The sequence below is a fragment of the Acinetobacter sp. ANC_7635 genome, from assembly GCF_056779945.1.
The window spans coordinates 1-57671 of sequence record NZ_JBWYIS010000005.1; the positions used below are offsets into that span (position 1 = coordinate 1).

At 39.2% G+C, this 57671-nt stretch carries 50 protein-coding genes and 2 pseudogenes (1 of these 52 running past the window's edge); 28 read left to right on the forward strand and 24 right to left on the reverse strand.

The window, feature by feature from the left end; genetic code table 11:
* Window positions 1–277: 277 nt before the first annotated feature.
* From AC1M89_RS07460 to AC1M89_RS07475, 4 genes are all read left to right on the forward strand, one after another.
* Window positions 278–1528, forward strand: coding sequence for an esterase-like activity of phytase family protein (locus tag AC1M89_RS07460; RefSeq protein WP_481591512.1), 1251 nt, complete (start codon window positions 278–280; stop codon window positions 1526–1528).
* A 372-nt stretch (window positions 1529–1900) separates the two neighbouring features.
* Window positions 1901–3250 (forward strand): aromatic acid/H+ symport family MFS transporter, encoded by a 1350-nt coding sequence (locus tag AC1M89_RS07465; protein ID WP_092767403.1) that lies wholly within the window; start codon window positions 1901–1903, stop codon window positions 3248–3250.
* A gap of 65 nt (window positions 3251–3315) precedes the next feature.
* Window positions 3316–3948, forward strand: a complete 633-nt coding sequence (locus AC1M89_RS07470) for a hypothetical protein (protein ID WP_213032612.1) — start codon at window positions 3316–3318, stop codon at window positions 3946–3948.
* A 30-nt stretch (window positions 3949–3978) separates the two neighbouring features.
* Complete coding sequence (locus AC1M89_RS07475) at window positions 3979–4290, forward strand: ankyrin repeat domain-containing protein (protein WP_092767432.1); 312 nt, start codon at window positions 3979–3981, stop codon at window positions 4288–4290.
* Window positions 4291–4330: 40 nt separating this feature from the next.
* Here the strand turns inward: AC1M89_RS07475 and AC1M89_RS07480 are convergent, their stop codons facing one another.
* Window positions 4331–4873, reverse strand: a complete 543-nt coding sequence (locus AC1M89_RS07480) for a type 1 glutamine amidotransferase domain-containing protein (protein ID WP_481591511.1) — start codon at window positions 4871–4873, stop codon at window positions 4331–4333.
* Window positions 4874–5362: 489 nt separating this feature from the next.
* A complete protein-coding gene (locus AC1M89_RS07485; RefSeq protein ID WP_481591510.1) occupies window positions 5363–6388 on the reverse strand; it encodes an alpha/beta hydrolase in 1026 nt (341 codons plus the stop codon).
* 326 nt (window positions 6389–6714) lie between these two features.
* On the opposite strand from AC1M89_RS07485, the gene AC1M89_RS07490 reads away from it, so the two are divergent.
* Together AC1M89_RS07490 and AC1M89_RS07495 are read left to right on the forward strand one after the other, a co-directional pair.
* Entirely contained in the window at window positions 6715–9111 is a 2397-nt protein-coding gene (locus AC1M89_RS07490) for a YgiQ family radical SAM protein (protein WP_035268131.1), read from the forward strand.
* A 427-nt stretch (window positions 9112–9538) separates the two neighbouring features.
* The gene (locus AC1M89_RS07495) at window positions 9539–10084 is read left to right on the forward strand and encodes a DUF2726 domain-containing protein (RefSeq protein WP_092767397.1); all 546 of its coding nucleotides are present in this window, start codon (window positions 9539–9541) and stop codon (window positions 10082–10084) included.
* Window positions 10085–10127: 43 nt separating this feature from the next.
* On the opposite strand, the gene AC1M89_RS07500 is transcribed toward AC1M89_RS07495, so the two are convergent.
* From AC1M89_RS07500 to mdtD, 5 genes are all read right to left on the reverse strand, one after another.
* Window positions 10128–10481, reverse strand: a complete 354-nt coding sequence (locus AC1M89_RS07500) for a RidA family protein (protein WP_481614084.1) — start codon at window positions 10479–10481, stop codon at window positions 10128–10130.
* Between the two features lie 364 nt (window positions 10482–10845).
* Window positions 10846–11907 carry a DNA polymerase IV gene (dinB, locus tag AC1M89_RS07505; RefSeq protein ID WP_035268128.1) on the reverse strand — a complete coding sequence of 354 codons (1062 nt, stop codon included), beginning with the start codon at window positions 11905–11907 and terminating at the stop codon, window positions 10846–10848.
* A 42-nt stretch (window positions 11908–11949) separates the two neighbouring features.
* The gene (locus tag AC1M89_RS07510; RefSeq protein ID WP_481608926.1) at window positions 11950–12960 is read right to left on the reverse strand and encodes an MBL fold metallo-hydrolase; all 1011 of its coding nucleotides are present in this window, start codon (window positions 12958–12960) and stop codon (window positions 11950–11952) included.
* 99 nt (window positions 12961–13059) lie between these two features.
* Window positions 13060–13824 carry a glycoside hydrolase family 25 protein gene (locus tag AC1M89_RS07515; protein WP_481614085.1) on the reverse strand — a complete coding sequence of 255 codons (765 nt, stop codon included), beginning with the start codon at window positions 13822–13824 and terminating at the stop codon, window positions 13060–13062.
* 88 nt (window positions 13825–13912) lie between these two features.
* Window positions 13913–15304 (reverse strand): multidrug transporter subunit MdtD, encoded by a 1392-nt coding sequence (mdtD, locus tag AC1M89_RS07520; protein WP_481607888.1) that lies wholly within the window; start codon window positions 15302–15304, stop codon window positions 13913–13915.
* A gap of 164 nt (window positions 15305–15468) precedes the next feature.
* Here mdtD and AC1M89_RS07525 point away from each other — a divergent pair, with 164 nt between their 5' ends.
* Window positions 15469–17310 carry a choice-of-anchor I family protein gene (locus AC1M89_RS07525; protein ID WP_481614086.1) on the forward strand — a complete coding sequence of 614 codons (1842 nt, stop codon included), beginning with the start codon at window positions 15469–15471 and terminating at the stop codon, window positions 17308–17310.
* An 89-nt stretch (window positions 17311–17399) separates the two neighbouring features.
* Here AC1M89_RS07525 and AC1M89_RS07530 read toward each other — a convergent pair whose 3' ends face one another.
* Window positions 17400–18026, reverse strand: coding sequence for an LOG family protein (locus tag AC1M89_RS07530; RefSeq protein ID WP_481591504.1), 627 nt, complete (start codon window positions 18024–18026; stop codon window positions 17400–17402).
* A gap of 349 nt (window positions 18027–18375) precedes the next feature.
* Between AC1M89_RS07530 and AC1M89_RS07535 the strand changes: the two genes are divergently transcribed.
* The 4 genes from AC1M89_RS07535 (at window position 18376) to niaP (ending at window position 22654) form a co-directional block, all read left to right on the forward strand.
* Window positions 18376–19962, forward strand: coding sequence for a TerC family protein (locus AC1M89_RS07535; protein ID WP_035268121.1), 1587 nt, complete (start codon window positions 18376–18378; stop codon window positions 19960–19962).
* Between the two features lie 55 nt (window positions 19963–20017).
* Entirely contained in the window at window positions 20018–20485 is a 468-nt protein-coding gene (locus tag AC1M89_RS07540; protein ID WP_481589185.1) for a YchJ family protein, read from the forward strand.
* Between the two features lie 61 nt (window positions 20486–20546).
* A complete protein-coding gene (locus tag AC1M89_RS07545) occupies window positions 20547–21191 on the forward strand; it encodes a trimeric intracellular cation channel family protein (protein WP_035268119.1) in 645 nt (214 codons plus the stop codon).
* Between the two features lie 143 nt (window positions 21192–21334).
* Window positions 21335–22654 carry a niacin transporter NiaP gene (gene niaP / locus AC1M89_RS07550; protein ID WP_481608930.1) on the forward strand — a complete coding sequence of 440 codons (1320 nt, stop codon included), beginning with the start codon at window positions 21335–21337 and terminating at the stop codon, window positions 22652–22654.
* A 34-nt stretch (window positions 22655–22688) separates the two neighbouring features.
* On the opposite strand, the gene AC1M89_RS07555 is transcribed toward niaP, so the two are convergent.
* Window positions 22689–24419: a hypothetical protein gene (locus tag AC1M89_RS07555; protein ID WP_481614087.1), complete on the reverse strand. Its 1731-nt coding sequence runs from the start codon at window positions 24417–24419 to the stop codon at window positions 22689–22691.
* A gap of 244 nt (window positions 24420–24663) precedes the next feature.
* Between AC1M89_RS07555 and parC the strand changes: the two genes are divergently transcribed.
* Together parC and AC1M89_RS07565 are read left to right on the forward strand one after the other, a co-directional pair.
* Window positions 24664–26880: a DNA topoisomerase IV subunit A gene (gene parC / locus AC1M89_RS07560; RefSeq protein WP_481614088.1), complete on the forward strand. Its 2217-nt coding sequence runs from the start codon at window positions 24664–24666 to the stop codon at window positions 26878–26880.
* Window positions 26881–27030: 150 nt separating this feature from the next.
* A complete protein-coding gene (locus tag AC1M89_RS07565) occupies window positions 27031–28704 on the forward strand; it encodes a long-chain-fatty-acid--CoA ligase (protein WP_481591500.1) in 1674 nt (557 codons plus the stop codon).
* Window positions 28705–28743: 39 nt separating this feature from the next.
* On the opposite strand, the gene AC1M89_RS07570 is transcribed toward AC1M89_RS07565, so the two are convergent.
* Window positions 28744–29127, reverse strand: a complete 384-nt coding sequence (locus AC1M89_RS07570; protein ID WP_035268065.1) for a hypothetical protein — start codon at window positions 29125–29127, stop codon at window positions 28744–28746.
* Between the two features lie 100 nt (window positions 29128–29227).
* On the opposite strand from AC1M89_RS07570, the gene AC1M89_RS07575 reads away from it, so the two are divergent.
* Window positions 29228–29626 (forward strand): MAPEG family protein, encoded by a 399-nt coding sequence (locus AC1M89_RS07575; RefSeq protein ID WP_035268067.1) that lies wholly within the window; start codon window positions 29228–29230, stop codon window positions 29624–29626.
* 121 nt (window positions 29627–29747) lie between these two features.
* On the forward strand, window positions 29748–30284 hold the full coding sequence (gene ppa, locus AC1M89_RS07580) for an inorganic diphosphatase (RefSeq protein WP_005233448.1): 537 nt from the start codon (window positions 29748–29750) through the stop codon (window positions 30282–30284).
* A gap of 101 nt (window positions 30285–30385) precedes the next feature.
* Here ppa and AC1M89_RS07585 read toward each other — a convergent pair whose 3' ends face one another.
* Window positions 30386–31699, reverse strand: coding sequence for an OprD family outer membrane porin (locus tag AC1M89_RS07585; RefSeq protein ID WP_481614089.1), 1314 nt, complete (start codon window positions 31697–31699; stop codon window positions 30386–30388).
* A gap of 689 nt (window positions 31700–32388) precedes the next feature.
* Between AC1M89_RS07585 and AC1M89_RS07590 the strand changes: the two genes are divergently transcribed.
* A complete protein-coding gene (locus AC1M89_RS07590) occupies window positions 32389–33129 on the forward strand; it encodes a TorF family putative porin (RefSeq protein ID WP_481596094.1) in 741 nt (246 codons plus the stop codon).
* Window positions 33130–33172: 43 nt separating this feature from the next.
* On the opposite strand, the gene AC1M89_RS07595 is transcribed toward AC1M89_RS07590, so the two are convergent.
* Together AC1M89_RS07595 and AC1M89_RS07600 are read right to left on the reverse strand one after the other, a co-directional pair.
* Complete coding sequence (locus AC1M89_RS07595) at window positions 33173–34657, reverse strand: YifB family Mg chelatase-like AAA ATPase (RefSeq protein ID WP_481614090.1); 1485 nt, start codon at window positions 34655–34657, stop codon at window positions 33173–33175.
* 89 nt (window positions 34658–34746) lie between these two features.
* Complete coding sequence (locus AC1M89_RS07600) at window positions 34747–34974, reverse strand: accessory factor UbiK family protein (protein ID WP_092767430.1); 228 nt, start codon at window positions 34972–34974, stop codon at window positions 34747–34749.
* Window positions 34975–35246: 272 nt separating this feature from the next.
* Here AC1M89_RS07600 and glnK point away from each other — a divergent pair, with 272 nt between their 5' ends.
* The 7 genes from glnK to AC1M89_RS07635 all read left to right on the forward strand — a co-directional run bounded on the left by glnK (window position 35247) and on the right by AC1M89_RS07635 (window position 41407).
* Window positions 35247–35585: a P-II family nitrogen regulator gene (gene glnK, locus AC1M89_RS07605; RefSeq protein WP_004650081.1), complete on the forward strand. Its 339-nt coding sequence runs from the start codon at window positions 35247–35249 to the stop codon at window positions 35583–35585.
* A 58-nt stretch (window positions 35586–35643) separates the two neighbouring features.
* Window positions 35644–37038 (forward strand): ammonium transporter, encoded by a 1395-nt coding sequence (locus AC1M89_RS07610; RefSeq protein ID WP_481591498.1) that lies wholly within the window; start codon window positions 35644–35646, stop codon window positions 37036–37038.
* Between the two features lie 138 nt (window positions 37039–37176).
* Window positions 37177–37641 carry a transcriptional regulator NrdR gene (gene nrdR / locus AC1M89_RS07615; RefSeq protein WP_092767359.1) on the forward strand — a complete coding sequence of 155 codons (465 nt, stop codon included), beginning with the start codon at window positions 37177–37179 and terminating at the stop codon, window positions 37639–37641.
* A gap of 31 nt (window positions 37642–37672) precedes the next feature.
* Window positions 37673–38770 carry a bifunctional diaminohydroxyphosphoribosylaminopyrimidine deaminase/5-amino-6-(5-phosphoribosylamino)uracil reductase RibD gene (gene ribD, locus AC1M89_RS07620; protein ID WP_481591497.1) on the forward strand — a complete coding sequence of 366 codons (1098 nt, stop codon included), beginning with the start codon at window positions 37673–37675 and terminating at the stop codon, window positions 38768–38770.
* The gene (locus AC1M89_RS07625; RefSeq protein WP_180028158.1) at window positions 38767–40059 is read left to right on the forward strand and encodes a DNA adenine methylase; all 1293 of its coding nucleotides are present in this window, start codon (window positions 38767–38769) and stop codon (window positions 40057–40059) included. The genes ribD and AC1M89_RS07625 overlap by 4 nt, the downstream gene beginning before the upstream one ends.
* Window positions 40060–40087: 28 nt before the next feature.
* Window positions 40088–40747, forward strand: coding sequence for a riboflavin synthase (locus AC1M89_RS07630; RefSeq protein WP_092767353.1), 660 nt, complete (start codon window positions 40088–40090; stop codon window positions 40745–40747).
* A gap of 111 nt (window positions 40748–40858) precedes the next feature.
* Window positions 40859–41407 (forward strand): VTT domain-containing protein, encoded by a 549-nt coding sequence (locus tag AC1M89_RS07635; RefSeq protein ID WP_180028159.1) that lies wholly within the window; start codon window positions 40859–40861, stop codon window positions 41405–41407.
* A gap of 44 nt (window positions 41408–41451) precedes the next feature.
* Here AC1M89_RS07635 and AC1M89_RS07640 read toward each other — a convergent pair whose 3' ends face one another.
* The 4 genes from AC1M89_RS07640 to AC1M89_RS07655 all read right to left on the reverse strand — a co-directional run bounded on the left by AC1M89_RS07640 (window position 41452) and on the right by AC1M89_RS07655 (window position 44265).
* On the reverse strand, window positions 41452–41670 hold the full coding sequence (locus AC1M89_RS07640; RefSeq protein ID WP_481591496.1) for a hypothetical protein: 219 nt from the start codon (window positions 41668–41670) through the stop codon (window positions 41452–41454).
* A gap of 109 nt (window positions 41671–41779) precedes the next feature.
* Window positions 41780–42388 carry a cell division protein BlhA gene (gene blhA / locus AC1M89_RS07645; RefSeq protein ID WP_481591495.1) on the reverse strand — a complete coding sequence of 203 codons (609 nt, stop codon included), beginning with the start codon at window positions 42386–42388 and terminating at the stop codon, window positions 41780–41782.
* Between the two features lie 30 nt (window positions 42389–42418).
* Entirely contained in the window at window positions 42419–42826 is a 408-nt protein-coding gene (locus AC1M89_RS07650) for a DNA polymerase III subunit chi (protein WP_481586716.1), read from the reverse strand.
* On the reverse strand, window positions 42826–44265 hold the full coding sequence (locus tag AC1M89_RS07655; RefSeq protein ID WP_481591494.1) for a leucyl aminopeptidase: 1440 nt from the start codon (window positions 44263–44265) through the stop codon (window positions 42826–42828). The genes AC1M89_RS07650 and AC1M89_RS07655 overlap by 1 nt, the downstream gene beginning before the upstream one ends.
* Window positions 44266–44408: 143 nt before the next feature.
* Between AC1M89_RS07655 and lptF the strand changes: the two genes are divergently transcribed.
* From lptF to AC1M89_RS07675, 4 genes are all read left to right on the forward strand, one after another.
* Window positions 44409–45509, forward strand: coding sequence for an LPS export ABC transporter permease LptF (gene lptF, locus AC1M89_RS07660; protein ID WP_481591493.1), 1101 nt, complete (start codon window positions 44409–44411; stop codon window positions 45507–45509).
* Window positions 45509–46579, forward strand: a complete 1071-nt coding sequence (lptG, locus tag AC1M89_RS07665) for an LPS export ABC transporter permease LptG (RefSeq protein ID WP_481591492.1) — start codon at window positions 45509–45511, stop codon at window positions 46577–46579. Before lptF ends, lptG begins: the two co-directional genes overlap by 1 nt.
* Window positions 46580–46702: 123 nt before the next feature.
* On the forward strand, window positions 46703–48247 hold the full coding sequence (gene gpmI, locus AC1M89_RS07670; protein WP_481586719.1) for a 2,3-bisphosphoglycerate-independent phosphoglycerate mutase: 1545 nt from the start codon (window positions 46703–46705) through the stop codon (window positions 48245–48247).
* A 20-nt stretch (window positions 48248–48267) separates the two neighbouring features.
* Entirely contained in the window at window positions 48268–49443 is a 1176-nt protein-coding gene (locus tag AC1M89_RS07675) for a S41 family peptidase (RefSeq protein WP_481614091.1), read from the forward strand.
* Between the two features lie 28 nt (window positions 49444–49471).
* On the opposite strand, the pseudogene AC1M89_RS07680 reads toward AC1M89_RS07675, so the two are convergent.
* The 4 genes and pseudogenes from AC1M89_RS07680 to gacA form a co-directional block, all read right to left on the reverse strand.
* Window positions 49472–49651, reverse strand: a pseudogene (locus tag AC1M89_RS07680) (helix-turn-helix domain-containing protein); the annotation flags it as partial.
* Window positions 49652–49758: 107 nt separating this feature from the next.
* Window positions 49759–50887, reverse strand: a pseudogene (locus AC1M89_RS07685) (sigma-54-dependent transcriptional regulator); the annotation flags it as partial.
* Window positions 50888–50904: 17 nt separating this feature from the next.
* Window positions 50905–52476, reverse strand: coding sequence for a sensor histidine kinase (locus AC1M89_RS07690; protein ID WP_481591491.1), 1572 nt, complete (start codon window positions 52474–52476; stop codon window positions 50905–50907).
* An 18-nt stretch (window positions 52477–52494) separates the two neighbouring features.
* Window positions 52495–53130 (reverse strand): response regulator transcription factor GacA, encoded by a 636-nt coding sequence (gene gacA / locus AC1M89_RS07695; protein ID WP_092767334.1) that lies wholly within the window; start codon window positions 53128–53130, stop codon window positions 52495–52497.
* 217 nt (window positions 53131–53347) lie between these two features.
* On the opposite strand from gacA, the gene AC1M89_RS07700 reads away from it, so the two are divergent.
* Window positions 53348–54409 carry a serine hydrolase gene (locus AC1M89_RS07700; RefSeq protein ID WP_143047408.1) on the forward strand — a complete coding sequence of 354 codons (1062 nt, stop codon included), beginning with the start codon at window positions 53348–53350 and terminating at the stop codon, window positions 54407–54409.
* A gap of 48 nt (window positions 54410–54457) precedes the next feature.
* Here AC1M89_RS07700 and thrC read toward each other — a convergent pair whose 3' ends face one another.
* The 3 genes from thrC to AC1M89_RS07715 all read right to left on the reverse strand — a co-directional run.
* Entirely contained in the window at window positions 54458–55597 is a 1140-nt protein-coding gene (gene thrC / locus AC1M89_RS07705; protein WP_092767330.1) for a threonine synthase, read from the reverse strand.
* 60 nt (window positions 55598–55657) lie between these two features.
* Window positions 55658–56962 (reverse strand): homoserine dehydrogenase, encoded by a 1305-nt coding sequence (locus AC1M89_RS07710; protein ID WP_035263907.1) that lies wholly within the window; start codon window positions 56960–56962, stop codon window positions 55658–55660.
* Window positions 56963–57086: 124 nt separating this feature from the next.
* Window positions 57087–57671 carry the 3' portion of a DsbC family protein gene (locus AC1M89_RS07715; RefSeq protein WP_481591490.1) on the reverse strand. Its footprint extends 231 nt past the window's final position, so 585 of the gene's 816 nt are visible here — the last part of the coding sequence; its start codon lies beyond the right edge, outside the window; the stop codon is at window positions 57087–57089.

Here is a 57671-nt window from a genome sequence, read left to right on the forward strand (position 1 = left end):
GATGGTAGTGTGGGGTTACCCATGTGAGAGTAAGTCATCGCCAGCTCATTATTCTAAACACCCCCTTCAATACAAGGGGGTGTTTTTTTATATATATAAATTGAAATAAAGATATAAAAATAAAGGGAAATGGATCATATAACTTACTGATAAAGATTTTTATATAGTGAGGAACTAATAATATAAGCCTTCATCAAATCTTCATTGATCTGTCAGAGGAATGACACCATCATGCCGTTTAATCATGAGTCCTTAATTAAGTGATACATATGGATTTATGAACAAGACACTTTTAAGCACAGTGCTATTGTCATTTTTAGCCCTTAGCGGTTGTAATGATTCTGATGATAAGATCACCTCAGATCAACAAAATCAGATAAAGGAACCCACACTTGCTTCATTTGCAAAGCTTGATGTGGCTACCTATGCCGATGGACCAGATTCAGGACTTTATGTGAAAGGTGCAAACGGTATTTATCCGCCATTTAAAGGTCAGCCAGTTCAAGGATTTTCTGGGGCATTAAAAAATGCTGATGAAACGTATCTTGTAATGTCTGATAATGGATTTGGGGCACAAGATAACTCAGCAGACTATCTATTGCGCCTTTATAATATTTCAGTAGATTTTAGAACTGCTAAGACCAACTCAAATAACGTTAAAGTACTGTCTCATATACAGCTTCGTGATCCGAATAAGTTAGTACCGTTCAAAATTGTCAATGAGAGTACGCCAGAACGCCTTTTAACAGGTGCTGATTTTGATCCGGAATCTATACAGCGTGATAAAAATGGTGATATTTGGATCGGAGATGAATTCGGTCCATTTTTACTGCATTTTAGTGCTGATGGTGTCTTAAAGAGTGCTCCGATTGCATTGCCTCATCCTGAAAAAGAAGGAGAAGAGCTTCGATCTCCACAAAATCAACTTCATCAAAGTGCGGCTGAAATAGAAAATGCGCTCGTGCAAAGAAGTGGTGGATTTGAAGGCATGGCTATTTCTCCAGATGGTCAATATTTATATCCAATGCTGGAAAAACCATTAAGCAAGAATGCGCAAAGACATTTATTAATTTCAAAATTTGATATTTCTAAAAAAGCATATACAAATGACCATTACTATTTTGAGCTCGACCCTAAAGCAACAGCAATTGGTGATTTCCAGTTATTTACTCAAAATGAAGGTGTTGTGATTGAGCGTGATGATACTGAAAATAATATTGGTGGTTTTAAGAAATTAGTTCGAATACAACTGAATGAACCGAAGCAGTTGGTTAATAAGATGGACTTGGTCAATTTAATGGATATTGCGAATCCAAATTTATTGTATGGTACGCCACGTGAGGGCGATATTATGACGGGTGAGCGTTTCGGTTTTCCATTCTTTACCATTGAAGATATTGTGATTGAAGGACCTGATTTAATCACAGTGTTGAATGACAATAATTTTCCAGGTTCAAGTGGACGTAATGCAAAACTTGCAGATGATAATGAAATTATTCAGATTAAATTAGACAAAAAGTTATATTAATTGTTCAAGGCCTCATAGATTTTGATCTATGAGGTTTTTTATTAAATTAAGTGAAAAATATAATAATGAAATAAGTACTTTAATAAATTCGTATTTGAGCGAGATATCATCATTACTCACCAATAAAATGATGGAAACACTGATTTTCATAAGTCAAACTAACTTTGGTCTAATGCGATATTTAGATAAAAAGCCTAATTTTGATTGGATTTTAGACTAACGTTCAATTTTTATTAACACAGAATTATGTGAAATTTACCTCACAGACTTTAAGCACACGATTTTGATGCGTCGCTCACAACAATTAAATTCAAAGTTGGTTGGATCGTGCTTAAAGATTATTGAAATACGATCTCTCACAGGAGGTGAGGAATGTCACAGCAAGCAATGAACGTCAATAAAATTATTGACCATGCTAAATTCACACCATTTCACTTCAATGTTGTCGCTTGGTGTTTACTCATTATCCTGTTTGATGGTTATGACTTAGCAATTAATGGCGTAGTTTTACCATTATTGATGGATGAATGGGGTTTAAGTGCTGTTCAAGCAGGCATGCTCGCAAGTACTGCACTTGCAGGGATGATGTTTGGCGCAATGATTTTTGGTTCTTTAGCAGATAAGATTGGCCGTAAAAAAGTCATTATGATCTGTATTATTTTATTCAGTGGATTAACCTTTGCGGGTGGTTTTGCATCCAATCCAACTGAGTTCGGTATTTTGCGTTTCTTGGCAGGTTTAGGGATTGGTGGTGTTATGCCAAACCTTGTGGCTTTGACCTCAGAATATGCACCTCAAAAAATGCGTAGCACCTTGGTAACCACTATGTTTAGTGGTTATGCGGTAGGTGGTGTGATGGCTGCATTATTAGGTTCATGGTTTACACCAAGTTTTGGTTGGGAAATCATGTTCTTTATCGCAGGTATTCCATTACTTTTACTTCCAATTATTTGGAAATTCTTACCTGAATCTTTAACTTTCATCGTAAAAGAAAATCGTCAGGAAGAAGCTCGTCAAATCGTGGCGAAGATTGAACCTAAAGTAAAAGTTGAGAAAGATACAACTTTCGAGCTGGATCAAGTAGATGAGCCTGAATCGGCAACTGTTGTCAGCTTGTTCCGTCGTGGTCGCGCTGTAAATACATTGTTGTTCTGGGTTGCATTCTTTACATGCTTATTAACCATGTACGCTCTCAGCAGCTGGTTACCGAAATTGATGATGGCTGCGGGCTACTCAATGGATAATAGCTTAATGTTCATGATGGTCATGAATGTTGGTGCGGTAGTGGGGATCGTTGGCGGTGGTATCTTGGCAGACCGTTACCATTTAAAACCAGTATTGATGTTCTTAGGTTTAATGGGTGCGATTGTGATGAGCTTAATGGGCTTCCAGTCGAATATGCTGTTACTTTACATCTTGGTGTTCTTGGCAGGTGCTGCATCGATTGGTTCACAGATGTTGTTATATAGCTACGTAGCTCAGTACTATCCATTGGCAGTTCGTTCAACAGGGATTGGCTGGTCATCTGCGATTGGTCGTATGGGAGCAATTGTAGGTCCAATCTTGATTGGTGGCTTACTAGGGATGAACTTACCAGCGCATTTTAACTTTATGGCAGTAGGTTTACCTGTGTTGATTACCGCAATTGCAGTGGCTCTGATTATGAATGAAAGTGAATCTGAAAAGATTGGTTCAAGTCAGCCAAGTATTGCCAAAGCTTAAATAATTGAATGATTTAAAAGCCTCCGTAAGGGGGCTTTTTTATTAAAGTAGCAGGAGCTAATATAATGATAATATTTAAAATTATTATCATTGATATGGAAAAAGATTGGATAGATTATGTTGTGGCTTTAAGTAATACATTAACACCTTTGCTAGTTTTAGCATTAACTGGCGTTGGATGGCATATAAAAAATAATGTCGAAAAAAATACAGATTTAGAATTAAAAAATTTAGAACGCATTAAAGAGTTAGAAGATAAATTACATGTAGATAGAATTGAAACATATAATTTATTATTAGAGCCGTTCATCATTATGTTCACAAGTGATGCTATCTTTAATTCAGATCCAAAATATAAGGGAAAGACTAAGGATCAATTAAGTATCGGAAGAATGCTGAGTGTAGACTATCGTAAAATTGCTTTTAAGCTTTCATTAGTTGCTGATGATTCGGTAATTCGTGCTTACAATGCCTTGATGCAGCATGCTTATTCTTATAACAAGATGAAAGATAATTCCCCTGAGCATGTGTTAGTCCAAACATCAGTCTGGATTTCTTTGTTATCTGAAATGTTATTGGCAATTAGAAAAAGCATGGGTAATGCTTCGACTGAATTAGATAATTGGGAAATGATAGAATGGTTTATGTCTGATTCAGCAGAAATGAAAGACTTATATTTATCTACTCAAACTAAATGAAAAAACGAATTTTTCATTATGGAACAAGACATGAAACTTAACTCATTCTCCCCAATCCCTGACGATGATAGCGAACTTCATCTTCCTGAACTCATCTATTGGGCTTCATTAGGCGAAATCACAGAAGTTGAAACAGCTTTAAACAACGGAGCTGATGTAAACCAAATTGATGATGAAGGTTATAGCGCACTTCAAGCAGCCGCAGAGAATGGGTACTTAGATGTAGTACAACTGCTAGTCGCAAAAGGTGCAAATGTTGCTTATAAAGGTCAATTTACTGCATTAGAACTCGCTGAAATGGCAGGCGAGCAAGAAATCGTAGATTACTTAAAAAGTCTGTAAAACATACAAAATAAAACCCCTAAAAAGGGGTTTTAATCTTTTAAGACTGCGTCAATTCTTTATAAATGGCTTCATTAAATGCAGGAATATCATCAGGACAACGTGAAGTAATGAGCGGCCAACCGCCAGTATTACAACGATGCACCTCTTCATCGACCCATTTACCGCCTGCATTTTCTAAATCAATTTTTACTGACTTATAAGACGTCAGATTTTTATCTTTGATACGTTGCGCATCAATTAATGTCCAAGGCGCATGACAAATAGCTGCGATTGGTTTTTGATGGTCAGCAAAAATTTGAATCATTTTTTGAACCTGTGGATGAATTCGCAAGTTATCCGCATTCACCGTTCCCCCAGGAATAATCAGGATGTCATAGTCATTTGCGATGACTTCATCGAAGCTTAAATCAGGTTGAACTTGATCAGAAGGCTCTTGATCCCCAACCACAGTCTGAACAGATTTCTTTTCTTCAGCAGCATGATAGGTTTCAATCCCTTTTGATTTTAAAAATGCTAAGGGTTTGATTAATTCATCTTTTTCAACACCAAAATTTGCAGTAATAAATAAAGCTTTTGCCATGTTCACATCCTCAATCTTTAAAATTTTGTATGCAAGCCGTTTGCACTAGGCTATTCCGTATTGTAGGAACAGCATAAGTTGCTTGCACTTTGGAAATTACAGTCAGAGTTGTTGCGTGACACACTTTAAAACTAACAAATGGAATGCATGAAAGTGTTGTGAAAGCGAAAAAGCATGATGAATAATTGTTTTACAAGCGTGACAACGTGTAGTGTGCTTAAAAAATTCTACGTCTAAGAAAAAGAAAAGCCCATCTTCCTGATGGGCTTTTCTTCGTATCGGCTGCTTTTAGGTATAACTCCTGTCGTACCTCACGTCCTGATGCTCAAACTTATTATTGTTGTTTTTTGTTTGGGAAACTTCCTGTTTCCTGATGGTTTAAGAATAGTGCAGTGTCGTTGATATGCATAGCCGACAATGGAAGAGATGATTGTAGGAAAATGCTTACAAAACAATCTAAGTGATTCATTTATCGTTCAATAGATCAATTTAGCGTTGTAAATTTTCACGAATGAATTGATCACTGTATTTTACCAGCTGATCTAATGCAGGTTGCTCAACAGGGTAGTGCCCGCCATTTTGTAAACTCATCACACGATAAGGTACTTTCAACTGTTTCAAAACAGGTTGGCTCAATTTTAAAGGAGTCCATTGATCCTGTTCAGGTTGAGTCAGTAACACAGGTGCTTGATTAAACTGAGTCAAAGGATATGGTTTTTGGTAATGCATATAGCTGTTTAAAAATTCCACGCTCATGCTATTACCTGCAGATGTTTTGTCTGCCAACATGATGCGTAAGGCTTCAGGGTCATTGGTGAGTTTTGACATCTTTGAAACCAAGGACATAGGTAAGGTGATTTGCTTCAAAGGAGTATGCGCTACTGCTTTCATACTTGGCAAAAGAATAGGGCTTAGAGCACTAAAACGCATAGTTCCTTTTTGAACGTCTTTAAATTCTTGATCGAGAAACGTCATTCCGATGATGCCATCGACATGTTGATTCTGCATGGCCACATGTAGCGTGAGCATTCCACCTGCTGAGAGTCCATAAAGGAAAATAGGACGATCATCTTTTTGCGCTTGTTCGTTCACAAAATCATTGACCAATTTCACCCAATGATCATAACGAATTTCTTTTTTTGAAGGATATTGTGTCAGACCATAACCGGGTAAATCCAATGCGAAGGTTTCATACCCTTTTTGGGCAAGTGGACGCCCAAGAATTAAACTCATCTGACGACCATTTGTACCTACGCCATGTAATAAAATGACTTTGGCTGGCGCTTTAGTATTGGGATAAGCATCGACATGTACACGGTAATTATTCCAACTCCAGTAGTACTCATGTGGTTTGTTTTGGTCGTTGATACGAAATTTCGAAGGGAGCCTTTGTTGTAATTGTTGCCAAGCTGCTTGTTGCTGGTAAGACTGTGGAATTTTAGATTGAGTCCAAGCCAAATTAGAAAGTAATAAAGCCATCATAGTGGTAACGGTTGTGAGTATTATTTTGAGCACGATTAAACGCCTTTCATTTTTTTCAAACACTATAAAAATGAAAAGCAACTTTGTTTATTACCCAAATCATCAGTCGTAAAGGAATTGAGTCAATTGCTAAGCTCAAGTTGCTGAAATTAAATGCATATTATTTTTTGTTTAGATTTGGTTGTATGTTAAATGTACAGAAACAGGTCTTAGGTCATCAGTGATGAATAGAAAATTTAAGCAGTTGTATTTGATTGTTTTTTAATCAAGCAAGTTGAGTTGAATTCATGGTAAAATGATCGGCTTTCATCTTTGATCTAATTTTTGATCTTCCATCTGCCAGCCGAGAATTGCTAGCCATGTCTACTGCTTATACCGCTCAGACTGCGCCAAAAGCGTTGTTTGATTACGACAAATATTGGGCGTCTTGTTTTGAACCCGCGCCTTTTTTGCCGATGTCACGCGAGGAAATGGACCAACTCGGTTGGGATAGTTGTGACTTTATTTTTGTTTGTGGTGATGCTTATATCGATCATCCATCATTTGTAACCGGTATCATTGGCCGTGTGCTTGAAGCGCAAGGTTTCCGTGTTGGTATTATTGCCCAACCAGACTGGACGAATGTTGAAGCATTCCGTGTACTTGGTAAACCAAATATTGCTTGGGGCGTATCGGCAGGTAACATGGACTCTATGATCAACCGTTATACGGCTGACCGTAAGATCCGTTCAGATGATGCTTATTCTCCAGATAACCAACCGAATAAACGTCCTGACCGTGCAGCAACAGTCTATTGTCAACGTTGTCGTGAAGCGTTCCCTGATGTTCCTGTTCTGCTAGGCGGTATCGAAGGTTCATTACGTCGTATCGCGCATTATGACTATTGGTCTGACAAAGTTCGTCGTTCTATTTTAATGGATTCAAAAGCCGATCTATTGATGTATGGTAATGGTGAACGCTCAATCATTGAAGTGATGCACCGTCTAGCCAAAGGCGAAAAAATTACAGACATTACTGATGTTCGTGGTACTGCATTTATTATTAATAAGCATAACCGTGCAGCGAAAGCTAAATTTGTTGAGATCGCATCAAATGATGTCGATACCATAGGCCGTGTTGATCCAATCATCAATCCATATGTGATGACCGAAGATATTGATGGCTGTGAAATTGAGAAAGACAAAGGCAACAGCTTAACGCAGTATCAGAATTTCCAAAAAGAAGTGGTCAGCAATCCGATTGTTCGTGAAGGCGACAATTTGGATGCAGATACGCAAATCGTGCAGTTACAGCCATCATCTAAGGCGATTAAACATAAATTGCCACCACGTGAATTGGCTGTGATTCGTCTGCCTTCTTTTGAAGAAGTTGCCAATGATCCAGTGCTTTATGCCCATGCAAACCGTATTTTGCATCTAGAAACCAATCCAGGGAATGCGCGCGCACTCGTGCAGAAGCATGGTGAGCGTGATGTCTGGATTAATCCACCGCCAATCCCACTAACCACAGAAGAAATGGATTATGTGTTCGACTTGCCTTATGCACGTCTACCACATCCATCTTATGGCGATGCGCGTTTCCCAGCGTTTGACATGATCAAGTTCTCTGTGAACATCATGCGTGGTTGTTTTGGTGGTTGTACCTTCTGTTCGATTACGGAGCATGAAGGTCGAATTATTCAAAACCGTTCTGAAGAGTCGATCTTACGTGAAGTTGAAAAGATTCGTGATACGGCGCCGGGCTTTACAGGTATTATTTCGGACTTAGGTGGTCCGACAGCCAATATGTATCGTTTGGCATGTAAAGATCCAGAAATTGAAAAGAACTGTCGTAAGCCATCGTGCGTGTTCCCAGGTGTTTGTCAAAACTTGCATACTGATCACGCACCTCTTACGCAGTTATATCGTAAAGCTCGTGCTTTACCAGGTATTAAAAAGATTTTGATCGGTTCGGGTCTACGTTATGACCTTGCAGTATTGAACCCTGAATATGTCAAAGAATTAGTCACGCATCATGTCGGTGGCTACTTAAAGATTGCACCTGAACATACCGAAAAAGGCCCTCTCAATAAAATGATGAAGCCGGGTATTGGGACGTATGACCGCTTTAAGCAAATGTTTGATCGTTTTAGTAAAGAAGCAGGTAAGGAACAATATCTTATTCCTTACTTTATTGCGGCGCATCCGGGTACAACCGATTACGACATGATGAACCTTGCAATTTGGTTGAAAAAGAATGGTTTCCGTGCTGACCAAGTACAAACCTTCTATCCATCACCAATGGCAACTGCGACCACCATGTACTACACCGGTAAAAATCCGCTTGCGAAAGTGGCACGTTATACTGAAGATGTCGACATTGTAAAAGGTGAAAAACGCCGCCGTTTACATAAAGCTTTCTTACGTTACCATGATCCAAATAACTGGCCTTTACTGCGTGAAGCTTTGAAAGAAATGGGTCGTCAGGACTTAATTGGTAATTCTAAGCAACATTTGATTCCGACGTATCAGCCTCAGGGCACGGATGGTCAATATCAATCTGCACGTAAGAAAAATTCAACTGTTGCAGGTGATTCACAAAAACGTACGGGTCAAACCGCTAATCGTGGTCAATCACAAGGACAAAATAATCGTCCGAAGAAAGGCCAAATCTTGACACAGCACACTGGTTTGCCACCACGTGAGACTGGAGATCGCAAAAAACCTTTTGGCGAGGGGAAACCTAAGGGTAAATCCAAACCCAAGTCTCGTGCATAAATGATAATTTCTTTCAAAAGGACGCTGCGGCGTCCTTTTTTGAACATTTTCTATACAATATTTTCGATGATGCTCATTTATCGGAATATTGGGCTTGATTTGGGTAAGTCTCTTTTTTATTTTAAAATAATCATTTAAATTAGTAGTTTAGTGAGGTTTTGAGTTTTTCATTTCAGGTGATATTGTGTTATCTTCAAATGAAATTTTCATCATTGTCCAACAATTATGCAATAGTGTGATGTGGTTCATGTTTTAAACTATAGCCAATAAGTGCAGAACATGTTTAATATAAGCTTGGTCTGAAGCGCTTTTCACTTGGACTATGCGATGTATAACATCAGCATAATGAAACAATAATAAAAGTTGTGTTTTTTGAAGTAGTTTAAAAAAGAAATTAACGATAAGAATTCAAATAAGGATACTAGTCATGGATATCATGATCATCGCGAGTGTGATCATACTCGCTGTGGTGTTGTTCATTGCTTATAAAGGATTAAAGCATCAACAACCCTCTGATAGCATGCTCCGTCAAAGAGCAGTGTTTAGCCCCTATCAGCAAGTAACTTTCAATCGTCTTAAAGAAATCATGCCAAATGCGCATATTTTGGCACATGTCTCTTTTGACGCCTTACTGACCACAAAGTTACCGCGTACACGCCGTAAATATGAGTCAATGTTTGCCGATTTTGTGGTGATGAATAAGGATTGTAAAGTTCTTGCCATTGTCAGTTTAGAAGATAAATTTTCATTCAAACGTGGACATACTTTACAGTTTCAAAATGCATTACTTGAAACCGCGGGATACAAAGTGATCTCTTACCATGCTGTCCCAGAATATGTGCAGTTAAGACGTGATTTTTTGGATGAATACACTGAGGATATGCCAATTGAATGGGGAGATGAATCCGTGATTGAGCATAAATTAGAAAAGTATAGTGCTGGGCGATTGGCAGATATTCGCGCATTTAGCTAATCATCTTTGAAATAAAAAAGCATGCTCAGGCATGCTTTTTTTATCAAGGTTTCGCGGCAATTACCGTTAGCTCAACAAGAACATCGGGATGATACAGTTTAGCCTCTACGCATGTACGCGGTAGAGCTTGAATATCAGAAACCCATGCATCCCAAACTTCATTGAATGCTGCATAATCTTTGTCAATATCTTTTAGATAAATTGTCACAGACATGATATGGCTTTTATCTGTACCTGCTTCAGCCAATAAACGGTCAATAATGTCAAAGGTTTGTTGTGACTGTCCACGAATGTCGAGAGACGTATCTTCTGCTAACTGACCTGCCAGATGAACGAAGTGACCAAAAATAGCAACCTCAGAAAAACGTTTTTGAACGTATAAACGTTGAACAGACATAAAGCTCATCCCTTATAGATATAAATATAGATTATGAAATGCCGTATAGGATTTAGAAAGTATAGGGTAAGTGGAACTATGAATTCGGTTTAATTGCTGTATCTCTGAAAGTTTATTTTTATGGGAGGAGATCAGAAATATTTGGAGGAAAAAGACATTGTACCCATTCAAATTAGAGTGCCCTGTAATATTCGGATGGATTGTCACGCCAATCACAGGACAAATGTGTTAGATATAGGTCTTCTAACAACATCTCAGCAGACACATGGGTAAATGTATTGCGCGATTAGATTACTCTAAAAAGGAAAAAAAGGCGAAAAAAATTGACTTAATTTTGTTCTTTTGCATGAAAACTAGACGAAATTTACAATCCGAATAAATTGAGTTGCGTATCTTGTTGTTTTTCTGAAAGTTGATACACCCCAACACCAATGAGTCTAAACTGATATTCATCAGGAATATTCATTTCCATTAACAATAATTTGAGTGCCAGTTGCAAATCCTCTATGTGATTGAAAGGTTGTTTAAAGCTTTTAGAGTGTTGTAAAACTTGAAAATTTTTAAGTTTGAGTTTGACGCTGATACCTCTAGCGATCATTTCCTTGTTTTGAAGATTTTGCCAAACACGAGAAAGCAGTGAAGTCCAAAATTGATCACATTGGTTTAAAAAAAGATCTTCATCAAACGTGGTTTCTTTAGAAATTTGCTGTCTTTGGCGTTCGCTTTGAACAGGTCGCTCATCGATCCCTTGAGCATAGAGAAATAATTGTTTGCCATATTTTCCGAAATGATGAGTGAGAAAGTTTTCTTCGACTTGCTGTAAATCCCCAAGTTTTTCGAGTTGCAAAGCTTTTAATTTTTCCTGTGTGACCTTTCCTACACCAGGGATTTTTTTGAGTGGAAGATCATAGATAAACTGTTGCACCTGATTGGGTTTGATCACACAAATGCCATTCGGTTTATTCCAATCAGATGCAATTTTGGCTAAAAACTTATTTGGTGCAACGCCTGCTGAGGCGGTCAATCCAGTAAGCTGAAATATTTCATCACGAATATGCATCGCAACTTCAGTAGCGCTTGGGATCTGCTGTAAATTTTCAGTGACATCCAGATATGCTTCATCCAGCGATAAGGGTTCGATGATGCTGGTATGTTTTTGAAATATCTCATGAATTTGGGCTGATACATGTTGGTATTTAGAAAAATTTGGCTCAATGACGATCACTTGTGGGCAAAGTTTTTTGGCTTGTGTCATCGACATGGCCGAACGTAAGCCATACTCACGAGCTGGGTATGATGCTGCTGCAACGACGGCCCGTGGGTGATGAGATGCAATGACCACAGGTAAGTGTTGTAATTCTGGACGCTCTCTAAGCTCCACAGAAGCGTAAAAAGCATCCATATCGATATGAATTATCTTTCGCAAAATGTTCAATCAATCATGAGATGCCTTAATTTTAACCCATAATTAAGGCATCGTTGAGCTGATTATTGGGTATGCGTAAGGCTCCGTCAGTAAAGTCACCTTTCGACCTTGATGCTGTGCATGATCAATCACGAGTTGTAGGCTTTTCGGAGAATGATCTGCTATTCGTGGTAGAAACTCTAAAGGCTGTGAAAGTGGTTTAAAGAAATTGTCCCAATGAATTGGAATGACTTCTTTCGGTTGTAACTGATCAATGGTTTCAGCGAGATACTGTTGTTGAAACTCGGGTGATTGTTTTGAAAGCTGAGCAATTCCTAAAAACAAGACATCTACATTTAACTTTTGAAATTGATTAGGAAGCGCACCTGTGCTGGCTTTAACTAAAATTTTGTGATTATTGTGCTCAATCAAGTAGTCAAAGCTACCGCCTTCTTTAAACTCATAAAAACGTGCTGGCTGAGGCAGTGGATGCAGAATCTCTTCACCTAAATCATTGTTCACTGCTGTAGGTGGCGTATGTTGTGAGGGAATAGGCGTAATACGAAATGCACCCAATTGTAGTGCTTGAAAAGGCACTGCCAGTTTCAATTGATGCTCAGGCACTTTGCCGCCTCGTGCTATATTTATTGTACTCAACGAACCAATGATGTGAGTTTTTGGGAGTGAACTTCCGAGCACTGAGATATCCAAAGCATGATCATAGTGACTGTGGGTCACCAATATGGCTTTGAGGCGTTTAAGCTCATGGTCCTGAATCATATTGTGAAGCAGTGCTTGATCACTGGAGAGGCGTTGTAAAGCAATGTTCATGAGAGATGGTCGACTAAAAAAACCATCAATTAGAATTTGTGAATTACCATCATCAAATAGCAATGTGGAAACGCCAAAAAAGCGAACATTTAATTTTTGTTCACTGACGGGTTGGTCTATTTTAGCCTTCCATTGATTAAATTCGGAGAGCTTTCCTGATGGTTGCCATAAATAAAAAAACGCAGCCATGAGCGTGACAGCCAAAAGACCAACCACTGTTAAAATCCCTTTTTTAAGCGACATCATGTCATCCTTATAAAGCGTAACTCGCTTGCTTGAGCCCAGTTGCACTCTATTTTTTTGTTAGATCTCTTTAGTTGTAACGTACTGACTCCTTAAGATTTATGGCTCAATTTGATTTAATTTTAGAAATTTTATCCAGTCGTTTTGATCGCCATTAAATACATTCAAATCCACTGGTGTAGAAATACCCTTAATTTTACCTTTATTAGTGTATTGCCAAAAGATCCAATCTGGATTGTCTTTTAATTCAGGTTGAGAGTTGTATTCACGTACCCAGAGTGGGGTATTCGTAAAAGCATCCGCAAGTACGATGTTATAGAAGGCTTTAGAAACATAAAAGATAGGTTGTTTGCCATAATGTTGATGCAGCAAATCATGCATAACATCGATTTCATATAACAGTTGTTCTTTGCTATAGGTATTGATGCAATTGCTGTCGTATTCCAAATCAATGACTGGAGGAAGGGCATCTTCTTTACGTGGCACAGAATCAATGAAATTTAATGCCTGAACTTTACCATCACGGCAAAGTCGATAGAAATGATACGCTCCGACTTTAAAACCATGCTCGCGTGCTTTGAGCCAATGATCCTGAAATTTTCGATCTTTAAAGTCGCCACCTTCTGTCGCTTTGAGGTAGACAAATTGATATTCCTTTTTGGGAATTTGTGACCAGCGAATTTCTTTTTGATGATGTGAGACATCAAATCCTTTGATTGGATATTCTTGAGCTGTTGCTGGTTGAAACGGCAAAAAGAAAAAGCTCAATAATCCGACCATGAGTGCGATCAGGGCTGCACCTAAAAGGGAAGTCCACAAGATAATCTTTTGCGAATAGATATGCTGCTTATTTTTTGAATTCATGAGCACTTAAAGTTTGGTGCAAAATATAATTAATATCATAACGCGAATAAACGTAAATGGTAGTGACAGTATCTAGAATCCATATCCATTAGTCATCATCCATTTCTTTCGGAATTTTCCAAAAAATAAAGATGGTAATAATGTTAATTGAGCCCATTAAAATTAAGGTCCATTGGAAGGCCTGTTGCATTTGTGCAGTACCAAGATAAGCGGTGAATACATTGACCAGTGTACCTGCAAGCGCTACACCAATACTCATAGATACCATCATAATCATCGAGAGAAAACTGTTACCACTACTAGCATCTTGTTGAGGCAAATCCTTTAAGGTTAGCGTATTCATAGAAACAAATTGCAGTGAGTTCAACATACCAAAAATGAAGAAATGCAATGTTCTTAACCATAAAGGTGTTTCGGCTGAGGTGAGGGCAAAACTTGCAATACATAAGCCAATAAGGCAGGTATTGACTAATAACACCCGACGATACCCAAATCGTTGAATAATTTGGCGAATGATCGGTTTGGATGCCAGTGAACCCAATACCGTTGGAATCATAAGTAAACCGGTAATAAATGGTTCAAAACCAAAAGCAACTTGTAGCATTAAGGGGATAAGAAAAGGCATCGCATTGCCGCCTAAGCGGGCAAAAAAGTTGCCTACAATACCAATCGCGAAAATTTGATTTTTGAATAGTTTCCCACGAAATAGAGCATTTTGGTGGGTATGGGCATGCACCATGTACCAAGCACTTGCAGATAAACCAAACACAATAAGAACAATACTCCACCATAGTGGAAGATAGGGGCTAGCAAAATTTTCAATCCCTAAACTTAAGCCAACCATCGCGATGACTAATAACAAGAAGCCAAAAAAATCAAATTTAGCAACATGGGTCTCGGTTACATTTGGCATGGCTTTAAATGTGAGAAAAACTCCAATGAGTCCAATAGGAATATTAATTAAGAAAATCCACTCCCAAGTCACGTACTCCACCAGCCATCCGCCAAGAGTAGGACCGATTAAGGGGCCAATCAGACCTGCAAGACTCATCAGAGACATGGCTGCAAGGAATTGCGTTCTAGGAATGATTTTCAACATTGCAAGACGCCCAACTGGAAGCAGTAAAGCACCTCCAATCCCTTGAATCACTCGGAAAAATAAAAGCTCATTTAAATTAGAAGAAAATGCACATCCGAGCGATGCCAAAGTGAAAATGATAATTGCAGAAAAATAAACATTTCGGACACCAAATCGGTCAGCCAGCCAACCACTGAGTGGAATACAAGCTGCGACTGACAATACATAAGCCACCACGACACTATGCATGTGTAGAGGATCTTCATTGAGGTGATGAGCGATTGCAGGAATCGCAGTATTGATGATAGTTGTGTCTAGACCTTGCATAAAAAAGCCGATCGAGACCAAAAACACCAATAATCTAAACTCAGGCTGTAAGGGTTGGTGTGCTGTGCTGCTCATCTTGTAGGATCATATTAGTAAGTTAATATTTTAAAACAGTTTCTCAGTATCACTTGTGGTTTATTTACGAAGGATTTGCAACAAAATTGCAATCTGATGGTCACAGCATTGTCATCGCATGGTCATAGAGTTGTTGCCAACAACATCATAAGAAGATTAAAAAAATGAAGCTAAAGTCTAACGCACTTGTGATCGCAATGTGTGCATTGGGGCTAGGGGCATGTAATGATGACACTAACAATATCACATCAGTACCAAATATTACGCCTGAATCGATTGAACTCAACTATCTCAGTCGTACAGAAAGTCGTGGTTTTGCGGTCAGCGCAGCAGAGATACCTGCCTATGATGCACAAAGCCAAAGATTGTTTGTTGTAAACGCAAAAGAAGGCGTGGTTGATATTTTTGATTATCGCCAACCTCAGCAACCTAAATGGATTGGCTCTTTAGATGCTAAATCATATTTAACAGACTCAGAAGTAAATAGTGTTGCTGTAAAAAATGGAATTGTTGCCTTAGCTGTACAAGCCAAAGATAAAACAGATCCAGGAATCGTGGCACTTTTTAATGCCAATGATTCGAGCTTTATTGCCCAAGTTCCAGTGGGTTCTCTACCCGATATGCTGACCTTTAGTGCAGATGGTAAAACCTTATTAGTGGCGAATGAAGGAGAGCCATCTCATGATTATGCGATTGATCCCGAAGGTTCGATTTCAATCATTGATCTCTCAAATTTGAACAAACCAGTTGCAAAAACAGCTGACTTCAAAGCCTTTAACAGTCAAGCACAGCTATTACGTAATCAAGGTGTGCGAATTTATGGTCCAAATGCAACAGTAGCGCAAGATTTTGAACCTGAATACATCACACTCAGCGCAGATGGCAAAATTGCATGGGTCGCATTACAGGAAAATAATGCCTTAGCTAAGGTGGATGTTTTAAATGCCAAAGTCATGGCTGTTTATCCGCTCGGTTTTAAAGATCATGGCTTACAAGGTCATGGTTTAGATGTCAGTGATGCCGATGGTGAAAATGGTCTTGCGAAGATCAATATTCAAACTTGGCAGCATGTTCGTGGCTTATATATGCCTGATGCGATCTCAAGTTACGAAGTCAATGGTAAAACGTATATTGTCACTGCCAATGAAGGGGATGCTCGTGCTTGGGGTGAAGATGATCCTGAATATTGGGGAGAGAGATTGAAGGATAATCCGAATGCTCAAGGTAATATTAAAAACGGTTTTGTTGAAGAATGGCGTGCGAAGCATCTATTCCATAAAGATGGTTTCGACAGACGGCAAGGGGAAGATCTGCCACCACAATTAAGAGCACTGGCGAAAGGTGCTGAATTGAATCCTCTGCATTTTGCATATTGTGGAGCGATCGATGGCGATGCTAAAGGATGCCGTGAAGACAAGATGCTTGGTCGTTTGAATATCACTTGGACTGAAGGTTATCAAAAGAATACTGATGGCACACCTAAACTCAATGCTCGAGGCAATTTGGTTTATGATCATTTATATAGCTTCGGGGCACGATCTGTCAGTATTTGGACAGAAAATGATGCACAAACAGGATTAGAGCTGGTTTGGGATTCGGGTGATGATTTTGAACAATATATTGCTCAGCACCATCCTGAGATCTTTAATGCAAACCATGAAGAAGCAGGGTTCGATAATCGTAGTGACAATAAGGGACCAGAGCCAGAAGGCGTGGTGATCGGTCAAATCGGCCAGAAAACTTATGCATTTATTGGTTTAGAACGAGTTGGAGGCGTGATGGTATATGACATCTCCAATCCTGCCCAACCCCAATTTGTGCAATATATTCATTCGCGAAAACTTGATGCAACCACTGCCGATATCGAGGAAGGTCAGGCAGGAGACTTAGGTCCTGAAGGATTAACCTTTGTTTCCGCAAAAGAATCTCCAACGGGTACGCCTTTACTGATTGTAGGGAATGAAGTCAGTGGTACTACAGCAACGTATCAAATCACGTTGAAATAGAGCCTGATCGTGTAGATGTATGATAAAAGAGCCATATGGCTCTTTTATTTTTTACCCGTCATGCGTAATGCTTTAAAGTCTTGTCGAATTTAGACCACGAATTGTTCAGGGCATTTCATGTTTGCGATGGCATTGATGATTTGATGTGAATGCTCGCATACGATGATTTTTGCCCGATGTTGAGCAGGTAGAAAACCTTCTTCTACTGCATGATCGAGTTGTGCAATCAAGGCATTATAGAATCCATTGACGTTATAAATAATCATTGGTTTTTGGTGTTGATTTAACTGTCCCCAAGTTGCGATTTCTAAGATTTCTTCAAATGTACCTAAACCTCCCGGGAGCGCAACAAAAGCACTAGCACGTTCAGCCATCATGGCTTTGCGTTCATGCATTGTTCTTACCACGTGAAGTTCTGTTAACTGATTATGGGCAACCTCGTAATCAAGCATAAATTCAGGAATAACACCAACAACTTCACCATTGTTTTCAATGACTGTATCTGCGACTTGTCCCATTAATCCGATACTTGCACCACCATATACAATGCCAAATCCTTGCCTTGCAATTTTTTCAGCCAAAGCAATGGCTTTTTGTTGGTAAATAGGATTATTGCCAAAACGAGAACCACAATAAAGTGCAATAAGGCATTGAGTTGCTTTTGATTTAACTGATGTATCGGTCTCTAAGGTGTTATTAAGAACGCTTGTATTCATATTTATTTACTCACCTTTTTTAAATGAACTTCATCATGCAGTTTAATCTAAGCAAGAAAGGTGACAACTGTATAGATAAATAAGAATTTTTTGAAATATTTTGTAGTTTCATTCCAAAATGATTGATAAAGCCAATCTTGATTCACCGAAAAAATAGTGAATTGCAATAAAATCTTTTCTATACTGAAAATCTGTTCGGCAACCAATACATCAATATGAGTAGTGATCGACATCGCTCAATAGAACAAAATATTATTTATTTTCTAAATTTAAATACTGCATTTATAACTTTGCCTCATCACTTTGGTTTAAATGAATCCCATCTTCCTGAAACGTGGGAGTGTAACTCATGATTTTTGAATGGATGTCTGATCCTTCCGCATGGGTGGGACTCTTAACTTTAATTATTTTAGAAATTGTTCTCGGGATTGATAATCTCGTCTTTATCGCGATTTTGGCGGAAAAACTGCCGCCTGAGCAACGCAATAAAGCCAGAATTTTAGGCTTAACGCTCGCGCTTGGCATGCGCCTAATCCTTTTGGCGTCAATCGCTTGGATTATCACGTTAACGAATCCATTATTCCATATCTTTGATCATCCGTTTTCAGCCCGAGATCTTATTTTGATTTTTGGCGGTATTTTCTTGTTAATGAAGGGAACTTTAGAACTACATGAACGTCTAGAAAGTAAAGTTCATGTTAAAGAAGAAAATCCTGTTCATGCTGCATTTTGGATGGTCATTGTACAGATCGTGGTATTGGATGCAGTGTTCTCACTCGACAGTGTGATTACAGCAGTCGGTATGGTCAAAGATCTTTCGGTCATGATGATCGCCGTAATTATTGCGATAGGAATCATGCTATGGGCCTCTAAAGCCCTCATGGACTTTGTGAATAAGCATCCAACTGTGGTGATTCTGTGTCTATGTTTCTTGATGATGATCGGTTTCTCATTAGTTGTCGAAGGCCTAGGCTTCCACATTCCGAAGGGTTATCTATACGCTGCAATTGGTTTCTCTGTCCTGATTGAGTTTTTAAATCAATTGATGCGCCGTAACCAAGAAAAAACGGTGACAACGACTGATTTACGTTTCAAAACAGCTTCTGCCGTCATTCGTATGCTTGGTGGTAAGTCAAAAACGGCAGATGCTCAATCGGCAAATACGGATGATGTTTTGGCTACCCAAGCGTTGGTAGAGGAAATGTTCTCGGATGAGAATGCGGTATACCAAAGCGTGATGTTGCAAGGTGTATTAGGTTTATCTGAGCGACCAGTCAAATCATTAATGACCCCACGTCCAGAACTCGAATGGATCGATTTAGATGACGATCCTGAAAGTATTAAACATCAAGTGCTTTCTATGAAACATTCACGTTTGATCGTTGCACATGGCGAGCTAGACAATATTGCTGGGGTGGTGCTCACGCATAACGTTTTGAATGACTATATTGAATCAGGCGATTTTAATTTCGAAAAACACATTCGAGAGCCTGTCATTGTCCATGAAAGCGCTCAAGTCTTAATGGTGATGGATCAATTGCGTCAGGCACCCTTACAAATGGCGATTGTTCTCAATGAATATGGTTCCATTGAGGGTATTGCAACACCGATTGATATTTTAGAAGCGATTGCGGGTGAATTCCCGAACGAAAATGAAATAGAAACTGCAGTTGAAAGCTTAGAGGATGGTTCACTCATGCTCGAGGGTTCAACTGATATTCGTCATATTTCATTATTGCTTGATCGTGATTTAGTTGATGAGTCAGAACAGTATTCTACGCTGTCTGGTTATATCTTATTCCATTTAGGACATTTACCTGAAAATGGAGAAACCTTTGAAGCAGAAGGGTATCTATTTGAGGTGGTTACAATGGATGGTCATAAAATCGAAAAAGTACATATTGTACCCATCGTAAAACAAGACCCATCAGAATGATTTAAACTCAGTTAAAATAGCATCTCATTAGGTGCTATTTTTTATTGGAATATTGATGTCCGAACTCAATTGTCCTTGCGGGCATGGAATTTATACACACTGTTGTGAACCTTTACATCGTGGTCAGCGTGTTGCAGAAAGTGCTGAACAGCTCATGCGTTCTCGCTATAGTGCATTCGCTAAACATGAAATCGACTATATTGTGAGTACCACAGCATCAGGTCAGCAAAGTCATTTAGACATTGCTGCCATTCGGGATTGGGCGATGAGCAATCAGTGGTTAAAATTAGAGGTTATTCAGCATTTACCTCGTCTGGATAAAACCCATGCTCAAGTTGAATTCAAAGCACATTACCAACATGTCGATCAGGTACATGTCCATCATGAAACCTCAAATTTCGTACTCATCAATAGACAGTGGTATTTTTTAGACCCAACGACAGATCAAACTGTGACGATGAAGCAGACTTGTATTTGTGGATCAGGAAAAAAATTTAAGCAATGTTGTGCGCGATTTCTCTAGAATTAATTTTTAATTAACTTAGAATATTGCGCATTAAAAACCCTCATTTGGAAGTAGGGCAATGTTACTCACCGTTATTTATATTATTGCGATTACTGCGGAAGCGATGACAGGCGCCTTGTCTGCAGGTCGACGAAGTATGGATTGGTTTGGTGTCATTATTATTGCCTGTGTGACTGCTTTGGGCGGAGGATCAGTTCGTGATGTTTTGCTAGGGCACTATCCTTTAACTTGGGTGAAACATCCTGAATATCTAGTACTTACATGTTGTGCAGCATTATTTACGATTTTTATCGCAAAATGGATGCGACATCTACGTTCGGTATTCTTACTTCTAGATGCCTTAGGTCTGATAGGTTTTACCATTATTGGTTGTCAAATTGCGATTCAAATGGAACAGGGTTTCGTGGTTTGTGCAGTGGCAGGTGTATTGACAGGCGTTTCAGGGGGTATTTTACGAGATATCTTATGTAACGATGTGCCTTTAGTCTTCCGTCGCGAACTTTATGCCAGTATTTCTTTTGTTGCGGTCATTTTCTATTGGGGCTGTATCGAAGTCGGTTTTTCACAAGATATCACCATTATTTCTACTCTTGTTTTTGGTTTCACATTGCGTTGTATCGCAATTTACTTTGGCCTTGAAATGCCAAAATTTATTTATAAAGATGATGATGAACAGTCGGCGTCATCTAAAGATGTAAATTAAACTTTTTACACTCATCTTTCAAAATGGCCGATAATGTGATCGGTCATTTTTATATGGTTCTTTAGAAAATAAAAATAAGCAGTGTTGAGAAAACAGCGATTGTCATTGGTTGTATTTAAATCACTCCTCACAGAGAGCATGCTATGGATTTAATCTCACGAATACAGCGTTTACCTATTGGTAAATTTCACTACACCTTGTTGTGGGTGATTGGATTAGGCTGGATGTTTGATGCAATGGATACTGGACTAATTTCCTTTATCTTGGCGAAGATGGCTGAAGACTGGCAAATGACGCCTGCTGAAAAAGGTTGGGTTGTATCCATCGGCTTTGTGGGAATGGCGATAGGTGCAGTATTCTCTGGTGGACTGGCGGATCGAATCGGACGTAAAGCAGTATTTGCTACAACATTGGTCATTTATAGCATCGCAACAGCCCTTTGTGCTTTCGCACCAAATTTAACATGGTTATTAATCTTTAGATTTATTGTGGGTTTAGGCTTAGGCGGACAGTTACCAGTTGCCGTAACTTTAGTGAGTGAATACATTCCAGCCCATGTTCGTGGTCGCTTTATTGTGTTACTTGAAAGCTTCTGGGGGCTAGGCTGGTTATGTGCTGCACTGGTTTCTTATTTCGTCATCCCTAAATTTGATTGGCATGTTGCATTTTTATTGGGTGGTTTGCCTGCACTTTATGTCTTCGTTATTCTAAAAAAAGTTCCGGAATCTATTCCTTACTTGATCAATCGAGGTCGTATTGATGAAGCGCACGCGATTGTGCAAAAAATCGAGCGACAGTGTGGTGTCGAAGTCATCGAAAAAATTGAAGTGAAACCAGTTTCAACACATTCAAATGTCAGTTTTGGTCAGTTATGGTCAACCGGTTTCGCAAAGCGCAGTTTAATGTTGTGGTTAATTTGGTTTGGGATTGTTTATTCGTATTACGGTATTTTCACGTGGTTACCAAGTCTTTTAGTCAAAGAGGGATATACCATTGTGCAGTCTTTTGAATATGTTCTCGGGATGATTTTAGCACAATTGCCAGGTTATATTGTCGCGGCATGGCTCGTCGAAAAGTTAGGGCGTAAAGCGACGCTTTCAGGCTTTATTGCAATGTGTGCAGTATCAGCATATTTCTTTGGGCAGGCTGATACCGTAGCGATGATCATGTTCTGGGGATGCTTGATGTCATTCTTTAATCTTGGTGCATGGGGCGTTTTATATACCTACACGCCTGAACAATATCCTGCAAATATTCGTGCTTTCGGATCAGGATGGGCAGCAGCAATTGGGCGTATTGGTGGGATTGTTGCACCTTTAGTGGTTACCCATATGATGGTGGCTTCAAATGGATTTAGCCAAGTATTTATGATGTTTACCGCTGTATTATTGGCAGTTGCAGCCGTGATCTTGGTGCTCGGTGAGGAAACCAAAGGTAAGACACTTGAGTCTATGGGGATGTAAATCTGTGAAAAAAGAGGAGCTAAGCTCCTCTTTTTTAGACCCATTTTTGACGTGCTTTAGTTAAGTCAAAATGTAATGTGTTCGACACTTGCTGAAGATTGAATTTTTCTTTATCTTCAGGGAGTTGAATTAAAATAGGCAAAGCTGATACCCCATTGTCGCCATTGACAAAAGCATAGTGACGCTCAGTCTGATTAATTGAAATCAAACTTTCAAACTCAAGGTACACCGTCGTTTCATCATGTTTTTTGGGCACTTTCACGAGATCTAAATATGCAATTCGTCGATTATTAATTCCAGCCAATTTAAGCGCTTCAAGATCCGATTTTAACTTTTCAGTTTTATCAAACATTTTTTGAAAGAATCCTTTGTTTGATTGGCTTTCGAGTTCTCTTTTTTTCTGATTGAAAGCAATTTGATTGACTTTATGTTGGTCTAGAGCATCGGCAATAATTGTTTTAACTTGCTCAATCGCTGCTTGAGATTTGCTATGACTTGCCGCATAAGACTCTGCGTCTAAACTCACAAAAATAGTATGTCGTCTTTTTTCCATCAATTTTAAATAGGATAAAATTTTATATTCGAAAATTTGAGCTTGAGTATTGAAGGCGATAATGGGTTCACTTGAAAAGTCTTTATAAAAACTCGCAATATCAGAGAACAGACGATGCATACTGATAAAACAATAATCAAACTCATCAGGGTGACGAATTGAATGACGCAGTGCATATTGACAAGGTTGCAAGATCTCAAGAGTTAAAGCTTTTTCGAAATCTAAAAGGCGCTCGTTAATGACTTGTTCGACTGAAAATCCAGAGGCATCGAGCGGTTTTTTGAGTAACGGTAATAACAGATCAAAATTGACGTTATGAAATTTTTCCATCAGATCCAAAATAGGAGTCGTGATCTGTCGTTGAATCGTAATAATTCGACTGACTTGCCATTTAAATTGTTCTAAATAACTTGGATCATTTAAACATTTCTTATCCAACACCACGCCATTTAGGTAAACTCGATCTTCAAGACCTAGCTTTTCTTCCATTAAAAAGCGGCGGATAGAATATGGGTTCTGTCTAAAGTCATGAATGGTCGCGACCAGATATAAATACTGACTGCTTTCAATCACATCAAAATCACGAATTTTTTGTTCTTGAATAATAAAGTCTTGGAATAATGGATGGCTAATTTGCTTCAGTTGTCTCGGGAGGATGGTTTTGAACCAATAGCCTAAAATTTGATGTTTAATATGAACTTCAAGAATAAAAGTACGAATTTCTTCAGCTGTTAAATGTCGGCAATTATCAGGAACATTTAAGTCGAGTGTTTTGATGATATTTGCAGCATCATATAAAAAAGTTTTTCGTAGGAGTTGTTTATCTCTAAGAAAACTTTGATCTTCTTCTGTTTCAATACGATCAATTTGATTTTGTACAGTTTCTAAGTAATCGGCGATTTTAATTACGTCTTGATATGATTTCAGCGTTTCTAAAGTGGCTGCGATCTTTTCAGCCAAAGTGCGCATTTTCGGTGAGATTAAATGACTGCTTAAATCCTGAAGACCAACAATGCCCTTAAAAGAGAATGATTGTCGATGTTGATCCCAGTAAATATTCTTCGCAGTCAGGAATTGTTCCTGTATCAGACCTTGTATTGGTGCGGGAACACTATTAAAAATATTTTTTAAACGCGTTTGCCAATGAACATCTAGATTAGGGTCAATTTGAAATAATTTTGAGCGAAGATCATAAGGAATGTAATTATGCATGTTTGTTCCGTTCATACGATGAGCGTATGTAAAATCATTTGTTATAAAGTTGTGTTTTGATTATTGTATATTCAATAAAATTAATTGGATACAAGAAAAAAGTCCAATTTAAAATGAAATAAAACCAACTGGCCTTTTTTTTGTTATTTTATCTTTACAAAGTATCCAACCTTGCTTGTTCTTCGCAGTTTGGGAGACTAGCATACACCCTTAAACTATTCATTCATTAGGATTTCACGATTCAATGACAAGCCTTGCGCACCAAGCGACAGAGAATCGTTCTGTAGCAGAATTTACAGAACAAGCTTACCTAAACTATGCCATGTACGTGATTATGGATCGTGCATTGCCTCATATTAGTGACGGATTAAAACCTGTACAACGGCGTATCGTATATGCGATGAGCGAGCTTGGTCTAAAGCATAGTGGTAAGCCCAAAAAATCAGCACGTACAGTTGGTGATGTTTTAGGTAAATATCATCCGCATGGTGATTCTGCTTGTTATGAAGCAATGGTCTTAATGGCACAGCCATTTAGTTATCGTTATCCATTTATTGAAGGGCAGGGCAACTGGGGATCACCAGATGATCCAAAGTCGTTTGCTGCAATGCGATACACCGAGGCCAAACTATCACAATATAGTGAAGTCCTGCTCTGTGAATTAGGTCAAGGAACTGTCGACTGGCAAGATAACTTTGATGGTTCATTAAAAGAGCCTGTAAATTTACCAGCACGCGTACCGAATATTCTTTTAAATGGTACGACGGGAATTGCGGTGGGAATGGCAACAGATATTCCACCACACAATTTACGGGAAGTTGTTAAGGGTACAATTGCACTGATTCGTAACCCGAATTTGTCTGATGAAAAAGTTGCTGAATATATTCCTGGTCCAGATTTACCGACTCAAGCAGAAATTATTACACCTGCTGATGAATTACTGAAATTACAAAGCACTGGGCGCGGCAGTTATCGCATGCGTGCGGTATATTCGGTTGAAAAAAATGAAATTGTCATCAGTGAATTACCATATCAGGTTTCTGGCTCTAAAATTATCAGCCAAATTGCTGATCAAATGCAGGCAAAAAAATTACCGTTGGTAAGTGATGTACGAGATGAATCAGATCATCAATGTCCAACACGTTTGGTAATTGTCTTGCGTTCAAATCGTATCGATGCAGATGCGGTCATGAGCCATTTATTTGCCACGACCGATCTTGAGTCGAGCTACCGCGTCAATATGAACATGATTGGTGCTGATGGTCGTCCACAAGTAAAATCAATCCGTCGTATTTTATTGGAATGGATTGAAATTCGTAAAACGACTGTGACGAGACGTTTGCAATACCATTTGAATAAAATTGAAAAACGTCTACATATTCTGGCGGGACTTTTAATTGCGTATTTAGATATTGATACGGTAATTCGCATTATTCGTGAGGAAGATCATCCGAAAGAAGTCTTAATGTCACATTTCGGTATTGATGAAATTCAAGCCGAAGCCATTCTAGAGCTTAAATTACGTCATTTGGCGCGTCTCGAAGAAATGGAAATTCGCCGTGAACAAGAAGAGCTTGAAGCTCGAGCAGCCGTGATTCGAGAGCAATTGGCGAATCCTGAATCTTTAAAAAATCTGATCATTTCAGAATTAAAAGAAGATGCGAAAAAGTTTGGTGATGATCGCCGATCTCCAATTGTTCAGCGTGAAGAAGCGACCGCGATTAGTGAACAAGATTTGATGCCAGCTGATCCTGTCACTGTCATTTTATCGGAAGCGGGTTGGATTCGTTGTGCGAAAGGACATGAGATCGATCTAGATAAAGTCAATTTCCGTGCAGGAGATCAATATTTAAGTCATGCACAAGGTAAATCTAATCAAAAAGTGTATGTATTAGATCAATCTGGTCGAAGTTACGCATTACCAATTACAGGATTACCTTCAGCGCGCGGCTTAGGTGAACCATTAAGCTCGAAATTATCGCCAGCAAATGGAGTAAATTTCCAACAAATTCTGATTGCTGAAGATGAGGTGGAAATATTAGCGATCAGCTCCAAAGGATATGGTTTTAAAACACAAGCGAAACAATTGGACACCAATGCTAAAGCGGGTAAAGCGTTTTTAACGCTTGCAGATGATGCAAGCGCAATGCCATTGCAACAAATTGATGGTACACATATCGCTGTACTCAGCAGTTCTGGACGATTATTACTGACAGAGCTGACAGAGTTACCAATGCTCAATAAAGGAAAAGGTAATAAATTGATGCAGTTGGATGCAAAGGAACGCATTGTGTCTATGACAACACTTAACTTGGATGATGTGCTTCAGGTCGTTGCTGGACAACAACAATTGAAATTAAAAGGTGATGATCTGCTGAAATACATCGGTAAACGTGCTTCAAAAGGGCAGGTATTACCACGAGGTTATCAAAAAGCAAATAAACTCTTCATTCAAAGATAAAGCTAGCATCTAGTCGACAAAATACGTTATATATGAAATGTATTTATGGTTATGGATGCTTTATTGAGCAATAAATTAAATAAGATGCTCAATACATTATCGAAAAGAAGAGTTTAAAACCAAGTATTACTAATTGGAGAATATGGCATTATGGAAAAGATTTGGTTCGCTGAATACCAAAAAACTGGAATTCCACAAACAGTAGAGTTACCACCAGAAAATACCTCTCTTGTTGATATTTTTGAGAGAAACTTCCAGAAATTTGGTTCGCGTGATGCTTTTATCTTTATGGATAAAACATTAACGTTCAATGAACTTGATACGGCGAGCCGTCAATTTGCAGCCTATCTTCAAAGCCTTGGTTTAGCAAAAGGTTCTCGCGTAGCGGTCATGATGCCAAACGTACTGCAATATCCAGTAGTGGCACTTGGTGTATTCCGTGCGGGCTTAGTTCTTGTCAACGTGAACCCACTTTACACAGCTCGTGAACTTGAGCATCAACTGAATGACTCAGGCACTGAAGCGCTTGTGATTATTGAAAACTTCGCTTCTGTTTATCAATCAATTCTTGGTAAAACGCCAGTTAAGCATGTGATCGTGGCGACAGTAGGTGATATGTTAGGTACCTTAAAAGGTACACTCGTGAATTTTGTTTTACGTAAAGTGCGTAAGCAAATTCCAGCTTGGAGTATCCCAGGACATGTGAAATTCACGACTGCGATGTCTAAAGGCAGTACTGCACATTATAAGCGTCCAGCAACAACGTTGAGCGACACTGCTGTATTGCAATATACAGGTGGTACAACAGGCGTATCAAAAGGTGCGGAATTAACACATCGCAACCTTGTTGCAAACTTAATGCAAGCAGATGGTATTTTCCAATCTAAATTTGGTGCTCAAGATGGTGCGAGCGACGATCGCATTTTCTGTGCATTACCGCTATATCATATCTTTGCATTCATGGTTTGTGCACTTTATGGTATGTACAAGGGTCAAGCAAACGTACTGATTCCTAACCCTCGTGATCTCCCTGCAGTCATTAAAGAGCTACGCAAATATCAGCCTGGTTTCTTCCCAGCAGTGAATACTTTATTCAACGCACTCGTTCATAATGAAGAATTCAAACAACTTGACCATAGCAAATTAAAAATGGCGATGGGTGGTGGTATGGCTGTATTGCCTTCAACTGCTGCAGCTTGGAAAAAAATCACAGGTACAAATATTATTGAAGGCTATGGTCTTTCTGAAACTTCACCTATTGCAACGGCAAACCCACCGGCATCTGAAGAGTTTAGCGGTACGATTGGTATCCCATTACCTTTAACGGATGTCGCTGTCTTGGATGACGATGGCAATGAAGTTCCACAAGGTGAGCAAGGTGAAATTTCAATCCGTGGTCCTCAAGTCATGAAAGGCTATTGGAACCGTCCAGATGAAACAGCTAAGGTGATGACCGCAGATGGTTTCTTCCGTACTGGTGATATCGGTATCATGGATGCTCGTGGTTACTTCAAGATTGTTGATCGTAAGAAAGATATGATCTTGGTATCAGGCTTTAACGTATACCCATCTGAAATCGAGGAAGTGATTGCAACACATCCTAAAGTACTTGAGGTTGCAGCGATTGGTGTAGCTGATGAAAAATCAGGTGAAGTGCCTAAGCTGTTTGTTGTGAAGAAAGATCCATCATTAACAACAGAAGAAGTATTAGCTTTTGCGAAAGAAAACTTAACAGGATATAAGCGTCCTCGTTATGTTGAATTCATGGATGAATTGCCAAAATCGAATGTCGGTAAAATCCTTCGTAAAGATTTACGCAAATAATTCAAATTCAGAAAAGCGCCGTAAGGCGCTTTTTTTAATTTATTCTTTCATTAGCCAACGGTCGATATAAGGTCGCGCTGTTGCAATAATAAATGTGAATGTCAGCATTGTACCTAAATGACGTCCTACAGCAGAACTCGGTAACTGTCCTGAATAACTGAAGTAAATATCAACTAAGCTATATACTGAAATAATGCTCAGCCAGATCCATTTATTCGCTCGTTTAATCCCCACCGCGATAAAGGCGATGATGAGAACCAGCAATGTGCCGAGAGTCGATTGCCAATTCATATTGGCACAAATTACGCTGATCAAGAAAGCCATAATCGGAAGAACGATATAAAGCACACGATCGACACGTTTTTGATGTTGCTTTTGTAACTCGAGAACATCAAATAACTTTTTTTGGTCAGAATTGGTCATGCCATTACTCAGAATTTTAATAAACAAAATAATTTAACTAAAATTATCGCACAAACATCATGCTAAGATAAAACCAGCTTAAATCATTGGACTGAAATCCATGCACGGTATTGAAGGTGTTATTTACCTTATTTTAATTGCTTGTTTACTCCCTTATTTATTTACAGTCATTGCTAAAATTGCAGGTGGTTTTAAAGGGCAGGATAATCAAAATCCGCGTGAATTCATGTCTAAAACCACAGGCTTAGCGGCTCGAGCAAATGCAGCTCAGCAAAATAGCTTTGAAAGTTTGCCATTATTTATTGCGGCAGTTTTGATGGCTGAGTATATGGTTGTTCAACAACAATTGGTGATTCTATTAGGTTCGGCGTATATCGTCTTACGAATCATCTATGGGATTTGTTATTTATGTAATTGGGCGACCCTTAGATCAATTGTTTGGTTCTTATCAATGCTTTGTCCGATCTTATTGCTTTTATTAATTATTCGATTGCTCTAAGAAAAACAGACTAACACCATACCTAAAATACATCTTCAGCTTGTATAATCGAATGATGATTGCTGAATAAAGCGTTATAATCAACCCCATTTTAATGAACACTGACAGTAAAGAGTTTGCTATGAGCTACAGTAATATCCCTGCAGGTAAAGATGCACCAAACGATATCTATGTAATTATCGAGATCCCTGCAAATGCAGCACCAATTAAATATGAAATTGATAAAGATTCAGATGCACTTTTCGTAGATCGTTTCATGGGTACTGCAATGTTCTACCCAGCAAACTACGGTTATGTACCAAATACATTATCTCTTGATGGCGATCCATTAGACGTATTAGTTGTTACTCCACATCCTGTAGAACCAGGTTCGGTTATCCGTTGCCGTCCAGTGGGTAAATTAAATATGGAAGATGATGGTGGTGTTGATGCGAAACTTGTCGCTGTACCACACGATAAATTAACGCCAATCTATAAAGATGTTCAAGAATATACTGACCTTCCTCCTTTATTGATTAGTCAAATTGAACATTTCTTCCAACACTACAAAGACTTAGAGCCAGGTAAGTGGGTCAAGTTAAGTGGTTGGGAAGGTGCAGATGTTGCTAAACAAGAAGTGTTAAGCTCAATTGCTGCTTATGCAGAAGCAAACAAATAATTTGCCTGATGTATAAATAAAGCTACAAACTTTGATCTTGTAGCTTTTATAAAAAACCTGCACAAAGTGCAGGTTTTTTTATTGATCTTTTTAGTTGAAAATTAGAATAATTTCACGGGAATGTCTAACCAAATACGCCATTCGTTGGTGTCGCCGATATAAGCGCTTTGATATTCATCACTTGCACGGTAGTAAGAGTGACGAACACGTAAGCTTGCATCTTTAGCAAAACCAGATTGGACTGTATATTTCACTTGATTAAAGAATTCACGTTCCTGTGCATCATTGGTTAGCAATACTGAGCGGTCAGTACCCCCTGCAGATACATCAATATCCCATCCATAAACAAATGCCGAAGTCCATGACAGGCCAGGAACATTTAATGCACCAAAATCATAGGTATATTGTAGCTGTAGGGATTTTTCATCATTACCAATAAAATCAGATAAATACGAGTTAGGCATATAAATCGTTTGATGGCCATCACCAACACCTTTGCCCAAACCATAGTCATAACCTGTATTACCTGTATTTTGTTGGTAAGCAAGCATTACATTGTGTGGACCAGTATTGTAAGTTGTTGAAATTGCCCAAATATTATTGCTTAAGTTATTGAAATCATTTGAAGTATGAGAATAAGTATATGCCGTATTATTTGGTGCAGCATCCCATTCAGTACGATATGCACTGAAATCGTGAGTCAACTTACCTTTAGCCACGGCATAACTATAGTTGGCATTCACATAGTGACGTTCTAAACGATCTTTCATGTCTGTACCATAATAAGACGCATTGAGAGCATCACCAAAGTTATATTTAGCGCCCCAAACAACCGCGCGATCTAATTCATTTCCATCGGTATTGATTTGACTAGAACGTTGGTTTTCAGTAAATTTACCAGCAACCAAAGTCAAATTATCGATTTCATTACTTTGGATTAACAAGCCAGTGTAATATTCAGGTACCAAACGAGCTGTATTACTTGCAAGAACAGGTAAATCTAAAATCTGAGTCCCATAAGTAGCTGTGGTGTTCGACATACGAGCTTTGATGAAAGCACCACCTCTTGCCCAATGATCATAAGCATGACCATTATTATCGACTGGAATCATGTCATTACCGGTATGGGCATTATCACCTAATTTGAAAGACCCATCACCAATAACACCAACACCGAAACCAACGATACCTTTCGTGAAACCAGACTCAATTTTAACCATGGCTGTTTGAGCTGCTGAGCTGGTATCTTCGACACCGTTCTTTTTATCACGATGCAAGAAACCTGTACGGAATAATACTGATCCTTCAGCATCTTCTACGAATCCCTTTGACTCACTTTGCTCACTCGCAAATGCAGTAGAAATTAAAGCAGTTTGAATAAGAACTGCTAAGCTTAGTTTTTGGAATTTTTGCATTGGGAGAGAGCCTCATACAAAATGATTATGGTTAATGTTTAGTATTTGTATACGTAATGTATAACAAAATTGGCTCTATTATTCACAATTTCGCACCTAAAGTCATAAGCAAAAAGTATATAAATTAAACTAAGTTGTGAATTATTAAAGATTAAAATTATTATAAAATTAAATTTAACTATTAATAACATATATTTATTTTTAACCTGATATTCTTTTTTTTTTTTAATTTAGTCAATATGGCACGTTTTTTTTTGTAACATCAGAAGTAAATAAGGATGAATAAAGGATTTTAAATAAGAATGATATTTATTCAGTTCATTTTCATTTAATTTTAATGTGGTTCAGACATCATTGGCTTTTCATGCCGCACTAAATTGATACTCCAATTTTAAATTTGTTTAAAAAATAGCCTTAAAATGATGCATCTTGTAAATGAATGTGTAATCTAAAAAGATATGCCTTTAACTCAAGTGGATCGTCAAAAAAAATTGCTTTGAATATTTTTGAAAATAAGAAATTTAAATAAATATATTAATAAAATCATTACTTTAAATTATTTTATCTCGTTGTTTTAATTCCTTTGTATCTAGATACCTTTAACTTTGGCATAGCTATTGCTAATTCACATATGAGTTCAACAAATAAACCGAAAAAGCATCTAATCATGATGTGGGGGGAACATAAATATGAAATTAGCAATTCAAGCATTGGGTCTAGCAGTTGTAGCATCTGCATCAACATTTTCTTTTGCTGAGGCACCAACTTCACCGCATTCTGTATCGGGTAATATCAGTGTTTTATCAAGTTATATATTGCGTGGTAATACGGCAGCTCCTGAAAATACTGAAGCTACATTACAAGGTGGATTAGACTATAGCCATAGTTCTGGATTGTACGCAGGGTGGTGGACATCTACGTTAGGTACAGATGCTTACGGTACTACCAATCCAATGGAAAATAATTTTTATGTGGGTTACAACGGTTCAATCAATGAAAACACTGGTTTTACTGTAGGTACAACTTATTACTATTATTATGACGTTGAAACGTCAGTTTATGATGGCTTTGAATTATTACTTGGTCTGAATTACAAAGATGTTGGAGTAACTGCTCAAACTTTGTTGGAAGATACAGGTTGGGGGAACGCTGGAGACACATATTTAAAAGCTACATATAGTTATCCTCTACCAAACGATTTTAGCTTGGACACAGCTTTGGGTTTATATGTTTATGAAAAAGACGGTAAGTATGTTGCAGAAACACCAGAGTCAGAAAGTTTTAATTTCCGTCACTTTGATATTGGTCTAAGTAAAGCTTTAGGGGAAACAGGTGTCACAGCAAGCATGAATTATATTATTGGTGGTGATGATCGTTATGGAAACAATTTAAAGAATAAAATGGTATTAGCATTGGGTTATAGCTTCTAAACTCAACTCAAATAAAAAAAGCGACTCAACTGAGTCGCTTTTTTTATTCCTGTTTACGATAAGAGAGTGCTTCGGTTAAGTGAGCTGTTTGTATATGTTCAGAACTCGCTAAGTCAGCAATTGTACGAGCGACACGTAAGATTCGGTGGTAAGAACGTGCTGATAAATTCAAACGTTGCTGAGCCATAGCGATAATCTTTTTTGCAGAATCATCTAGTTGAGCCACTTGATCAAGCTGTTGAGAACTTAGATTTTGATTTGTCACACCTTGTCGTTGAATTTGCAACTCATAGGCCTGAATCACACGTTTTCTGACGGTTTCAGAATTCTCCATCGGTGTAGTGCTTTGCATGTCTTGGGGAGGTAAAGGTGGCACATCAATATGTAAGTCAATCCGATCTAGTAGAGGGCCAGAAATTCGATTTTGATAGCGCTTAATTGATTCAGGTGAACATTGACAACGGCTATCTTGATTGAAGGCGTATCCACATGGACATGGATTCATTGCAGCGACAAATTGAAAATTAGCTGGAAAAGTAATTTGTCTTGATGCTCTTGAAATTACGATTTCTTTCGACTCAAGAGGCTGCCTCAATACTTCTAAGACTTTTCGGTCAAACTCAGGTAATTCATCGAGAAAAAGTACACCTAAATGGGCTAAGGTGATCTCACCTGGTCGAGGGTGTGATCCACCACCAACCAAGGCCACAGCGGATGCCGTATGATGTGGCGCTCTAAAGGGGCGATGACCAAATTGATAAGGTGTATTTGCAATGGAGTAAATACTTGCGACCTCTAAGTGTTCTTGATTGGTTAATGGGGGCAAGATGCCAGACAATCTTGAGGCAAGCAGTGTTTTACCAGTGCCTGGCGGGCCTTTAAATAAAATAGAATGTCCACCAGCTGCTGCAATTTCTAAGGCGCGTCTTGGACGTAATTGACCTTTGACATCAGCGAGATCAAATCGATTTATTTGAGGTTGGATCGTTTTATTCACTAATATGGGTTGAATTGGACTCGATTGATCAAAGTGTTGGCAAACATCTTTTAATGATTTGGCTGTATACACCTCAAAATTGGGAAGAAGGGCTGCATCATCCAAATTACTCACAGGAATCATTAACTCATGACCTGCGGTTTGACATGCCATTGCGATAGTCAAAGTTCCAGTTACAGGCCTTAACAGACCATCGAGTGCCAATTCACCTATAAATTCAAAACGGTCAATATTTTGATCATGTAGTTGCCCAGAAGCGATTAAAATCCCCAAAGCAATAGGTAAATCAAGCCTTGAACTATCTTTGGGTAAATCAGCTGGGGCTAGATTGATCGTCAGCCGTTTGGTTGGAAATTGAAAACCGCTATTAATGATTGCAGAACGGACACGATCCTTACTTTCTCGAACAGCAGCTTCTGGAAGACCTACAATGGTGAGTGAAGGTAATCCTTGGCTGACATGAACCTCGACTTCAATCAGTGGTGCATGTAAACCAAGAAGACCTCGGGTATAAATTTTGGCAAATGACATAAAACTGAACCATTATTATATTATTTTTAGAATTGCTTTATTTTTAATCACTAACTTTGTGTTTAAGCACTGTATTGGTGCAATGTTGCTTATTTTTGATCGGAAATTAAGCTTTCTAATGATTTTAATTGCGTTTGAAGTTCTGTTAAACGCAAATTGGCATTGTTTAGTGCAGTTTTCTGACGCTCGATTTCTTCTTTAGAAACCAAATCCATTTTACTAATCGCTTCGTTTAACAACGCTCTCACATTTTTTTCTAAATCTTTTTTGGGTTGGTCAACCTGTTCTAAGATTGCCTGTAATAAAGTTTCAATCATAGTTCTTCCGGATAATAAGTCGTCAACATTGAAGTTTAACATTCGTTTTGGTTTGACCCTAGTGTTAACTACATTTCATAGGTTAAACCAATAACAACATAAAAAAAATCCATCAAAATTCCCAATATTTTTAGAACATAAGACCGTGTAGGCGTATAAAATAGGTTATAAATAAGTTCATGCTAGCTGATTAATATCCCCAACCATTATGAAGTTTGGCATGAAATTTGAACATAAAACCTTACTGGTGAAAAAAGCCGAAGGAAAACAACATGAAACTCGTAACAGCAATTGTAAAACCATTCAAATTAGATGACGTGCGTGAAGCACTCTCTGAAATTGGCGTTCAAGGGATCACCGTAACTGAAGTAAAAGGTTTTGGTCGTCAAAAAGGTCATACTGAACTTTATCGTGGTGCTGAATATGTGGTTGATTTTTTACCTAAAGTAAAAATTGAAATCGCAATCAGTGACGAAATGGTTGATTCAGTGATTGAATCAATTACACGTGTGGCTAGTACTGGCAAAATTGGTGACGGAAAAATTTTCGTGACGAATCTAGAACAAGTTATCCGTATCCGTACTGGTGAGACTGGTGCTGACGCAGTTTAATTTGGCATGAAGTTTGCTGAGTAGCGAATAACTCAAAAAACTAGGTTGGGGGATACGAATGAAAAAAATGCTAATGGCGCTGAGCTTGTCTGGCGCACTCTTAGGTGGTTCTGTCGCATGGGCTGAAGAAGCAGTGTCAGAACCGACCTCTCCTGAAGTAGCAGTTGTTGAAACTGAGGCTTCATCTACAGATTCTAATTTGGTTGAAACATTACCAGCAGCTCCAGAAGAAGCTCCTGCTGAAGAAGCGGCAGTTCTTGATACGGGTGACACTGCCTGGATTTTAGTTTCAACTGCACTCGTTTTACTCATGACCATTCCTGGTTTAGCGCTGTTCTACGGCGGTATGGTACGTAAAAAAAATGTCTTAAGTACCATGGCACACAGCTTTGTCGCTGCTGCGGTGGTCAGTATCGCTTGGGTAGTGGTTGGCTACACACTTGCTTTTGGTGAAGGTAATGCCTTTATTGGAAGTCTAGATAAATTTATGTTGTCTGGTATCACTACAGAAGCATTGAGTGGAACAATTCCAGAAATTTTATTTGTCATCTTCCAGATGACATTTGCAATCATTACCGTTGCCATTATCAGTGGTTCTATTGCTGAGCGTATGAAATTCAGTGCTTTTGTTGCGTTTATCGCAATTTGGGTGGTGGTTGTCTATGCTCCTATTACACATTGGGTATGGGGTGGTGGTTGGTTAGGTAACGATGGTGCACTTGATTTTGCAGGTGGTACTGTTGTTCATATTAACTCAGGTGTTGCTGGTTTAGTTGCGGCGTATATGCTTGGTAAGCGTATGGGGCTAGGCAAAGAATCAATGGCACCACATAACCTTACATTGACTGTCATTGGTGCGAGTTTAATTTGGGTCGGCTGGTTTGGCTTCAATGGTGGTTCTGCATTAGGTGCAAATGGTTCAGCAGGTTATGCATTGGTAGTAACTCAAGTTGCTGCTGCCGCTGCTGCCATTTCATGGTTAATCACTGAAAAAGTGGTTCGTGGCAAAGCTTCTGTGTTGGGTGCCGCATCAGGTGCGGTAGCTGGCCTGGTTGTGATTACGCCAGCTGCTGGATTCGTGACAGTAGGTGGTGCTTTAGCGATGGGCTTAATTGGTGGTGTCGTATGCTTCTGGGGTATTACAGCATTAAAACGTGCATTGAAAGCGGATGACTCATTAGATGCCTTTGGACTTCACGGTGTTGGTGGTATCGTTGGCGCAATTCTAACCGCATTCTTTGCAAGTGAGTTCATCATGGGCGATGCAGCACCTACAAACGTATTAAGCCAATTATGGGTACAAGTTGAAGGTGTTCTTGCAACAATCGCTTATTCAGCAATCCTGACATTCATCATCTTAAAAGTCATTGATTTAATCATCGGTATTCGTGTTGAATCAGACGATGAGCGTATGGGTCTGGATTTAAGTCAACATGGTGAGCGTGTTGAATAACGATTAAACTCAACAATCAATATATAGTGTGAAACAGCCCTTTGGGGCTGTTTTTTTTCTATATATTGATGAAAGCTCAACATGAGCAGAATTTTTTGATACACTTGGTGCAAATAGAATTTGTTCAATTAAACTGCTATGCATTGTCCATTTTGCAACGCCGCTGATAGTAAGGTGATTGATTCACGTTTAGCTGCTGAAGGCTGCCAAATTCGTCGTCGTCGTGAATGTATTAGTTGTAATGAGCGTTTTACTACTTTTGAAAGTTTTGAAGTGGTGATGCCTCGTGTCACCAAGTCCGATGGTAAAAACGAACCTTATGATGAAGCGAAACTTCGTCGTTCACTCATGCATGCTTTACAAAAACGTCCTGTGACACAAGAACAAATTGAAGCGGTGGTCAGTGATATTCAACTTCAAATTCGTCGACTAGGTGAACGTGATGTGCGTTCGCGTACTATAGGCGAAATTGTAATGAAGGCTTTATTTGCACTCGATCATGTCGCATACGTACGTTTTGCATCTGTATATCAAGATTTCCAAGATGTAGAAGCGTTCCGCCGTCAAATCGAACAAATGCAACACCGAGATCAAGAACATTAATCTCGCCCCAAATTCAACTTCAAGGTTATGAATGTCTGAGTTCTCGCAACAAAAGATCGATCAAGATCAAATGTGGATGCGTCGTGCAATAGCATTGGCGAAGAAAGGTCAATATTCGACAAAACCAAATCCTAATGTAGGTTGTGTCATTGTCAAAGACGGACAGATTATTGGTGAAGGCTTTCACCCCCAAGCTGGGCAACCACATGCCGAAGTGTTTGCACTTCGTCAAGCAGGGGAGCAAGCACAGGGTGCAACCGCGTATGTCACATTAGAACCTTGTGCGCATTATGGTCGTACTCCTCCTTGTGCTAAAGGTTTGGTCGAAGCGGGCATTGCAAAAGTGATAGTGGCTTGTTCAGACCCTAATCCATTGGTTGCTGGTAAAGGTGTGGCTATCCTACAACAAGCAGGTATAGACGTTGAAGTCGGGATCTGTGAGTTGGAAGCGCGTCCTTTGAACTTAGGCTTCTTTAAAGCTATGTCTAAGGGATTACCTTATGTACGTTTAAAGGTCGCGTCGAGTCTCGATGGTCGTACAGCAATGGCTTCAGGGGAGTCGAAGTGGATTACAGGTGAATTGGCACGTCAGGATGTTCAACATTGGCGTGCAATTTCTGGTGCAGTGATCACGGGTATTGAAACAGTGTTGGCTGATGATTGTCAGTTGAATGTTAGAGCTCTACCGAATATTCAATTAGAACGAGTTGTGCAGCCTAAACGTGTGATTTTAGATCGTCAAGGTCGCTTACCTTTAGATGCTAAAGTGTTAGAGAATCCTGATACTGTCATGGTCATGGGGCCATTTCGAGCAGAGCTTGCACAACTTGGCGTGATTCAATTCGAAGTTCAGCCCTTAGTTGAGTTGCTAAAAGTCTTAAAAGATTTTCAAATCTATGATGTGATGGTGGAAGCTGGTGCAACCCTATCTACTGCATTTTTGCAGGAAAATTTGGTAGACGAATTGATTAGTTATATTGCGCCTACACTATTAGGTCAATCAGCTCGTCCAATGTTTAATGCTGAATTTAAACAAATGACAGAACAACTCCGTTTTAAACTTCAAGATGTAACTCAGTTAGGTGATGACATCCGTTTAAAATTAATCCCTGATCAAGAGTCGCTATGAGTACAGAGTCAACGGTTTATCATAAACGTCGCCATGCAGCACGTACGACAGATGAGTATTTGTTTAATCAACTTGTGCCTTATTTAGGCAACAAGCGTCGTTTATTACATTTGATTCTTGAGGCATTAGAAAGCACTGGAACTTTGAATACGAGTTCAGGTCGAGCGCCTATCTTTGCGGACTTTTTTGCTGGGAGTGGTGTGGTTTCTCGTTTGGCTCGTCAAAATGGCTACCGAGTAATAGCTAATGATTGGGAGCCTTACAGCCACGCACTCAATCATGCCATATTATCATGTACTGAAGCTCCTGCTTTTAAAGAATTAGGCGGATATCAGAAAGCAATTGATTATCTTAATCGCTTGCCTGAGGTCAAAGGATGGGTAACACACAATCTTTGTCCTCGTAATGATGAGATCTATGATCCTTCACGAGACCGTTTATTTTTCAAACGTCGAAATGGCATGCGCATTGATGCAATTCGTCAACAAATTGCAACCTGGCAAGCTCAAGGTGCAATTGATGATGTGGAAATGAGCGCTTTACTTGCACCTTTATTGTATTCAGCAAGTTTTGTGAGTAATACGTCAGGCGTATTTAAGAGTTTCCATCACGGCTGGGGCGGTAAAACTCAGACGGCTTTAGAGCGAATTGAATCATTACTATGGCTGACCCCAAGTCGTTTTTGTGAAAATTCAAATCTGACAGGCCCAGCAGCTGAAATGTGGTGTGTGGATGCTCAACACTTAGCAAACCAAATGAGTGGTTTCGAAGTCGATGTGGCATATTTGGATCCACCCTATAATCAGCATGCGTATAGTAGCAACTATCATGTATTGAATGCTTTGACTTTATGGGATCAGGTAGATTTACCAAGTCCAGATACTAAGGGTTTCAAGAGTGGAATCGACCGTGCTTGGCGTAAAGAACGACCAAGCCCATACAATTCTTCTAAACATGCCAAAGAAGCGTATGAAAAGCTTTTGCAAACCATTAATGCACGCTATATTTTGACCAGCTATTCAACGGATGGAAATATTGAGGCTGGCGATTTACTTAAAGCGAATTTAGAGCGTGGACGAGTCACAATTTTGACTCAAGATGTTCCAAGATATCGTGTGAGTAAGCAGCGTCAGTCTGAGCGTGCGCGCGTTCTTGAGTTTATCGTCATTACCGACACGCACGCAAAATCAGGACCGCCAATTCGACAGTTACTTGGTCAGTTACACCACTATGCTGAATTGGGTGGAGTTGATACTACAGGCGTCGCTGAACAATTGGATTTATGGTAAAAATAGAACAAATTTAAGAGTACCCATTATGTTTACAGGCATTGTAGAAAGTTTAGGAAAAGTCGAAAGTTTACAAAATGTAGGTGGTGATATCCGCTTGCGTATACAGACTGATCTTGATATGTCTGATGTTCACTTGGGTGATTCTATTGCGACTAATGGCATCTGCTTAACTGTTATTGCATGGGGCAATCAATGGTACGAAGCAGATGTGTCACTTGAAAGTATTCATCGTACAACTTTATCGAGTTGGAAGGTTGGGCAAACCGTCAATGTAGAAAAAGCGATGTTACCAACAACTCGCTTTGGTGGTCATATTGTTAGTGGACATGTAGATGTAGTTGGTGAAATTACGGTGCAACGTCAAGATGCACGTTCACTCTATTTTGAGGTAACGGCCCCGCCTGAAATTGCAAAATATTTAGCGGAGAAAGGTTCCATTACAGTTGATGGAATTAGTCTTACAATCAATCATCTACGTGGCAATGTGTTGAGTTTAAATCTTATTCCTCATACTGCAGAGCGGACCAATATTAGTACGTGGAAAGTCGGGACTAAAGTAAACTTAGAAGTCGATGTACTTGCACGATATATTGAACGTTTATTGCTTGGGGATAAGGCTGCTGAACATAAACCTGAGTCTAAATTAAGCATGGAATTTTTAGCACAGAATGGCTTTTTACGTTAAAAAATGATTAAAATAGAAAACAGCCTAAATTTTTAGGCTGTTTTTTTGTTTAAATAAATTAGGTATACAATCTATCTAAAGGAGAAAGCAACATGCTCAGAGAACTTCAGAATGATTGATTTTTTACTGCATTTAGAGCAGCTTTTACCTAGTTTATTAGAGCAATATGGCGTATGGATTTACGCAATTTTATTTTTAGTGATATTTGCGGAAAATGGTTCCGTTTTCATGTTTTTTTTACCTGGGGACAGTTTGCTCATCGCCATCGGGGCTTTATGTTCGACCACTGAGTTGATTCATTTGCACTATATGGGATTGTTATTATTTATCGCCTCAGTCCTTGGTTATATTCTCAATTTCTATACAGGGCGATGGCTTGGTATTAAATATTTTAGCGACCACTCACGTTGGTTAAAACCTGAGTATATTGCCAAAACGAATGCTTATTTCGAAAAACATGGTGGTAAGACCATTTTAATTGCGCGCTTCATCCCTTTTGTACGTTCTTTTGCTCCATTCGCTGCTGGCTCTGGATATATGAGCTATAGCAGTTTCATGTTTTACAATATTATTGGTGCTTGGATTTGGATCGCACTTTTACTAGGTATGGGGTATGGCATGGGAAATATATTCTCAGCCGTTTTAGATTTTTTTGCTTAAATTGATACTTCAAACCTGATAAAAAAAGCCCTCAGTGGGCTCTTTTAAATTTTATTAATGGTGAGTGATGTGCGATCAAACCAATTCTCTACCAAATCTTCATCTTGAATTAAAAAGTCGCCTCTTTTCGACTCATGTTTTAAATACACTAAAACCGATTGAAAATCTGCTCGACTAATCAATAGTTCTTGAGCACTGATCGTGACATGTTCGCCAGATTTCAAATGAGTGATTCGTTCAGAGATGTTGTTTAAAAGATCCATGGTGATACTTTCCTCATGTCCGTCAAATCGCAGAGAGCATTTAAATTACATTCATGGTGTGACAAATATGTTTCATTTTGATGACACTAAGCATCCACCGTTCGAGCCTCTAAGAAGGTAGAGATGTATTTTTTAAAATAAGTTCGATCTCTTCTTTTGCTGCTGCTTGAAGTTTTGATTTAAAGATTTGTACGGCATCTTCAATCATGGTTTCAGCTTCAAGCTCGAGACGTAAACGAATCGTATCTAAATCTTGATGAATTGATAAATGCGCAGGAGAGTTTCCTGAAAAGTCCCGATGGGGTGTAGTCACTTTTTGGTATTTTTCAGTATATTCATCGATTTCTGCATCAATCACTTGTCGTAACTGTACGAGCGAATCGGTTTGTTGTTGAAATTTAAGATATTCATCTTGTAGAAGCTTTTGATTATAAGCCTCTTGCAGTGCACGTTTTTCTGCTAATGATTTTTCTAAAGCCAATTGCTTACGAATACGAGCTTCTTCAATTAATCGTGCTTTTTCATCCGCATAAGCCTGTTCAACCTTTAATTGAGCCACTTGCTGGGCACGATTATCATGGTCTAGCCATTGCTCTGGTTGAGTTTGAGGTTCGAGTAAATCACTGATGCGATTAAGGTCGTCGATAAAAGCTTGGCGAACCGCTTCTGGCGCTTTCAACCAACGTTTTTTAAAATCTTGACCGACATTAATGGCCACCGTGATTCTCCTTTTTCCAATGACAACGCGCTAAAGTTTATGTGTTTGAGGTGAGATACCTAATTTTCGATAGGTTTTATATTTCTCTCGTCCAATTTCTTTGGCAGCTTCGTTGTTTTCAATAATTTCGATAATGTGACTGAAACGTGAAGGATCTTCAAGTGCATGAATGTGAAAATTAAACACGATCCATTCCTGAGTTTCAGGGAGCTTAGACGAAATACAAATAGCTGCTGATTGATCATCAATGCCATGTGTCAAAAAACTCTGCGGATCGAAACTCCAAAGTAAATCATCGAGTTCATTTTGAATGCTCAATTCTGGACAATGAATCCATATTTTTGCAGGGTGACGCAGAATTTTTCGACATAAACGACAGGCACTTTGGACCTGTCGTTCTGGACTCTTTTCAAATAAGTAGAAGCTGATTCTAGACATTAATTTACGCGATTTGCGAGAAATTGAACCAATAATGGAACTGGGCGACCAGTTGCACCTTTTGCTGCGCCAGATGTCCAAGCTGTACCTGCAACATCTAAATGTGCCCAACGATATTCACGTGTGAAGCGTTGCAAGAAACAAGCAGCTGTAACAGCACCAGCTTTTGGACCACCAATATTGGCAATATCAGCAAATGGAGAGTCAAGCTGTTCTTGGTAGTCATCATAGACAGGCATACGCCATACACGGTCAAAGGATTGTTCACCAGCTTGAGAAAGTTCATGTGCCAGTTCATCATCTGGTGTGAACATACCTGTTAAAACAGAGCCTAAAGCAACAACACAAGCGCCTGTTAATGTTGCGATATCAATCACAAGTTCTGGGTTAAAGCGTTTGACATAGGTCAGCGTGTCACAGAGGACTAAGCGACCTTCGGCATCTGTATTTAGAATTTCAACAGTTTGACCACTCATCGTGGTGACGATATCACCTGGTCGAGTTGCATGACCTGATGGCATGTTCTCAGCCGCCGCAATTGCACCTACAACATGAATCGGAAGGCGAGCTTCACAGAGTGAGCGCATGGTTCCTAAAACTGAAGCTGCACCACCCATATCGTATTTCATTTCATCCATGCCTAAACCTGGTTTTAATGAAATACCACCCGTATCGAAAGTGATTCCTTTACCCACGAGGACGATAGGAGCTTGTTCAAGTTGACCTTGATATTCAAGAGTAATGATACGTCCAGGGCGATCTGAACCTTTGCTGACTGCAAGAAATGCATTCATGCCAAGATCAGCAATTTGCTGTTCATCTAGCACGGTTACTTTCAATAAATCTGGGAATTCTGCTGCCAATGCAATTGCATGATCCGCTAAATATTCAGGAAAACAAATATTTCCTGGACGATTTGCTAAATCACGTGCAACGTTTTGACCGCTTTCAATTGCTTGAATTAAGTTGAGTTGATTTGACGTTAGCGTAGAGTTTGATGCAATTAGATGAACTTGTTCGAGTATAAAGTCATTTTTTTTCGACTTAAACTCGTCAAAAGCATAAGCAGATTGAGTGAGTTTAAGTGCAAATAAGTAGTGTAATTCATTCGGCAAAGCTGAAATATCAACACTGATTTGTTTGAATTTTTTTTGTGAAGCTTTGATAATAGTTTGTGCAATTTTTGCTAATTTTGCAGCTTTAACTTCTTGTGCATTACCTAAGCCAAGTAGAATGCTATTCGGTTGATTATCAATTTGACCCAATAACGATAAAGACTCATTGAAACCTGCTTTGAATTGAGCTGCTTCAGTTAGGCTGTCTAAATTGTTGATTTGATAGTTGCTTTTAACTGCATGGGTGTTTTCAGAGTCGACTAAAATAACCAAATGTTGGCTTTCTGAAATTTGTGCCAATGATGTATTAATTGAAAGTTTCATATGCTTGTTGTGTGCCTATTGAGACCGTTTAAATCATTAAACCATTGAAACACTACCAATGATAGAATTTCAATGAGGTTTTATATTTTTAACATTCGGGTAAACTAGCGCTAGCCGATTTAACCTAATTTTGGAAGATTACTTTGATTATAAGACGTTACCTCGTCAAACAAGTGGTATCTACCTCTGTGGTTGTGATTTCATTGCTTACACTCATCATGTTGGGTGGGCGTTTGATCAAGTATTTTGGCGTGGCAGCTCAGGGTCGAATGGATGCGAGTATTTTATTTAGCATCATTGGCTACCGTCTTCCAGAATTTCTGACATTGATCTTACCTTTAGGTTTTTTCATTGGTCTCATGTTGGTGTTTGGCCGACTGTATATAGATCATGAAATGGCGGTTCTCAATGGCAGTGGTGTTAGTCGTAATCAATTGGCTCGTTTATTGTTACCTCTCACAGCCATTTATTTGGCCATTCAAACAGTATTAATGGTATGGATGTCTCCATGGGGTATACGTGAATTTGAAAAGCTTACGACGACCCAAGCGGTTCGATCAGGCTTTGATTTGGTACGTCCAAAAGAGTTTATTTCCTCAGGTCCTTATACCATTTATGCTGGTGCACTTTCAGAAGATCGTAAAAACTTAAAAGAAATTTTCTTCTATCAGCGAGCAGATAAGCCTGAAAAACCTGACATCATGATTTTAGCGAAAGAAGCGACACGTGTTGAAATGGTCGGTGAAACAGCGAGTGTTGTTGATTTAACCCAAGGTCGCCGTTACGAAATTTATCAAGATAGTCCGAAATATAGTCATACTGAATTTGCTTCATATCGTTTGCGTCTTGAAAGTGATAAAGAGGCGAAATTTGAAAGTGGTGATGTAGAAGCGTTACCAATTTCGAAGTTAATTGAAACTCGTGAAGATCCTGTAGTAGCCAGTGAATTGGGCTGGAGAATATTTGTGCCATTTACATTGATTGTGGCATTGATGTTAGCAACGGCATTGTCTGAGGTTACTCCACGCCAAGGACGATATTTAAAATTATTTCCTGCACTCTTAATTTTTGCCAGTTTGATTGTGGCATTAATGGCGATTAAAACCAGAATTAGTAAAGATGAGATTGGTATTTGGGCTTATCCCGCTATCTTGATTGTTTATGCAGTGGGTGCAGCGATTTTCTCGCGTAAACAAAAACTAGCACCTAAGTTAAAAAAACGAATTGAGCAGGTGAAATCATAATGTTGGCACGTCGAATTGTCGCAAAACATGTGACGAAAACCACAGCGCTGGCGATGTTGGGTGCTACAGCGATTTTATCAGCCCTTCAAATTCTTTTTACCTATATGGGTGAATTAGGCAGCCTGAAAGAAGGATATGGAGCTTGGCAAGCGCTTATTCATGTTCTATGGGCTTCACCGCAATATTTATATGAAATTTTACCTATTTCAGCATTGATTGGTGCAGTGCTCGGTTTGGGTTCAATGGCTTCAAATAGTGAGCTGACTGTCATGCGCGCTTCAGGGATTAGCCTGTGGCGTATTGTGGGTTGGGTCATGCGCTCAGCAATGCTCTTGGTATTGCTTTCATTTTTACTCAGTGAATATGTTATTCCTTACACCAATGAGCGGGCGGAAAGTATTAAAGACCGTCGTTCTGTTGCTGAGCTTGGCGAAGTCAAAGGGTATTGGACTAGAGAAGGTCAACGATTTATTTATATTGACTATGCAAATGCGCAAGGGCAGTTACGTCAAGTTGAGATGATGGACTTTGATCAAGATTATCGTCTGAAGTCAGTCTTGACTGCGAATCAAGGTCAATTTGTACAAAATGGACAATGGTCTTTAATTGAAGCCAGTCAGATGGATATTTTTCCTGAAGGCTATTCGAGACTGATTCAAACTCCTCAGCAGGATGTTGCTTTAGCGCTTCAACCTAAATATGTTCATATGGTGACGATTGATCCTGAAGATTTAGCTCCAAGCCAATTGATCAGTTTTATGCGCTATATGGATGAATATAGTCAAGTTCCTAAAACGTATTTACTTGCATTCTGGCAAAAAGTGGCTTCGCCATTTGCATTGTTGGCACTCGTACTGATTGCTTGCTCTTTTATTTTTGGCCCTTTACGGCAACAGTCTATGGGTTTTCGTTTAGTGATTGCGTTATTTGTAGGGCTTGGTTTTTACTACCTACAAGACTTCTTAGGGTACGCGAGTTTGGTGTATTCACCATCTCCAGCTTGGTTTGTTTTTCTGCCAATTGTGCTTATCTTTGCGGTAGGTAGCTATTTGCTATATCGAGCGCGCTAGAGAATTTTTAAATTAAAAAATAGATGGTCTAGATCAATCAAAGCCATCGTGTTCAGATAGAGTCTTAATGAAAAATTCGTTAAGATACGTTGATTAATTTGTAAACAGAAAAGAGTGTATATCATGACGGATGCAACTGCTGGCAAAATCCCTCACGTTTTAGTCATTATGGATGGTGTGGGTCATCGTGAAGCGGTCGAAGATAATGCTTTTCTTGCAGCGAAAACACCTAATTTAACTGCAATGAAACAGAATCATCCACATGGTCTGATTTCAGGTTCAGGTGAAGATGTTGGTCTTCCAGATGGCCAAATGGGGAATTCAGAAGTTGGTCATATGAATCTTGGTGCTGGACGCGTGTTGTATCAAGATTTCACTCGTATTACCAAAGATATCCGTACTGGTGATTTCTATAAACATGAAGTATTGGTTGATGCTGTAGAAAAAGCAAAAGAAAATCAAAAAGCAGTACATATTTTTGGATTGTTGTCTGAAGGTGGTGTTCACTCTCATGAAGACCATATTGTTGCTATGGCAGAGTTGGCACTAAAAAGAGGTGCTCAAGTCTATTTACATGCTTTCTTAGATGGTCGTGATACTCCCCCAAAAAGTGCACAACCATCTTTAGAGAAATTAGATGCATTATTTGCCCAATATCCAGGTCAGGGTCGAATTGCAACGATGATCGGTCGTTATTTCGCAATGGATCGTGACAATCGTTGGGATCGTGTCGAACAAGCATATCGTTTATTAACAGAAGGTGAGGCTGTTCGCGTTGTTGAGTCTGCTGTGGAAGGTCTCGAACAAGCGTATGCTGCTGAAGAGTCAGATGAGTTTGTGAAAGCAACACGTATTGGGGATGTAGCCGCAGTACAAGATGGTGATGCTGTTGTTTTTATGAATTTCCGTGCAGATCGTGCTCGCGAATTGACAAAAGCATTTGTTGAACAAGGCTTCGATGGTTTCGAGCGTAAAGTTGTGCCTCAGCTTGCGAAATTTGTCATGTTAACGCGCTATCAAGCGACAATTGATGCGCCGGTGGCATATATGCCAGAACCGTTGGTCAATTCAATTGGTGAATACCTGTCTAATTTAGGTAAAACTCAATTACGTATCGCGGAAACTGAGAAATATGCCCATGTGACTTTCTTCTTCAGTGGTGGTCGTGAAGATGAGTATCCAGGTGAAAAACGTATTTTGATTCCATCACCAAATGTTGCAACCTATGATTTAAAACCAGAAATGAGTGCTTATGAAGTCACTGATGAGTTAGTGAATGCAATTAATTCAGGTGAATTTGACTTACTCGTTGTGAACTATGCAAATGGCGATATGGTTGGACATACAGGGGTATTCGATGCTGCCGTTAAAGCAGTAGAAGCAGTGGATGTCAGCTTAGGTCGCGTCTATGATGCAGTGATGGCGAAGAAAGGCCATATGTTGATCACTGCGGATCACGGTAATGTTGAACAAATGCAGGACTATGAAAGTGGTCAAGTCCATACTCAACATACAACTGAGCATGTGCCATTTATTTATGTAGGTCCAACTCAAGCAAAAATTGCAGAGGGTGGTGTGCTTGCAGACGTTGCACCGACATTATTACATTTAATGCAGTTGCCTGTTCCTGCTGAAATGAAAGGTCGCAATTTAGTGACTTTAGTTTAAAAAATAAGAAGGAATTCAGTATGAATCCATTGTTATTCAAACTCATGTTAGGTCTAGCTTTAAGTTTGAATGGGGTTCATGCTTTCGCTGCTGGATCTAAGGGTCCAGCAGTTGATCCTTTAGAAGAAGACTGGTCATCAAACAGTTCAGAAGTTCCGATTGAATCTATACAGCAGTTTGTTCAGATTTACGGTACAGTAAAAGAAAACTATGTCACTGAAGTCACTGACGATCAGTTATTTTTACAAGCGATCCAAGGTTTGGTGAGTGGGCTAGATCGTTACTCTCGCTATTTATCTCCAGAAGATTATCGCCAACTCCTCAAATATACCGAGGAGGATTTAGCGAGTATCGATTTTGATCTTAGCTTTGATACCTCACGAGGTTTATGGCAGATCGAAAATTTAGATCCCGATAGTGACTCGGCAAAATTAGGATTGGCCAACGGCGTTACACTTTACAAAATTGATGGACAAGAGCTTAGATTGTTAAACCAAGATCAAGTCAAAGACTTGCTCAGCGGCTCGATTGGATCAACCATCAGTTTACAAAGATCACCGAACTCATCTCCAATTATTTTAGTGAGAAATCAAAAACTAGATGTTGCCGATATACAAGCACATATGCTGAGTAATCAAGTTTTACTATTAAAGGTGAAAGTTTTTCAGCAAGATACTGCGAATGAAATAAAGCGTTATATCGATGAGCATCATAGCCAACAACTCAAAGCTGTTTTAATAGATCTAAGAAATAATCCGGGTGGATTATTATCTTCTGCTGTGGAAACGGCAGATTTATTTTTAAATCAGGGTTTGATTGTATCTACGCGTAGCCGTTCAGAAGGTGATCAACAATTCCAAGCTTTACCAGGACATGAATTTACAGGGCTTAAAGTCGGAGTATTGATTAATCAACGTTCGGCTTCTGCAGCAGAAGTATTTACGGCAGCAATGAAAGATCATCAACGCGCCGTAATCATTGGTGAAAAGAGTTATGGTAAAGGTGTTGTGCAAAAACTCTTTCCACTTGAAAATGGTGCGGCACTACAAATGACAGTATCTCATTACTTAACACCGAATGGTGTCGAGATTGATGGGCAAGGCATAGCCCCTAATATCGAATATCCTTGGCCGCAGGATATGAAGGAGGTGGTTTACCTCCAACATGCAGCTGATTTGTTGTTAAGAAGCCGTTAAATATCATCAATATCGTGGTGATGCTAAGTTATTCATCTTCAGTATCTAAACCAAATTTTTTTAAACGATATCGTAATGAGCGGAATGTCATTCCTAATTTTTTGGCGGCTAGGGTTCTGTTCCAATGCGTTGAGTTTAACGCATTAATTAAAACTTCTTTTTCTACTTTCTCAAGGTATTGTTCTAATCCCTCCTCGGGCAAACCTTTGGGTGTCTGAGAAGGTAAATCAGTAATAGCTTCAATTTGACTATTTGGTTGTTGTGCTAAAGGTGGGGATGTTAAGCCTAATGAAGGGCTTTTAACATGCTCGACGGCTATGAGCTTATCATCGCAAAGTGTAAGTGCACGCTCGATGATATTTTTAAGTTCGCGTACATTACCTGTAAATGGTTGTTGTTTAAGGAATTGTATCGCCTCTTGAGATAGTTGAGGGGCTTCAATACGCCATTCACTACTGATTTTATCAATAAAATGTTGAGCTAGAACGGGAATATCTTTGGGTCTATCGCGGAGTGGGGTAAGACGTAAATCCATCACATGAATTCTAAAAAATAGATCTTGTCTAAATTTGCCTTGTTGAACCAATTGCTCAAGATTTTGATGGCTTGCACTGACAATCCTAAAATCAACATCAAGCTCTTTATCACTGCCAATCGGACGGATTTTCTTTTCTTGAACTGCTCTCAGCAATTTAGCTTGCATGGCGAGTGAAAGCTCAGCAATTTCGTCTAAAAATAATGTCCCACCGTCAGCTGTTTGAATTAACCCTTGTTTGTCTTGGTCAGCACCCACAAAACTGCCTTTGATATGACCAAATAATTCACTTTCCATCAGGTCTTCATTCATCGCACCACAATTGATCGCGACAAAGGCATGATCATGACGATTACTGAGTTGATGAATAAGATTCGCAACGATTTCTTTACCAGTCCCTGATTCACCTGTAATAAAGACAGGTGCTTGTGATCGAGCTATTTTTTTGATTGCTGTACGAAGCTGTTGAGTTTGTTCTGAGACACCGATCAGCAGTTGTTCCTCAAGTGGAAGCTGATTGAGATCATTATCCACTGCAGGGGTATGTAATGCTTTCTTAAGCAATTGATGCAAATGCTGTTGATTAATGGGCTTACTGACGAAATCGAAAGCGCCTGCTTTTAAAGCAGAGATTGCCAGCTCCATATTGGCATAGGCGGTCAGTACCGCGATGGGCGTCTTCGGATAGTGCTGGGTGACGTATTTAACTAAATCGATGCCATTGCCATCCGGTAAATTGAAATCGGTGATACACGCATCGTATTTATATTCGCTTAGAAAATGTAGCGCTTGTTTCAAATGATGTGCCATATGCGTTTTAATGCCCATCCGAGAAAGGGTCATTTGCATCAACATACATAAATCAGGTTCATCATCGACTAAAAGTACTAAAGGTTGTTGCTTTACCATAACCTGATCTTATCCATCTAAACGTCTGTCTTATGGCATGTAATACGAAAACATGCACCTTGCTGTTCTTGCTCGATATAACTCAATTTTGCTTGGTTAGCTTCACAAATACTTTGTGATAAATATAATCCTAAACCAGTTCCATTGGTTTCAGTACTAAAAAATGGTTGAAATAATTGAGATAAATCATGTTGTTGGATGCCTTTGCCAAAATCGATAACATCAATAAAAATTTGATTTTCTGAACAACTGCTTCTGACAAAAATGTACTCTGCGGTCGGATCATTATGACGAATAGCATTACGAATTAAATTAATCAGAACTTGTCGCAGTTGGATTTCATCAAAATAAACTTCAAGATTTGCTTCAAGCTGTAATTGAATATGAGAACTGATATCTGCTAAATCTTGGTGAATAAGATCATGCATAAACTGTTCAAAATGAATTAGTACACCAGCAGTTTTTTTATTCTTTGCCATATCCAATGTGTCTTTGACGATTTTATCAATACGCTTTGCTTGCTTGGCAATCATTTGATTGAGCATACGTTTTTGTTCTTCATCTGAATCATCATTAAGTTCATTAGCTTGTACGATTGCCGCTAAAGGATTACGTATTTCATGTGCAATGCTGGCTGATAATTGACCAAGAGAAGCTAATTTCATTTGTTGAACTTTCTGATTAAGCTTTTGCGCATCTTCCAAAATTAATAGCGTGAGTGCTTGTTGAGGTGTAACCAGTTTTTGAATACGAATATCAACCGTATAGGATGATTGATGTGATTCAAATTGAAAGCGCTCTCCATGAGCAACTAATGTGTTTTTGAGAATTTCATAGAGATCTGGTTGAAAATTTGCAAGATTATATTGTTCATGAGCATAGAGTGGCGAAATACCGAGTAGTGAACATGCAGCAGGATTGCAGACGATAATTTTACAGTGATCATCTAAGACCAGATAACCAACTTCGATTTGCTCAAGAATATAACGATTAATATTTTGTAATTTAAAGAGTTCATTGGCTTGATGTGTATTGACCGATTCGAGTACTTGAAACCGTTGTATTGATACTTGACCAATACCATGAACCACAAAAAATAAAAAGGCAAGAAAGGCACTGTCACCAATATTATTTAGACTTTCAATGGAGAACAAACTACCAAAAAACTGTTGATATACGACCCCAATCACCGCGACCAATGTGATGAATAAGGCTTGGTTTTTACTGAGTAAAAAATTTGCTGCAAAGACGGAAATGACAAACAATAACCCAATTGCGATATTGGGACCACCGAGTGCAAAAGTAAGCGTATTTAGAAAGAGCAGATCAACTGCAAATAAGGTGATAATTTGTTTAGAAATAGCTTGTGGTAAGTATTTTAAAACGATCGTTTGTACGATGCTGCTTGCAACATAAAGGAGTAAAGCGTAAAAATAGATTGATTCGTATTGATAAAAATAACGTTCAGAATCAATCGTCAGTAGGAATATGAGCGTTAAGCTTAGGGCGATAATGATACGATAACTTGAATATAGTGTTCCAAGACGGTAGATCGTTTGGTAAATAGAAATTGAAGCAGCAGACGTCATTGGAATACTCAGATCAAATTAAGGCTTAATCAAACCATAACGAATTGCCAAATGCGTCAGTTTGACATCACTATCGATTCCTAATTTTTCAAATATACGATAGCGGTAGGTATTCACTGTTTTTACGCTAACAAAGAGTTTGTCTGAAATTTCTTGGGCACTAATACAATTCACAACCATCATCGCGACTTGCATTTCACGTTCAGAAAGTGCGTCAAAAGGAGAGGTTTGTGTATCAGATAAATAAGAACTCGCAAGCTGTTCAGCAATATCTGCACTGAAGTATTTACCACCTTGCATGACTTTATTAATTGCACGCACCATTTCTGTGATCGGAGCTCCCTTCGTGATATAACCACGAGCCCCGGCTTTTAACAGTAGTGATGGATAGGGTTCTTCCGCTAGACCACTGACGGCGAGAACTTTGGTGTCAGGCGCTGTTTGTAATAAACGGCGAGTGGTTTCTACGCCACCGATACCAGGCATGTTCACATCGAGCAAGACGACATTAGGGTGGTGTTGACGAACAAGACTAATGGCTTCTTCACCGGACTCTGCTTGACCAATGACTTGAATATCTGCTTGATCTTCAAGCATACGACAAATACCTGTACGAACTAACTCATGGTCATCTACCACTAATACCGTGATCACAAACACCTCCTCTGAAATCTATTCTTACTTTTTTGTTACATGATGCAAAAATTGCTTGCATTGGACTAACAAAAATAGCAATGCTATTCCTAATCTTTACTAAAATACTGTGCATAATCACGTGGTTTAATATTAATCACGTTTGTACCTAAATGTAAGTCATATTTGAGGTGATTAGCAATGATGCAAAATGCCTCCGTAAGATGAGTAAGTTATCGTGAAAAAACAGAAATTAACGCTAATGCATGTGCTGACTACATCAGTACTACTCTCTATGAGCTCATTGAGCTTTGCAGAATTAATTAATCATGCTAATTCTGCACCGGGGCAGGCGAGCATCAGTTGGTCATCTGAAGATGCAAGCCAATTCTTAAATAATGATAGTCTCAAAGCTTCTACTTCCTCATCAGAAGAGTATACACCTCAAGCAACAACCACGATTACAACAACAATTCGTAAATCTACAGGCCCTGCGACCTCAACATCACCAACCTCTCAGATTCTTGATAACAGTCGCTATAGTAATCAACCTTCTGTGAACGCGCGTGCAGCATTGGTCATGGATGCAAATACGGGTGAGGTCTTATTTAGTAAGAACACGAATACTGCTCTACCGATTGCGTCTGTTACAAAATTAATGACAGCTGTTGTGATCGCAGATGCACAATTAAATATGTCTGAAAATATTACGCTGCAAAGCATTGATTTTGCAGGTGCGGGTGGTAAAAACTCAAGCTCGACATTGCGTGTAGGTGACACAATGAATCGTGCTGAAGCCTTATTATTCGCTTTAATGAAATCTGAAAACCCTGCAGCTGCGGCTTTGGCTCGAACATATCCAGGAGGTCGTGCGGCTTTCGTCTCTGCTATGAATAATAAAGCACGTGCCTTAGGGATGCATTCATCTAAATTTACTGAGTCTACAGGTCTAGATCCTCGCAATGTTGCTTCTGCGCGGGACTTGGGCATCTTGGTGAGTACCGCATCACAGTACGGTCTTATTCGTCAATTTTCTACGACGCCAACCTATGATTTTAACCTCGGTTATCGTGTGTTGAAATCGAACAATACGAACTCTCTCGTTCGTAACGGTGGCTGGAATATTAACATTTCAAAGACGGGATTTATTAATGAGGCTGGGCGTTGTGTGGTGATGCATACGACTTTGAATAATCGTCCAGCTGTAGTTGTGCTTTTAGGGGCAAGCAATACTCAAGCTCGTAATGATGATGCTGTTCGCTTAATGCGTTGGACCAGTCAGTTACCACGTGCGATCTAGACCATAAATAAAAAACCCTGCATCTGCAGGGTTTTTTATCATGCAATCTTACATATTAGACAAAATTGAATCGCGTACTTGATCCATTGTTGCATCAATAGAAAGCATAACAGCATCAGAACATTGTTTGATTGCAGTATCAGGATCTTTAAGACCATTACCTGTTACAGTACAAACGATGACTGAACCTTCAGCAATTTTACCCGCTTTAATATCGCGGATTGCACCACCAATCGAAGCTGCAGACGCAGGCTCAACAAATACACCTTCATACATGGAAAGCAAACGTTGAGCTTCTAAGATTTCAGCATCTGTTAATTCATCAAACCAACCTTGAGAGTCACGTACTACCGCTTTCGCATGGTTCCAGCTTTGTGGGTTACCAATACGGATTGCTGTTGCAACAGTTTCAGGGTTTTGAACAGGTGCACCACGTAAGAATGGTGCTGCGCCAGAAGCTTGATAGCCAACCATCGTCGGTAAACCTTCAGGTTTAGGACCAGTGAATTGATCAGTTTCAGCATCATAAATTACTTGCTCAAATTGATCCGCAGGTTGGTTTGCAACAGCTTCTGTATAACCCATCCAGTGTGCAGTGATGTTACCTGCGTTGCCTACTGGTAAGCAGTGATAGTCAGGTGCACGACCTAATTCATCAACGATTTCGTATGCAATCGTTTTTTGGCCTTGCAAACGGTAAGGGTTGATTGAGTTTACGATAGTTACAGGGGCTTGGTCAGCAACTTCTTTAACAAGGCGCATACCGTCATCGAAGTTACCACGAATTTGCATTGTGATCGCACCATACATCATTGCTTGAGCCATTTTACCCATTGCAATTTTGCCTTCTGGAATTAAAACGAATGCTTTAATACCAGCGCGAGCAGCATAAGCGGCAGCGGCAGCAGAGGTATTACCTGTAGATGCACAGATAATCGCTTTAGAGCCTTCTTCAACCGCTTTAGTGACTGCCATGGTCATACCACGGTCTTTAAATGAACCAGTCGGGTTTAAGCCTTCGTACTTCACATAAATTTCAACATTTTTGCCAATTAAACGTGGAATATTCGCAAGCTTAATCAGTGGTGTATTACCTTCGCCTAGGGAGATTGCACGAGTAGTTGCAGACACTGGTAAACGGTCGCGATAACGGTCAACTAAACCAGTGTAACGATTGGCATTAGACATGATGATGTTCCAATTGTGTGTAGAGCTGGAGAGGGCAGCAGTACCCTCTACCCGAGATGATTAATTATCAAGCGATTCTAAACGAATTCGTACAATTTCGCCATGGATGACGGGTAATGCTTGAATTTGTGAAAGCGCTTCATCCATTTTTGATTCAACAATAGGATCTGTCAGAATCACGATAGGAATAAGGTCTTTTAAGCGAGGTTGCTGCATAATGGCATCAATACTGATTCCTGCACGACTCAAGATCGTAGTAACTTCAGCAAGTACACCCGTTTGATCTTCAGCATTAATGCGGATGTAGTAACCCGTTGTCATTTCTTCACGACTTAGAATTGGTAAGTCTGTGAGTGCTTCAAATGCTAATTGTGGAATAGTTCCAGCACCGTCTTCAGTATAAGAAATGTCACGAACGATATCGACAACGTCAGCGACTACGGCAGAAGCAGTTGGACCAGCACCAGCACCAGCACCATAATATAAAGTTGGGCCGACTGCGTTCGCTTGTACGAGAACAGCATTTTTAACGCCGTTTACATTTGCGATCAACTGATCATCTGGAATGAGCGTTGGGTGAACACGTAGTTCAATGCCTTTTTCTGCACGACGTGCAATACCTAAATGCTTAATACGGAAGCCAAGATCTTCAGCATACTTCACATCTTGTGCAGTAACTTTACCAATTCCTTCAGTAAAAACTTTATCAAATTGAAGTGGAATACCAAATGCACAAGAAGCAAGAATGGTTAACTTGTGAGCAGCATCAATCCCTTCTACATCAAAGGTTGGATCTGCTTCAGCGTAGCCAAGTTCTTGCGCTTCTTTCAAAACGTCAGCAAAAGCACGTCCTTTTTCACGCATTTCACTTAGAATAAAGTTGCCTGTACCATTAATGATGCCTGCAAGCCACTCGATTTTATTGGCAGCTAAGCCTTCACGAATTACTTTGATAATTGGAATACCGCCAGCAACAGCTGCTTCATAGGCGATCTGCACAGCATTGTCTTCAGCAAGTTTAAATAATTCGTTACCATGTTCAGCTAAAAGCGCCTTATTGGCAGTGACAACTTGTTTGCCATGAACAATTGCTTCTTTGATGACTTCATAAGCAGGGTGAATACCACCCATGACTTCAACAACAACATCAACATCAGGTTGACGAACGATATCAAGAAGGTCGGCACTTTGTTTAACTGAGTCTGGAAGATTTAAATCTGGGCGAGGGCGACGAGTACCCACATAAGTAATTTGAATTTCACGACCGGTGCGACGTCTAATTTCAGCAGCGTTTTCTTGTAATAGTTTAAGGGCACCACCACCTACGGTTCCTAGACCGAGTATTGCCAGACGAACTGGTTTCACGTCACACTCCAAAAAATATGTAAAATTTTATTGAACCTAGATCATAGCTAAAAAAAGAGGCAGACTCTAGGGTCAATCGAGTTAAATATTGATGTATAAAAAGCAGTAATTTATCTCATAAATATTAGTTATTTAAGCTACGTAGTATTTCATCTGCTGTCATGTATCCACCAAGATAAACACCTTCTGAGCTGTAAATTGCAGGCGTTCCATTTACACCCATTTTTAAACCCATTTGGTACTGATCTTTAACAGGATTTTCACAGTTGGCATTGTCCAATTGTTGACCTGCAATAGCTTGATCAAATGCGGTTCTACGATCCTTACTACACCAGACACTTTCCATTGCTGGGAAATATTGTTCTCCACGTGGCCACGCGATATAACGAACTTCAATTCCTTTAGAATTGATTTCATCCATATGTTCATGCAATTTATGGCAGTAAGGGCAGCTGATATCTGTAAAAACGTAAACGATATGTTTGGTTTTAGATTTAGCTGGATAAATAATGAGATCTTCAGCTTTTAACTGGCTTAGTAACCCTTTACTCAATGCCGACTGGAAGGATTGTCCAATATCTTCAACTTTTTTATTACCTAAACGTAGTAAATCACCTTGGAAAATATATTGACCATCTGCAGTAGTGTATACCGCAGTCATACCCTCTAAATTGACCCAGTAAAGATTTGGTACTTCGGTTGGTTTAAT

Coding starts and splice junctions, on each gene's coding strand:
- AC1M89_RS07460 (WP_481591512.1), top strand. CDS start 278: ATGAACAAGACACTTTTAAGCACAGTGCTATTGTCATTTTTAGCCCTT.
- AC1M89_RS07465 (WP_092767403.1), top strand. CDS start 1,901: ATGTCACAGCAAGCAATGAACGTCAATAAAATTATTGACCATGCTAAA.
- AC1M89_RS07470 (WP_213032612.1), top strand. CDS start 3,316: ATGATAATATTTAAAATTATTATCATTGATATGGAAAAAGATTGGATA.
- AC1M89_RS07475 (WP_092767432.1), top strand. CDS start 3,979: ATGAAACTTAACTCATTCTCCCCAATCCCTGACGATGATAGCGAACTT.
- AC1M89_RS07480 (WP_481591511.1), bottom strand. CDS start 4,873: ATGGCAAAAGCTTTATTTATTACTGCAAATTTTGGTGTTGAAAAAGAT.
- AC1M89_RS07490 (WP_035268131.1), top strand. CDS start 6,715: ATGTCTACTGCTTATACCGCTCAGACTGCGCCAAAAGCGTTGTTTGAT.
- AC1M89_RS07495 (WP_092767397.1), top strand. CDS start 9,539: ATGGATATCATGATCATCGCGAGTGTGATCATACTCGCTGTGGTGTTG.
- AC1M89_RS07500 (WP_481614084.1), bottom strand. CDS start 10,481: ATGTCTGTTCAACGTTTATACGTTCAAAAACGTTTTTCTGAGGTTGCT.
- AC1M89_RS07510 (WP_481608926.1), bottom strand. CDS start 12,960: ATGTCGCTTAAAAAAGGGATTTTAACAGTGGTTGGTCTTTTGGCTGTC.
- AC1M89_RS07515 (WP_481614085.1), bottom strand. CDS start 13,824: ATGAATTCAAAAAATAAGCAGCATATCTATTCGCAAAAGATTATCTTG.
- mdtD (WP_481607888.1), bottom strand. CDS start 15,304: ATGAGCAGCACAGCACACCAACCCTTACAGCCTGAGTTTAGATTATTG.
- AC1M89_RS07525 (WP_481614086.1), top strand. CDS start 15,469: ATGAAGCTAAAGTCTAACGCACTTGTGATCGCAATGTGTGCATTGGGG.
- AC1M89_RS07530 (WP_481591504.1), bottom strand. CDS start 18,026: ATGAATACAAGCGTTCTTAATAACACCTTAGAGACCGATACATCAGTT.
- AC1M89_RS07535 (WP_035268121.1), top strand. CDS start 18,376: ATGATTTTTGAATGGATGTCTGATCCTTCCGCATGGGTGGGACTCTTA.
- AC1M89_RS07540 (WP_481589185.1), top strand. CDS start 20,018: ATGTCCGAACTCAATTGTCCTTGCGGGCATGGAATTTATACACACTGT.
- AC1M89_RS07545 (WP_035268119.1), top strand. CDS start 20,547: ATGTTACTCACCGTTATTTATATTATTGCGATTACTGCGGAAGCGATG.
- niaP (WP_481608930.1), top strand. CDS start 21,335: ATGGATTTAATCTCACGAATACAGCGTTTACCTATTGGTAAATTTCAC.
- AC1M89_RS07555 (WP_481614087.1), bottom strand. CDS start 24,419: ATGCATAATTACATTCCTTATGATCTTCGCTCAAAATTATTTCAAATT.
- parC (WP_481614088.1), top strand. CDS start 24,664: ATGACAAGCCTTGCGCACCAAGCGACAGAGAATCGTTCTGTAGCAGAA.
- AC1M89_RS07565 (WP_481591500.1), top strand. CDS start 27,031: ATGGAAAAGATTTGGTTCGCTGAATACCAAAAAACTGGAATTCCACAA.
- AC1M89_RS07570 (WP_035268065.1), bottom strand. CDS start 29,127: ATGACCAATTCTGACCAAAAAAAGTTATTTGATGTTCTCGAGTTACAA.
- AC1M89_RS07575 (WP_035268067.1), top strand. CDS start 29,228: ATGCACGGTATTGAAGGTGTTATTTACCTTATTTTAATTGCTTGTTTA.
- ppa (WP_005233448.1), top strand. CDS start 29,748: ATGAGCTACAGTAATATCCCTGCAGGTAAAGATGCACCAAACGATATC.
- AC1M89_RS07585 (WP_481614089.1), bottom strand. CDS start 31,699: ATGCAAAAATTCCAAAAACTAAGCTTAGCAGTTCTTATTCAAACTGCT.
- AC1M89_RS07590 (WP_481596094.1), top strand. CDS start 32,389: ATGAAATTAGCAATTCAAGCATTGGGTCTAGCAGTTGTAGCATCTGCA.
- AC1M89_RS07595 (WP_481614090.1), bottom strand. CDS start 34,657: ATGTCATTTGCCAAAATTTATACCCGAGGTCTTCTTGGTTTACATGCA.
- AC1M89_RS07600 (WP_092767430.1), bottom strand. CDS start 34,974: ATGATTGAAACTTTATTACAGGCAATCTTAGAACAGGTTGACCAACCC.
- glnK (WP_004650081.1), top strand. CDS start 35,247: ATGAAACTCGTAACAGCAATTGTAAAACCATTCAAATTAGATGACGTG.
- AC1M89_RS07610 (WP_481591498.1), top strand. CDS start 35,644: ATGAAAAAAATGCTAATGGCGCTGAGCTTGTCTGGCGCACTCTTAGGT.
- nrdR (WP_092767359.1), top strand. CDS start 37,177: ATGCATTGTCCATTTTGCAACGCCGCTGATAGTAAGGTGATTGATTCA.
- ribD (WP_481591497.1), top strand. CDS start 37,673: ATGTCTGAGTTCTCGCAACAAAAGATCGATCAAGATCAAATGTGGATG.
- AC1M89_RS07625 (WP_180028158.1), top strand. CDS start 38,767: ATGAGTACAGAGTCAACGGTTTATCATAAACGTCGCCATGCAGCACGT.
- AC1M89_RS07630 (WP_092767353.1), top strand. CDS start 40,088: ATGTTTACAGGCATTGTAGAAAGTTTAGGAAAAGTCGAAAGTTTACAA.
- AC1M89_RS07635 (WP_180028159.1), top strand. CDS start 40,859: ATGATTGATTTTTTACTGCATTTAGAGCAGCTTTTACCTAGTTTATTA.
- AC1M89_RS07640 (WP_481591496.1), bottom strand. CDS start 41,670: ATGGATCTTTTAAACAACATCTCTGAACGAATCACTCATTTGAAATCT.
- AC1M89_RS07650 (WP_481586716.1), bottom strand. CDS start 42,826: ATGTCTAGAATCAGCTTCTACTTATTTGAAAAGAGTCCAGAACGACAG.
- AC1M89_RS07655 (WP_481591494.1), bottom strand. CDS start 44,265: ATGAAACTTTCAATTAATACATCATTGGCACAAATTTCAGAAAGCCAA.
- lptG (WP_481591492.1), top strand. CDS start 45,509: ATGTTGGCACGTCGAATTGTCGCAAAACATGTGACGAAAACCACAGCG.
- gpmI (WP_481586719.1), top strand. CDS start 46,703: ATGACGGATGCAACTGCTGGCAAAATCCCTCACGTTTTAGTCATTATG.
- AC1M89_RS07675 (WP_481614091.1), top strand. CDS start 48,268: ATGAATCCATTGTTATTCAAACTCATGTTAGGTCTAGCTTTAAGTTTG.
- AC1M89_RS07690 (WP_481591491.1), bottom strand. CDS start 52,476: ATGACGTCTGCTGCTTCAATTTCTATTTACCAAACGATCTACCGTCTT.
- thrC (WP_092767330.1), bottom strand. CDS start 55,597: ATGTCTAATGCCAATCGTTACACTGGTTTAGTTGACCGTTATCGCGAC.